Source organism: Acinetobacter sp. SW-226, assembly GCF_055632855.1.
In genome coordinates, this window is sequence record NZ_CM145752.1 from 3,336,395 (window position 1) to 3,394,065 (window position 57,671).

A 57,671-nucleotide genomic window follows, 5' to 3' on the forward strand; every position below is an offset into this window, starting at 1 on the left:
TGAAATTCAAAAAGATAAAAATAATCTCTATAGAGCTATCATCCTGAGTACACGTGAAATTCCAGGAGCAACCAAAATAGAAAATTGCACAAAATGTGATGGTGTGAATAAAAACCAGCCGATCATCGGGATGACGACTTTAAGCCATCTCAAAGCAGATGAGACGCAAGGCAACACGTATATTCAAGGTCAACTGCTCGACCCGCTCTCAGGTTTACGCTATGACGCTCAGGCACGACTCAGTAATAATGGTAAGCACTTACGGATTCGAGGAACTTCGACCGAAAATGGCGGTAGACGCAACATCATCTGGGTCAAATATTAAGTATCCCTCATCAATCAAAGCCCCTTTCATTGAGGGCTTTTTTCTTGTCATGTTTTGAAACAATAAGGAACATATCTTTACTGTAGAAATCGACTAAAAGGCTGAATAATGATTAAAACTTAATCAATTTATAAATTCTTACTTATGCCGAAGAACCATTATGAAATACTCGGTTTAACGCGAGATGCGACAGCCGATCAAATTAAAAAAGCCTACCGTAAATTGGCGCGTAAGTACCATCCTGATGTCAGCAAAGAAGCCGATGCTGAAACACGTATGCAAGAACTCAACGTAGCTTATGACACCTTGAGTGATGAAACAAAAAAAGCGGAATACGACTTTGAGCTTGACCATCCGCAAGGTGCTCACCAATTTAATCAAAATACAGGCTTTGGTGGCTTTGAGGGTGCCTTTCGGAATGCACAGGGTGGTCAACAGGCACATGATTTTTCGGGCTTTGAAGACTTATTTGGTCGTTTTGGATCAGGCTTTGGTGGATCAAATTATCAATATCAACGCCAAAATCGCACACCCCATAAAGGTGAAGACCAACATGCACGTTTAGATGTAGATTTGGATGTAGGCTTCCACGGCACCACCCAAACCATTACCTTACAGATCCCTACTTTAAATGCTTATGGCGAGGCCGAAATTCAGCGTAAAACGCTGGAAGTTAAAATTCCTAAAGGCATGAAAGAAGGACAACAGATTCGTTTAAGTGGTCAAGGACAGTCGGGTATTCAGGGGGGTGAAAATGGCGACCTCTATATCGAAATTTACTACAAAGACACAGACACCACACGTGTTGAAGGGGTCGACGTCTATCACCAATTCAACATTAGCCCGTGGGAAGCCGCTTTAGGACTGAGCACAACTGCCACCCTGCCAAATGGCCGCACACTACAAATCCAAATTCCTAAAAACGCGAAAAATGGGCAACAACTACGTTTAAAAGATCAGGGGATTCCAGCCAAAACCGCTGGGCATTTATATTTAATTTTAAATATTGTTCAACCTCCTGCGCAAAGTGAGCAAGAGCAACAGGCTTACCAAGCCTTTGCTGAAGCCTTTCCTCACTTCAAGCCGCGTCAGTCTTAAGGAGAAAATTATGACGACTATTCATTATCGTGAAATTATTTTAGACGGATGTCGACACGCTGAAATTGTTGATGAACAACATAGCTTTGATTTAAAGCATTTTGCTGAAGCTTGCGGACAAAGTCCGGAGTGGGTTTTACAGCTGTTGGAATATGACATTCTGCCTAACCGACCCGATAACCGTATTCACCAGTTTTTTGGTGATGATGTCTCACGTGCACGGCGAGCCTATCGCTTACAACGTGACTTTGATGCCAGCTTTACTGCTGTTGCAATGATGCTGGATTTAATTGATGAGGTTCAAAAACTCCGTCGTGAAGTGAAACACTTACACCTCACCGACCCAGTTAAACCAACTCAGCACTAGTTCTATAAAGAAAGATTGGCGCATGCCTTTCTTTCTTTTTTTTATGCTAAAAGAGGATTTGACGGCAACCATGAAACTTAAAGTTTGTAATAAAAAGACCAAGCACATGTTTCCTGAATACCGAGACATGATTCAACAGCTTAGAGAAGACAATCCACATTTTTCTAAAATGTTTGATGACCATGAAGCGCTGGACAAGGAAATTTGTTTACTCGAACAAGATCCTGTTCGGATTCATCGTGGAGAGATTGAGCCCCTCAAACGCAAAAAACTGTTCATCAAAGATCAGCTTTATCGCATTTTAAAAGGAGCTCAACTCAAAACCTCTTAAATTTAAATGCTCTGCAACGCCCACATATCCGACTAATAAATTGAACAAGGATAGCGTTTGCCTCAAGAGCGTCTGGTTAAAGCGCATTCGCTTTAACTGTCGATACAGAAAATCACCCAATTATTTTAATTTGGTGATTTTCTCTAAATCTTTAATCGTGCCTTTCACGGTTTGTTTAATCGGCTCATAATCCATAAACCAAAACAGGTTCATATGTTGATCCGCATGTTGTTGAGCCAGCATATCAATAACACTCTTTTCCCCGCGACCGACCAAATGCCGTCGATAGAAATAATAAAGCAACGTCATGGTGGTCATAAGCATAATGCCGAGCATAATCCAAAACCCTGTAGGTGACTTCAGCCCAGGAATAAACTCAAAATTCATTCCATATACCCCAGTCAACAAGGTCAGTGGTGCAAAAATAGCAGTGATAATCGCCAAAATACGCATGTTTTCATTGGTTTGATTAGCAATCGCTGAGAAATGCAGATCAATAGCGGCCTGTACCGCACTTCTCAAACGAATCGTGTGCTTTTGAATACGTTCAATATGACTGGTCAAATCGTCCACACGCACCAACATGATGTCTTGTTTTTCACTGCGCTTTTTCCCTTTCAAGTGCGAATAATTATCCACAATTTCATCGCGCAATTCCTGTAAAGTTTCGATCTGTTCTTCACACAAATTTTCCACCTGCTGAAAAGCCATATTCTCCTGCAATAATTGATGCCACCTGGTAAAACGACGATGCCCTTGCAAAAGCTCCTGCTGCCAAAACTCGACCCGCCGCGTGAGCGGAACTCGCAAGTCCAAATAACCATCGACCATATGGTTTAATAAACGCAGTGCTAAATCTAATGGAGTCGATGGGAGTTTTCGTGGCTTATTATGTTCTTCAATCGGACGCCCCAAAACAGTTTCAATCCGTTGAATATAACTTTCAACTTCTTTATTGCCCTGCTCTCTAACTGTAATCAAAACTTGTGGCGTGAGCATAAAACTAATGGGTGTCGTCGCCAAACCAAATACGCGCTCATGCTTTTCAACAGCCTGTGCATCAATCTTGATTTGGTCATCAGGTGTAATCAGCTTTCGGAAGATCAATAAATCATAGTCTTCCAACGTGTCGAATGCACAAGGATGTTCTAAATTTAAAATATCACGTAGGTGGTATTCATTTACCCATATCCCTGTTGCCGCATAAATGTCTTGTTGCCAATGTTCAGCGCGATTTACTACGTCTTCACGGCTACACTCCACCCAGATAAATTCGGCTTCCTGCTCTGCAATCGGTTGTTTCTGCACATAGGTATGCTGTGCAGTAGGATGTTGATAGAAATAATAGCTTTGCATATCTCATTTATTATTGTCTGTCTTAGCCAGCATGATGCCATAAAAAAAGCCCTGAGCAAGCCAAAGTTTAATTTGGCAAAGCTCAGGGCTTTTCAATATCACTCAACTCACATAGAACATACTCTGTGAATTGGCAGAACTTAAACTTGCTCGATGTCTTTCATCGTCAATTTGATACGACCACGATTGTCTACGTCCGCAACTTGTACCTTAATTTCTTGACCTTCTTTCAACACGTCTGCCACGTTCGCAATGCGCTCGTTTGAGATTTGTGAAATATGAAGTAGACCATCAGTACCTGGAAGAATGTTAACAAAGGCACCGAATTCAACGATACGAATAACTTTACCAGTGTAAATTGTACCTGGTTCAATCTCAGCAGTCAGTGCTTGGATTTTTGCAACAGCAGCAGAAGCGGCTGCTTTAGTTTCACCAAATACACGTACTGTACCATTGTCTTCGATATCAATCGCTGCCTTGGTTTCTTCTGTAATGGCACGGATGGTTGCACCACCTTTACCAATCACGTCACGAATCTTGTCAGGGTTGATGTTGATGACTTGGAATGTCGGCGCATGCATTGAAATTTCAGGACGCGCACGTGAAATCACTTGGTTCATTTCATTGAGGATGTGCATACGACCCGCATACGCTTGGTTCAATGCAACTTCCATGATCTCTTCAGTGATACCTTCGATCTTGATATCCATCTGAAGTGCAGTAATACCGTTCGCAGAACCAGCTACTTTAAAGTCCATGTCACCTAAGTGATCTTCATCACCTAAAATGTCAGAAAGAACTGCGAAGCGCTCGCCTTCTTTGACTAGGCCCATTGCAATACCTGCAACTGGTGCTTTCAATGGAACACCTGCATCCATGAGTGATAATGAAGCACCACATACAGAAGCCATAGAAGATGAACCGTTTGATTCAGTAATATCCGATACAATACGAATCACGTACGGGAAGCGGTCAGCCGCAGGAAGAACAGCTTGAACACCACGACGCGCCAAACGACCGTGACCAATTTCACGACGCTTAGGACCAGATTCACGACCAGTTTCACCGACAGAGTATGCAGGGAAGTTGTAGTGCAACATGAAGTTGTCAGTTTTAGTCCCTGCAAGGGTATCAACCATCAACGCATCACGTGTATTACCTAAAGTCGTGGTTACCAATGCCTGAGTTTCACCACGTGTGAACAATGCAGAACCGTGAGCACGATCTAACACGCCAACTTGAACGTCAATTGCACGTACAGTTTTCGTGTCACGACCATCAATACGTGGCTTACCAGACAAGATGTTGTCACGTACTGTACGGTATTTTAAGTCTTCAAATAATTCGTCAACTTCAGTAGCAATACCAGTTTCATCTTCTTCAGGAACAAACTGAGCAACAGCTTCAGCGTGAAGCGCATCTAATGCTGCATAACGGTCTTGCTTAACAGCAATTGTGTATGCTTCAGAGATTTTCGCTTCGAATGCTTCTTTCAATTTACCAAGAAGTTCTTCGTTTTTAACTGGCGCAACCCAAGTAGATTCAACTGCGCCCGCAGCTGCAGCAAACTCTTTAATTGCTTGAATTGCAATTTGCATTTCGTCATGACCGAAAAGTACAGCGCCTAACATTTGGTCTTCAGAAAGCTCTTTCGCTTCAGATTCAACCATCAATACAGCAGCTTCAGTACCTGCAACCACAAGGTCAAGATCAGATTCTTTAAGCTGTTCTAAAGTTGGGTTAAGGATGTATTCACCGTTGATTAAACCAACACGTGCGCCTGCGATTGGGCCTGCAAATGGAACACCAGCAATAGACATCGCAGCTGAAGCACCCAACATTGCAGCGATATCGCCTTCCATGGTTTTGTCCGAAGAAATAACAGTCGCTGTTACTTGGATTTCGTTGTAGAAACCTTCTGGGAACAATGGACGGATTGGACGGTCAATAAGACGTGAAATTAAAGTTTCAGCTTCAGACTGACGACCTTCACGCTTGCCATAACCACCTGGGATACGACCTGCAGCATATTGTTTTTCTTGGTAGTTAACAGTCAATGGGAAGAAGTCTTGACCTGCTTTTGCTTTTGGTTGAGCAACGATTGCAACAAGAACCTGTACACCACCCATCGTGATCACTACAGTGTTGGCTTGACGAGCAACACGACCTGTTTCTAAAACAACCGTGTGTTGACCATATTGGAATTCTTTACGAATAATATTAAACATAGACATGTATTGTTTTTTCCTAGTTCTTTTGAACAGTTATTTATCTAGTGGAGACCCCTAAGGTTTGGCATTCACATTACTTTTTTCAAGTAACGGTGGAAATGACAAAGCTTAGAAGCCGACCTCACCAGAAATTAAAAACATGATTTTAAGACACAAAGAAGGAGCGAAACATTCGCCCCTTCCCCATTACCTCGCGAAAGCGAGGTAGACTTTCTTTTTCAGCGATAAAGCATTCAAGATGCGATAGCCCGAAAATAAAAGTTTAATCGAATTAACGACGTAAACCTAAAGCAGCAATCAAGTCGCTGTAACGAGTAGCGTCTTTACCTTTAAGGTAGTCAAGAAGCTTACGACGTTGGTTAACCATACGGATTAAACCGCGACGGCTATGGTGGTCGTGTTTGTGCTCTTTGAAGTGACCTTGTAAGTCATTGATTTGAGCAGTTAAAAGAGCTACTTGAACCTCTGGTGAACCAGTGTCGTTTTCAGCGCGAGCAAATTTAGCAATGATCTCTGCGCGATCTGCGTTTGTTAAAGCCATTCGATTTCTCCGAGATGCTTATAAGTTACATTTGATACAAATCAAATTGATTCTTCAAAACCAATTTGACTGCCGTGCATCACTACAGCAAGTTCGATATTTTAAGGGATATGGCGCTATATTGCAAAAATGTTTTAAGTTCACAGTCAATTCAGCAACTGACTGCTTTGTACAAATCATGCACACTAGTGACAATGAGGATTTTCAATCGCAGACTCAAGTCAAATAAAAAACAAAGAATAGTGAGAAATTTGTGAAATTTTTATCCGCCAATACCTGTTATGTTCCCCAAGACCTCAACCACGTGATTCGTTCTAAGGATGAGGTCTCTGCTACTTTGGGTGGCATGAATGACGTACAAATTCAAAGGATTTGGGCCAGTGTAGAGTCCCTATATAAAACAGGAAACTACCCTTTTATCAGCCTCTGCTTACGTCGTCAGGGACAAATATTGTTAAATCGCAGCATTGGTTATGCCCAAGGCAACTCACCCGATGGTTTAGCGGCAGATGCAAAAATTGGCACACCCGATACACCAGTTTGCTTATTTTCTGCCTCTAAAATCGTCACAGCCATGTTGATTCATCTGTTGAATGAACAGGGCCAACTTAATTTACTGGATCCGATTAGCCACTATATCCCTGAATATGCGGTAAATGGCAAACAGCGTGCTACCATTTTTCATTTGCTGGCACATCGTGGTGGCATTCCTCGTATAGACAGTCAAGTCACACCCGAACTGCTATTTGATAAATATCAAATTTTAGAACAGCTTTATGCCGCACGACCTGTTTCAGCTTCGGGCACACACTTGGCTTATCATGCAGTTACCGCTGGCTATATTTTAGGAGAAATTATCGAGCGGGTCACAGGTCAGACGGCTCGTGAATTTCTGGCCGAAAATATCGAAAAACCTATGGGACTAGATTATTTTAACTATGGTCTAAAACCTGAGTATCGGGCAGATGTCGCTTTAAACTATGCCACAGGTCTACATCCCAGTTTAGGCACAGATCATTATCTTGGTCGCGTCCTTGGTGGTGGTCTACAGCTCGCTGTCGATATCACCAATGACAGCCGTTTTATGGACACGATTTGCCCCGCGGGCAACATTTATACCAGTGCCGAACAAGCTGGTCGTTTCTTTGAAATGCTCTTGAGTGGTGGTGAATACCAAGGCAAACAAATCATGAGTAGCCAAACTGTATTACGCTCGACATTGGCTACATCAGGAGTCAGTTTAGATCGGACATTATTAGTCCCAATGCGTTATGCCTTAGGCCCAATGTTAGGCAGTAATCCTATTGGGTTATTTGGACCCATGACGGGACAAGCCTTTGGACATTTAGGCTTTTCCAATATTCTTTGCTGGGCCGACCCAGAGCGTGATATTAGCGTGTCACTGTTAACGACAGGCAAATCAGTCGTCGGGACTCACTTACCCGCTTTAGCAAAAATGCTTTATCAGATCTCAAAGCATTGTCCAAAAATTTTAAAGAGTCAGCGTCGCTTATTGTTTGCTACAGATCAGACAGAAAAAGATTTCATTTAAATATAAAAAAAAGCCCAAGTAGAACTTGGGCTTTTTTGCGCTGTAGTTTCTTCTATTTTTGTTCTTGTTGTTTTGTTTATCATTATAATTATGCGCTTTTCCGCGTTTTTTATTAAACATTCCATGTTTAATCAATCACGTCCTTATGTGACATATTTTGCCACATACCACATGAGAAAGAAGTCGTATTTTTCGCATCTCTATGTAAGCGATTGCTTACAAAAAATCCTCAATTCATCCATATTTATTCAAAACATGTAGAGGAAAAATCCACTTATAAATTTAAATACATATTAAAAACAAAATATTAGATCAAAAAACTATCTTTTCAAGCTCTTCCCCTATCTCCTTTAAAAAACATATACTCACACAAGTACGCACAATATTTTTCTCAGTTGCAATGATGGGTCAAATCTCTCTGGATAAATGAATAAACAATTTTTGTCACAATCTGCCAATCCAGCAGACATAAAAAAGCCTTGTAGTCTCTCCCAAAACTACAAGGCTTAGCGGCTGTAAGTTTCCTCTTTCACTTACTTCACTGTAAGTTCGCTGTCTACTGACGTTATTATTATCTTTTTGCGATTATACTCAACATTCCGTGTTGAGCTCTTTATGTGAAGCCATCTTCTCAAAAACCTCAATAAAGCTCTATGCGCAAATCTCCTGAATCAATGTAAGCCATTTCGTACAAAGCTCTTGTTTGTTTATTAAAACTTCACAATTGAATTTGTTGGTTAATTTTTCTTGATAGACCACTCTGCCGTGTCGTTCGTGTCACGATTGAGTGCACAAATGCATCACTATTCGCTAGTACGCTCACTACTTTTTTCGCACGTGTAATTGCAGTATAAATCAACTCTTTACTGAGTAATTTTTCAGCCTGCTGATCTAAAACCACCGCAGTATGAGTAAACTCAGAGCCTTGCGATTTGTGAATGGTCAGCGCAAAAGCTGTTTCTATATTTTTGGGTAATCGTGTCGCCATAACCCATTTATCCAGACTGGGGAAATAGACCTCAAACTGTAACTTACCTTGTTGAATACGCTCTAAGCACAGGCCAATGTCTCCGTTCGACAACCCCAGTTGATAGTCGTTATAGGTCATCATTACTGGACGACCCAAGTACCATTCGCCTTGTTTGATTTGTTTTAATTGTTCCAATAGACGTTGCTCAATTTGCAAATTCAGCTGTTTTAAGCCGAAATGCCCATGACGTATCGCAGCGAGAATTCGATAATCATCAAAACATTGAACTACTTTGGATACGAGAGACTCATTAGGATTTTGCTGATATTGCTTTAAAGCTTCGATATAACGCTGAAAGCCGAGCATCAACAGATCATAATAATGTTGTAACTGCTCTGCAGATAAAGCCAGCTCAGGCAAAAATTCGAGTTGTAGACAATCAACCTCGACCTGATCCAGCTCAACAGCCTTCAAAGTCGTGGCATGTACTACTTGCTGTTGAAAATTATGCAATACGTTCTGTTTTTCGGCAGGATGCATCATTAAGTCAAAACACGATTGCTGTTGAATAAATTGTGCCAACTTTCCAATCCATGCGTCTGATTTGAAACGACGACTATTGACCAAATTGACTCTATTCTCAGCTAAGGCTGGAACGTGTTGTAAATCAGCAAGTACAGAACCGACATCGACCGAAGCCAACTGATCGGCATCTCCCAATAAAATCAAACGGGCTTGGTTCGGCATGGCTGCAAATAGCATCTGCGCCAAATTTAAATCCAACATGGAGGCTTCATCAACGACTATCACATCATAAGGCAAGGGTTGTCTGCTATGAAAACGCGGCTGTTGCGTGTTTCCTAAGCCCAAGAGTCGATGCAATGTCACAGGGTTTAAGTTTTTCAAATCTGGGCTAACTAAGTCTTGTAATTTTTCATCCTGAAAAGAATTCTGAAGGGCCTCTTTCATCCGCTGCGCCGCCTTACCTGTCGGTGCAGCCATCGCAATACGAATATCAGGCAGACTCTGCTTAAGCACCGCAATAATCCGCGCCAAGGTATAGGTTTTCCCTGTGCCTGGGCCACCTGTAATGATCGCGAGCGCCTGCTCGGCCACCATCGCCAAAGCCTGTTTTTGATAGGGATCTTCAAGTAAATCGGCATAAGCTGAAAGATCAACTTGCGTTAAATTTTGCAGTTTTAACCGTGCTACTTGCTCGGCCAAGGACTGCTCTAAAGCCCAATAACGATACAAATATAATTGCCCATGATCATAGACAAACGGCGCTTTTTGTTGCTGTGCCTGCTGTTCATCTATCATCAGATCATCTAAGACAGTGATGGCTTCACTTGCAACCGAGATACAACTCTCACCGCGTAGCATGGCTTCAAGGACCTGTTGAATCACTGCACTTCGGGCTTCGGTGGGGCCTGTTTTACTTAGCGGTGACTGCTGAATAAACTGACTCCAACGCGTTAACCATGTATCTATCTCGACAGCCTGATCAATAGTGGCTTTACACACATTTTCCACACGGTTATCCTCAAAGTTATCCACAGCTTAATTGTTTGTTTATGGGTGACTAATTTCACTTAATTCAGAAGTTTTGCCTACATGATTTTCAGTAGAAGTATCCTCAGCAAAATAACCCAAGATGGCATCTAGTCTTAAAATAAACTCTGGGCTAGCATGCCAACTTAATACGCCTTGATTGGGCTGCCCATTCATTCCTCTCAAATAGAGATAACTCGCCTGACCCAGATGTTCTTCAATATCATAGTCCAGCAAATTCACTGTTAAATAACGATGCAAAGCCACCAAATACAAGCCCGCCTGCAACCAATAACTGGCATGTGACATATTCAATTGGATTGCCTCATAACTATAGCTCTGCTGATCTGCCCCTAAGAAATTACTTTTATAATCGGCAATGTGATAACGCTGACCATCAAAATAAACCAAATCAATCGAACCCGTCAGGTAACGAGCAGAGTTGGCTTCATTTAAGTCGAGCAGATCAATACCATATTCTTGAAACAATGCCTGTATGCGTTTAATCGCCAACACATGATCGGACAAGGATAAATAAAAAGGAAACTCAGCCAAGTGCTCATCGGCTTTGAGTTGCTTCAACTGAAAACCTGCATGCAAAGGCGTTTCGAGCACATCTGCTAACCACTCTTGCATCCACAGCACCAATTGAGTTTCATCATCCTGCCCAAATTCGTGTTGATATTTGCCCAATAACTCTTGCCACAGTAAGGGGCTATCATTTTTAAAACGACGATGAATTTCCAGTCCCCAGTCACGTGAGTCCTGAAAGTCAATATGCTCGAAAATTTCGTGCAGGAAAGTTCCCGCAGTCGTCCCCATTGGAAACTGCCGTTTAATCCACGCCAAAGGCTGACTCAGTTCCACATCCTCAAGTACAGGATGATTGATCTCATCATCCGCACTGCCAACTTTCTCATTCAAAACCGCCAAGGCATCCATTGCCTCTTTACGACTCAAATGCTGTGCCAACGCGCTAAAACTGGTTTTGGAACGTGGATAAAAACGCTGTTCAGGAAAGGCCAAAGCTTGCAACTGAATCACCTCTTGCTGCTCCGCTGGCTGTAAACGGATCGGCTTTTCAGTCAGCAGCACCTCATCACCACTGGCAGGATGCTCAAACAGATTACCGGCTTGGCCACGCCAAAATGCCAATGCCGTATTTGATTTATATTCCTGATCTTGCAGTAAGGCATATACGCGGTGGCTGGCGCGGGTCAGTGCGACGTACCATAAGCGATGCTGTTCTGCTTCGGCTCGCTCATTGTGTTGATCAATTGCGGCGGGATCTAACTGATTGGTATCATTTACCGCAACGATGCGCTGTAACTCGCTCTGACCTGTATTCGGATTGATCTGTTCCAGCGTTGAAAAGTTTAAGGTTTTATTCATTTCCTTAAAGTCTTTGTCGGCACCCAGCAAGAACACAATTTTAAACTCTAGACCTTTGGACTGATGAATGGTCATCAGCTGTACGCCTGTGGCATTGGAGAGTTTTCGCTCCAACTCCCACTCACGCTCCGCAGGTAAATGTAACTGTTTGAGATACCAATGATACAGTTTCTGCGCGCCTTGAAACTGCTCACTATGCTGACTCAATAACTCGGTCAAATGCCGTAGATTGACCACAGTCCGTTCGTTGTCTCGGCTTTGGTAAGCCACTAAGTTTTTCCACACCTTAAACAGGTTTAAAGCATACTGCCATGCACTTAAAAAACCTTTATTGATCCACATGTCACGGATGTCATCAAAATCCGCCATAAACTGGCTCAGACCGTTGGCTTGCTTTTCCAGTTCCAGTAACTGTTTTAAATCAATTGCCAATAGCCTGCTCAAAAGCGCACGGCGAACTTTGGCTTCATCAAAAGGATGCATCATTGCGGTCAATAGCGCACCGACATCTTTTGCGACCTGACTTTCAAATACACTGCGTTTAGACGGACGGTTGACCAAAATTCCCAAACGCTCTAGTTCAAACTGAACTTTGTCCAAGCCATCATGGTTTTTCGACAACACCGCGATATCATTTGCCCCCATAAACTGTGGCGGATCATCTGCCACATACAATTGCTGTTGAATGCCTTGGTTGATTAAATCACGGATTTTCCATGCCACTTGTTGAGCTTCATTCTTTTTATCTTCAAGTAACAGCCAACGCAGCGGAACATGGTTTTCACCCTGTGCATCGACCAAAGCGGGATGGGGTCGAGTCCCTGCTTCGACAGGTTGGTAATAGACCTGCTCACCAAAGTCCTGTTGGCGTTGGAATAAAGCATCCACCACCTGTACCAGTTTTTGCACAGAGCGATGATTATATTTCAAACTATACTGCCGACCTTGCTTTGCCAAAACATCTAAACGTGCCTTGTTATAGGTCAGCATGTCCCCCCCACGAAAGCCATAAATAGCTTGTTTCGGATCACCGACCATAATCATACAGCCTTGATGATAACGCTCGGCATCACGCCAAATCCGCGCCAACATATCATCTTGATCTTGGTTGGTGTCTTGAAACTCATCCACTAAAATGAGTGGATAGCGTGCCTGTACAAACTGGGCAAAGCGCCTGCCCTGCTCGCCCTGTAAAGCTTCTGACAAGGTACGGATTTGCTGGGCAAAAGTCGTTTCACTTTTTTGCTGCAACACTTGCGGTAAACGCTTTTTCACCTCAGAGCTTAAGTGATATTTCAAATACGCATCCAGCACATCCAAATTAAGCTCTAGCTCTACCAACGCCTCTAAGAAACTGCGGACCTGTCGCCACACTGGATGCTGTTCAAACTGTTCCAACACATCTACAGCACATTTGTTTAAGACTTTTTTCGTCGCGAGGTCGGTCAAGTGCTTTAAGGTTTTTTCAAAATGTGGCGCAAACAAGGCATAAGCCCGTTGCTCTTTCAGTGCAGTCAAAAAAGCAGGTAAGTCCTGACATAAAATACGCTGCATCAAAGCATCGGTGCGCCACTTTTTCCCCAGCACTGCATGGTACTGCCCCTCAGGGGCATAATAGTCCTTCAAGCTTTCAATTTGCGTCACATCCAGCGCAGTAAATTGATCAATGGCCTGTTCAAATTGTGTCAAATCAAGTGCAGGTTTTTCCACCTGTTGAAACTGTGCTGATGCAAAGTTCAAACTATTTTCAACAATCGGCACATAAGCCTGTTCGGTTTTTAATTTTTGTTTTAACAGTAAATAATTCACCACAGGCTGTGGCTGCGCCTGAATCCACTCACGTAATACATCATGAATGAGCTGTTGAGTATAACTCTGCGCATCATCGGTGATATCCGCACGCTCAATCTTGCCACTTTCAAAAGAAAACTCACGCAGTAGCTTTTGACTAAAACTGTCCAATGTCCCGACAAATAACTCATCTAACTGATCAATCACTAACTTCAAACGCTCTTGAGCGAAACCGACCCGCTGTGCATAGTCTGTGAGTACTTTGATAAAAAGCGGATCTTGTTCAACAGTTATTTTGGCCTGTATTTCTCGCTCGGTTAGACTTTGACAACCTTCAAAATAACGTAAGGTTTCAATCAAACGTGCCCGAACGCGACTTTTCAGCTCCGCGGCGGCAGCACGGGTGAAGGTGGTTGCAATCACCTGATTCGGCAAATAGGCTCCGAGAAAAATACGCACCATCAAACTGGATAAAGTAAAAGTCTTGCCTGTACCTGCTGAAGCTTCAATCCAATGCAAGCCCTGAAAGCTCATATCGGCAATGGGTTGATAAGACATGTTCGATGGAGTGGCCTGAGATTGGGCTGTCATGACTTAGTCCTCAAGGCTTTGCTGATGCAAAAAAATCGGATGATATAGCTCATAAGAAAACTGCTCACAGGCATGGGCAAGTAATGCTTTGGCGTCCTGCTCTTGTAAAATAAACTGCCAGTCGCGATGTGCTTTATTGGCTTCATTTTCAGTCATTGAAAAACCACTAAAGCGACCATCTTCTTCCCAAACTTTATAAATGGCATCCATATCAGCAATCACCATCTGTTCCTGATCATTCAATTGCCATTCATGCATTTTATCTTTTTCTGCAATTTTCAACAGCAAGGCCGCAGGTAAAACTAAGGGCTGAGTTTGTGCATACTCCCATGCTTTCAACCAAGGCTTGAGCCATTCACGCGCCTGATTTGAACTCACACCAGTACATAAAATGGTTCGGTCACTAAACACCACGATGCGTTGATATTGCTGTCCGCCCTCACCTAAATTCACATAAGCCAACCACAATAAATACTCCAACCAAACTTTGGCACGGCGCTTTGCTCTTGCACTAGACGCTTCCAGACTGACCCATTTTTCAGCACTGTATTTGGCTAAGGTAATATTGATCTGTAAATGTTCACTCACCTTCCAGACTTGTTGGGTCGTGGCTGTGGCCTCAGGTGCATAGCGTTGTAAACGGGTCAGCAAGCGCTGCTGCTCAAGCACGCTCATTTGCCAGACCCCATCTTGCACTTTACCAATCGGCAACTGATCCATCAGAAGATTGGCATCTGCTTCTGCTTCATGTTGTTGTAAAAAATGACGAATGGCATAACGTCCTAAACCATCGAGCAATAACGGCTCTTGCGTTGCAGGAATCTCTTCTGGTTTTAAGTTTTCCACGCCTAAAGTCTTGAGATACAGCCGTGCAGGGAAAGTGATGTCCTGAATCCACTGCTGACTGTCAAGAATTTGAATGTCTTGCTCTAATTTTGGATACGGCGTGTTGACCCAACTGCTGCGTTGCCCCGATGCATGTTGCAATTGTTTCGCGACCTGAAACCATTGATCTTGAAAACGGATACTGTGCTCAGACTCAAAACCACGTGGATCAAAAGGCAATAAAGGATGAACATGATATAGCGATGCTAACTGTGCAGGGACAGTCACACCATGCTGATCAACCGTTGCATTGACACTCTTGGTCTGTGTGTCAGGCTGCACAATAAAGGCCATATGCTGAATCAGTTCTTGCAATACTGTAGACGGATCCCGGACTTCACCATCGTTAATATCAAAGCCATTATAAAATAACCATACGTTCTCTTGTGCCAACAACAACGCATCTAGAAAAGCCCCTTGATCGTCTTCCAAACGGGAACGATCCCCCAGCTGTGGCTTCAGTAAATCCATCAAGTCAAAAGGCAAATGCGCACTGCGGTTAGGAAACTTGCCACTGTCCAAGCCCAACATCACAATCAGCTTATACGGCACAGGTCGAATCTGACCAATTTGACTAAATGTGATCTGCCCTGTAGGTTCTGCATAGTCCAATTGCGCTTCTAAGGTCTTTTGAATTTCCTCTAACACATAAGGCAAAGGTAAACTTAAACTGCGCAGTGCATGATGGTCGTGTTCATCATAGAAACTTGCCAAAGTCAGCATACGTTCTTGTTTTTTGACCATCTTATACACTGCGGCCAAAGACTCGACACCCGCGACTTCAAACTCGCGAATATCCGCCATCAAACGATTCAGCCAAGTTTCTGCCGTCGTCCGTTGTCCTGTTTCATGCGCGATCATCCACTCGGAACGGTGTTTAAAATCCTGATAAATTTCAATCAAAACACCAATCAGCTCAAAATCACTCGACTGTACTTGGGCATAGCTCAAGGTCTCATGAAACAGCACATGTTCTGGTACAGCGACGCCTAAAGCCAAACGATCTAAAGCAAACTTCAGACTATAACGATAGTCCTCATCCCCTTCGGCCAGACTGCGTTTTAAATGTTCAGCATCCAATCCACGCTTAAAGCCTGCGTTGATCAACAGCTCAGTCATCCGCTCAATCATATTCATGTCTAAGCCATAACGTTGCTGCGTTGCATTTAAACTGAGCCAATCGGCAAAGTCCTCAATACTGAAACGCCCCCGCACCAAGACCATCCGTCCCAACACAGCTCGCCATGCATTTAAAGCATCAAGTTGAGTCACGCCTGCCAGCTTAATTGGCAAATAAATACTGTCTTTACTCAGTTGATGGCCCTTTTGCAAAGCCTCACGCTCATGCGGTGGCGGCGCAAAAACACTGCGAATAAACGGCTCTAGCTCAGTCAAACTAGGTGTCAACACCAAAATATCGCTTGGACGTCGCGGTGCTTCAGCCGTACCCTGAGCCAACCAATGCGTCAGTTGATCTTTAAGGACTTCAAGCTGTCTGTGGCTGGAATGACAGACATGAATCTGAATTGAATCATCTTGTTCAGCCAAGACATACTGATACTGTTCAGGTTCTACCAAATACAGGACATCAGACTGAATTTTACCAAGTAAAGTTTCTGGGTATTCATCCACAAAGACATCGGCCCATACCCCATCTTCACCTGAAGAAAGACTGGAAAGTAAAGAGAAATGATCTCGTGCCTGTTTACCAAATCGGGTCAGTAAAGGATGTCGGGACTCTCGGGTTTCTGCATTAAAATTGAGGGTAAACTCATCAAAAAACTGCTGAATCTCTGCATCATTGGCATTTGGATTTTTTTCAATAAAACGCTGCTTCACCCGCGCGTCATAACGTGCTTTCCAGTTAGGATCAACACTGTCCGCCCAGTATTCTTGCGATGGGTTATAGTGAAAAATAAAGATATCAAGGTATTGCCCCAAGCGATGCAAAAACTCCAATTGCTTTGGCGGTAAATCTAGAACAGTAAACACCACCAACTGCGCAGGTAACTTTTTCAGCGCAGCTTCTCGGGTCTCTGCTTGATCGAGTAAGCCCCAAAATGCCGTATCAATACGCTGAATTTGTTCAAAGTCGGCATGGAACACCACCTGCCAGAGCCAACGTTGCCAAGCCTCTAGCTCATGCGCTTGATTGAGTTGAAAAGCACTGAGTTCTTGCTGAGTTTTAAAGAACATCTGCTCCAAATCGAGTGGCTGGTTTTTGCCCCACGCTTGTAACCAATTGGTCTGACAACGGCAGCTTTGCGCTGGACAACCTTTGGTGCAATGCCCACGATAATCCATATAAAAACTAAACAGCCGTGAAACCTGCTCCGCCACCCAGTACAACATGCTTTGTTTTTTCAGCTGTTTATCAATACCTTGTTGCAAACGGTCAGCACTGGCATAAATCCGCTGAATAATCGGATATAAAGGATGGGCAACCTCTAAAGGATTCAGCTCAGCCTGTATAAATTCTTTTAAGGCTTGGAAGACGCGCCATTTAATAATCAATCGCGGAATATTGGCTTTACGAACTTCATCTTTTTGATCGAGCAAAACCCACTGATAAGCCGACCACTGAAAGCCACGGATACGATGATGAAACTGTGTGTTGGCACTGATGCCCTGCTGTTCCGCCAACTTTTGCGTTAGCCACGCCTCAACCGCAGGTGAAGGGACAATAAAGTGCTGTGCTTGCAGTACTTGAAAGGCATTTTTGGCCGGTTTAAAGACGGTTTTTTGCATGGCTTGCAACAGAACATCAATACGCTGACTTTGTATTACGTGTATTGCCATGTTTCCCCTCAAATGACCATCTTATGAAAAATCTACAAAAGCACACAGATTATTGACTATACTTCTGGTTCTGTCTATGTCACTTTGATGACATATTTCTATTTAAAATTTGCTTTAAAATAGACACTTTAAGCAAAACTAGAATCAATGTGAATCAGGATATTTTAGGGTTTAAAAGATGAAATTAGAGCACATTCCAGAAAAAATTGATCCCGCTTTAAATTTAGAACAAATTCGCGAAGAATGTTTAGAACTGGTTAAAAAACGGGCTTATGTTTCCGCAGGTGTAGCGGTCATTCCTGTTCCTTTTCTCGATGTGGTGATTGATGTCGGGATTTTGTCACAACTAATCCCAGAAATTAATGCCCGCTTTGGCCTAACCCCTGAGCAAGTCAGTGTTTACGACCCAGAAACCAAGCAAATACATTGGTCAGAACTGCGTAAACGTGGCGTGGAATTCTCTGGACTGGTGGTCGCACGTACAGCCGTGAAAAAATCCATCAATAACATGGCAGCCAAATTCATTACCAAACAAGTCACCAAATTCATTCCCCTTGGTGGACAGATGATTGCAGCAAGTTTGGGCTACTTTGTGATGAAAAAAATTGCAGAAACCCATGTCGAGGAATCGTATAAGTTGGCTAAAGGTATTCAACTAAAACAGGCCGTTGAACAAGGTGTTCCTGTTGCAGCGCCGGTGACCCAAATTCCTTTGGGTTAATAATTAGAGCTGAATTATTCTCTATATAAAGATGGTCAAATCACCGTCATGCCAGTCCATTAGAAACCTGACTGGCATTTCTTTTTAAACCCTAAATTCTTTCCATACGCGACAATATCATTCGCAACCTGCTCAGCCTTGAATAGACCAAATGACCTTCCTCTGGGTCTCTTACTTAATCTGTGGTTTCTCGATCTGCTTTGAGCTGTTTTAAAATTGCCCTTAAAACCTCAATTCGTGCCTGCTGCTTATCATTGGTAGAAATGATATACCAAGGGGCACAGCGCGTATCGGTATGTGCGAACATATCTGCAGCTGCTTTTAAATAGTCATCCCACTTGTCGCGATTACGCCAATCTTCTTCCGTAATTTTAAAGCGTTTATGCGGAGTACTTTCACGGGCTTTAAAACGCGCCGCTTGCTCATCTTTATCAATCGCCAACCAAAACTTTATCAGCACCGTTTGACTATTCACCAAATTTTTTTCAAAACGATTAATTTCCGCATAGGCCCGTTGCCACTCCACCTCGGTTGCGAAACCCTCGACTCGTTCAACCAGAACACGCCCATACCACGTCCGATCAAAAATGGTAATGTCATCCGACTGCAACTTACTCCAAAAACGCCACAAATATGGACGACGTAACTCATATTTTTCAGGTGCGCCAATAGTATGAATTTCATATTCCCGTGGGTCGAGCTTTTTCACAATGCGCTTAATCGCTCCCCCTTTACCCGCAGCATCCATCCCTTCAAAAGCAATCACCACTTTACGGTCATCACAGCGGATGGCATCAGCCACTTGTTTGGTCAATTTCTTTAACTCTGCTTTATAGCTGTCCGCCTCCGCGGTCACAGGGGCAAACTGCGTCAAACTTTCTGGTACAGCGGCCTGCTGCCACTTTAATGCCGCCTTTTTCTCGTGTTCTGGACAGTGACATAACGCCGTTAAAATGGCTTGTGCAAAATTGTAATTACGCACATCTTCATCTTCACCATCAATGATTTGCCAGTCGTCAGTGAAGCGCATACGTAGTTTTTGCAAAGTGTCGTATTGTTTTTTATTACGCCAGTCTAACCCATGCAACTTATGCCAATGCACTTCACTCGGGTCCATGTCATCTAGACGTTTTTGCAGAGACTTCCACGACAAATCGAACCAGACTTTTAATACATCTACATTGTTATTTTTTAAGTCCTGCTCAAAAGCCCGCATATTGCTGATGTATTCGTCAAACAAAGTGTCGTCTAAAGGCTTGGAAGCATGCATGGCCGTAGCCAACAAGTCTCCATACCAGTTACCAAACCACACCATAATTTGTCCCTCAGCAGGTACAAATCGGGTATAAGGCTGCCAAAACGGTTGTTTTAGATTAAACAAATGTGGAGTATCTGCTTTGACATATAAAAACCGTGGATCGACCCATTCACGCAGTTGCTTCACCGCTTCGCCCTTGCCCGCAAGCTCGATTCCACTAACCAGAATCACTAAACTTTTTGCATTACTCTGATCACGGGTATTCATCAACGCATATTGCGCTTCAATTAAATCCAATGAAAGTTGTTCTTCATTCAGCTCTGTATTGACTGTTATTTCTGTGTTCATAACCCCGCCTTTCTTGTATTTAATCAGATCACTAGACCCCAAAAGATCATGCTATACATGGTTTTCAAAGCTACCTTTTGACTACTTCTACAGCAAACTGACTGCAAATAAATAGTTTTTTTGTCACTTTGTCATAGCGAGTTCAATCATCACACACTAAGATTTAACTATCTTAAAATAGAACTGAGACAGCAAATGTCCAAACTCGCCGCCCTCGATGAGCTTTTAGAACAGTATTACCAGTTACATTATCATCAAGATTCGGTGCTCTTCCAACGTTTGCAGGATGTACAAAGTTGGCAAAAACAGCGAATGCAGCGCACTCACAACAAAGCTTTCGCAGAAAAGCAAAATCTGTTGATGGCCGAGTATTTTATCAACCGTTTATATGGTGGCCCAGATTTTGATGCTTTGGCGGGACAAATTGCACGTTTAAATCGCTATGCACACAAAGCTGAAAAATTGATTCCTGAAAATGCCATTAAAACAGGTACCTCGGGAGTTGAATTGGCGATTTTGGCCGTACGACTAGACGAACAAGTGGCGATACAGCTCCTCAAGGAACATCATCCTAACGAGCCTTTAACCGACGACTTAATGCGCCAAGCCTATTTAAAACTGGAACAAGGCGAAGATCGTCTCAAACAATTGTATTTACTCGACCAACTCGGTAAAAACCTCGATAAATACATGCGCTCTTTTATGGTCTATACCGCTTTTAAGATGTGTAAAGGGACAGCCAATAAATACAACTTCAATATCATGTATGATTTTATGCAAGATGGCTTTTTGGCCATGAAACCGCTAAAGTCGGCGGAGAAATTTGTGAAAGACTTTACTGCGGTGGAACGTCAAATTATTGACAAAGTACATTCGGGTCATCTATACCCATTTCAGTAAATTTCAGATTATTCCTTGATAAAAATAAGGCAGTGGCTGCATAGCTCTGCTGTTTTTCTGTATATTATTCAGCACAATTGCATGATGGTTACTGTACAACGTCTTAGAATCTGTCATCATGCATGCACTGCAACATTTACCCTATTGCTATGTTAGGAGTGACTCCCATGTCGAATGAAAATCAAACGCCTACCGCTAATCCAGAGTCGGCACAAAACACAGACAAAGTGAGTCCATTTTTAACTGAACCATTACCCCAAGGCACAGCACAAGGTCAGCAAAAATCATTACAACAACAGTTGACTGATACCCCAGTGACGGGTTCTGTACCCAAATACAATCTTCCTCGTGGTGCCAACACAGGTAATGTCGGTAGTACCACACACTTTGGTTACCAAACGGTCAGCAGTGAAGACAAAGCTCAAAAAGTGGCTGAAGTTTTCCACTCGGTTGCGAGCAAATACGACATTATGAATGACTTGATGTCTTTTGGTATTCACCGTCTGTGGAAACGCTTTGCGATCAATATGTCAGGGGTACGTCGTGGTCAACGCGTACTGGATATTGCAGGCGGGACAGGTGACTTGGCTAAAGTATTTAGTCGTGAAGTCGGTCCTACTGGTCATGTGGTACTTTCAGACATTAACGAATCTATGCTTAATGTTGGCCGTGACCGCCTGATTGATGCTGGCTGTACCAATGTTGATTTCGTATTAGCCAATGCTGAAACCCTAGAGCCATTTGAAGACAACAGCTTCGACTTACTCACCATCTCGTTTGGTCTACGTAATGTGACCGATAAAGATGCAGCACTTGCTGCGATGTACCGCGTCCTTAAGCCAGGTGGTCGTTTATTAGTCTTAGAGTTTTCTAAACCTGTATTTGAGCCATTTTCAAAACTGTACGACCTATACTCATTCACCGCACTGCCGATCATGGGCAAAATCATTGCCAATGACTCAGAAAGCTATAAATATTTAGCCGAGTCGATTCGTATGCACCCAGACCAACGCACGCTCAAAGGCATGATGGAAAATGCAGGCTTCCAAAACTGTGACTATCACAACCTGACAGGTGGTATTGTTGCTGTACACCGTGGTTTTAAACTTTAAAATTAAACGTTTAAGGGCAAATTATGTGGTCGATTCTGGCACTCGGTGCAGTTGAACGATTAATTCATCATGTGATTAATTTGGATGCGATCACTCGCATCCAGCTCAATGAACTACAAGGCAAGATGTTACGTGTGGTGATCGCATCCCCGCAACTGTCTGTAGATGTGTTCTTTGACCACGCTAAAGTGCGCTTAGAACCTACCGTTACAGGGCATAGTGAAACAGCATCCATTTTTGAACAACGCCCTTTTGATCAAGCTCAGTCTCACACCCCAGCAACCGCCACTTTAACGGTGGCCAATGTGGTTGAGCTGCTCAAGCTTTTACTGGCGGATGATGTTGGCAATATCCCGCTCCAAGGCGATTATCACCTTCTGCAAGATATTCAACGGATTATGCAACAAGCTGAGCCAGACTTGGCTGCGCATCTAAGCCCGTGGCTTGGCCCAAGTTTGGCGCATGAACTGGCCAAAATCCAACTGGCACCGAAGCACATCAAACAAACCTTACAAAGTCATTTGTTTTTTGCTGAAGATGCCTTAAAAGAAGACAGTGGTCTATTTGCCCCGCGTTGGCAAATGGATGATCTACACCAAGACACCCGTATTCTGAATCAAAACTTAGATCGTGCCGAAGCCAAAATTCAACAGCTTCAAGCACAGATTGACACACAAGACTCAACTCAAAACTAGGTATTTGCATATATGATTCCGCACGTTTCACGTTTACTCGAACTTTGGCGCATTGCCGCGCACTATAGACTCGACACGTTGTTTCCTGCGGAAGAATTGCCTGAAAAAGCACGTCATGCACTAGGGCTAATTCGTATGCATCCAGCGGCATGGTCCAGCCGTGAACGCAAAAACCCCTTGAAACTGAAACTCGCTTTAGAGGAAATGGGACCACTGGCGATTAAAATGGGACAACTCCTGTCTACTCGTCGTGACCTGATTCCACCTGAAGTGCTACAACAACTGGTTTTACTCCAAGACCGTGTCAAACCGTTTGGTTCTGATGTGGCGAAAATGCGTATTCAGGAATCACTGAAAGCCGATGTAAATACGCTGTTTGCACGCTTCGACGAACAGCCATTGGCAGCCGCCTCGATTGCTCAAGTCCATACGGCGGCTTTACATGATGGCCGCGAAGTGGTGGTGAAAGTCACCCGTCCCGATATTCGTAGTCAAATTTTACAAGACTTTGAAATTTTAGAATGGCTAGGTGATTTTCTAGAAAAACGCTTAGAAGCCGCGCGTGCACTGCACTTATCTGAAATTATTCAGGACTATCGTCAAGTCATTTTAAATGAACTGGATTTGACCTTAGAAGCTGACAATACTCGTCATATGCGCCATTACTTTACAGGCTCAAGCATGATGTATGTGCCTGAAGTCTATATGGACAGCAAAGACGTGATGGTGGCTGAACGCATTACGGGCGTTCCTATTTCAGACATTGAAACCTTTGAAAAGCTGGGCATGGATCGTAAAGATCTGGCGGAAAAAGGCTTAACCATTTTCTTTACCCAAGTCTTCCGTGACAACTTTTTCCATGCCGACATGCATCCGGGCAATGTCTTCGTTGAAACCCTAAACCCAAGCCAACCACGTTATATTGCGTTGGACTGTGCCATTATGGGAGAGTTGTCGAAGCACGACCAAATGACTGTGGCACGTATGCTGCTTGCGGTCATGAACAGCGACTTTATGCAACTGATTCAAATCGTGCATCAAGCTGGTTGGATTCCACCGGGCACAGACCAAGATGCTCTAGCACGTGAAATGCGTCGCACGGTCGGGCCAATGGTGTCCAAACCCATGCATGAATTGGAGTTCGCAGGCATTTTGATTCAAGTGATGGATATTGCACGTCGTTTCCATTTGGAAATTCCACCACAGTTGATGCTACTGCTTAAAACCCTCGTGCATGTTGAGGGTTTAGGCACAGACCTTTACCCTGAGCTGGACATTTGGAGTTTAGCAAAGCCAATCCTGACCGATTGGATCAAAGCACAAATGAATCCACAGAAGAACCTAAAAGAGCTGGGACAAAAAATTCCGGACTTACTTTTAGGGGCGCAAGACTTCCCAACGCTGTTGGTCGATAGCTTAAATGGTCTTAAAAACCAATCAGCTTGGCATGCCAAACAGCTCAATGAACTACAAAGTATGCGCTTGCAAATGGAGCATCAGCAAAAACGGAGCTGGATTTTTGGCAGTCTCATGGCCATTTTGCTGTCGATTGCGATTATCTCACCATGGTTTATTTCAGTGATCTTAATTGTACTCACTGGCTTACTGGCGGTGTGGCGCGTGTTTAAATAAACGTGTTCTGCTGTATTAAAAGCCTGAGTCTCTCAGGCTTTTTTATGTTGAACGTTTAAGTAGGAAGTGACCTCCAAGTCATTATTGGATCACTTTTGCCAATGCGCTCGTTCTCTCGTCAGTTAAAATGACAACATATATTGTCTCTTTGAATAATCACGATGACTCAAATCCTGCATAAACACCCTCCAGCTTTAAGCATTCGTGCAGGTAAATTAGCACGTCAACTCATTCAAAGCGAAGGCTTACAAGCTGAACAGGTCGATATTGTACCCGGCGCCGCAGGTGGGCCCAAAGGCATCGGGATTCAAGGTTTAGACCAAGCCATTTTTGGTGAGTTCTTTGCCCATGCACCACAAAGACGGACACTGATTGGTTCGTCTATTGGCAGTTGGCGCTTTGCCAGCATCTTGGCGCACGGTGCAAAAGCAGGTACTGAACGTTTAGGTGAACTCTATACCAACCTGTATTTTGACAAAAAAATGCAACGCCAAGAAGTCAGTGATATTTGCCGTGGCATGCTGCTCGACTTGGTGCAAGGTAAGGAAGAGGAACTAGTAGATCATCCAGACTACCACCTTGCAGTCCTCTCGATTAAAGCACAGCACATCTTCCAAAGTGACCAAGTTCTACCGCTCTTGGCCTCTGTAGCAGGGATCATCGGCACAACCGCTGTTGCACGGAAACATAGCCGCCACTTTATGCAACGGGTGATTAGTCAACCCAACATTGGCAAACAATTTAAAGTAGAAGATGATTTCCTCACTCATTATCATAGCCTCACTGCGAAAAATGTTCTGCCTTGGCTGATTGCCTCAGCCTCTATTCCAGGCGTGATGGCCGCGATTCGCGATATTCCAGATGCACCCCAAGGCAGTTATCGCGATGGTGGTCTGATTGACTATCACATTGATCTGCCTTTTGAGAGTCAAGATATTGTGCTTTATCCGCACTTTACGGACAGCATTACGCCGGGCTGGTTTGATAAACTGTTTAAGCGTCGCGCCAATCCTGAAAATCAAGCCCGTACCCTGCTCCTGTCTCCATCCCAAGACTATTTACAGAGCTTACCTTTAGGGCGCCTGCCTGATCGTAAAGATTTCACCCTCAAAGGGCTCGACCCAAAACAGCGCATTCAAATGTGGAACCAATGTATTTCTGAAAGTCAGCGCTTAGGTGATGAGTTCTTGGAAATGGTGGAAAAACAGCATTTTGCACAGGTCATACAAGATTTATAAACAAAATTTGCGCATTAATGTAATCTTGTTTAATCTGACCAAATAAAGAAAAATCGAGATTACATTTTTTTTATGCTAAAAATAATTTTAAGTGAACAAGAAAAGTATGATCAAGCCATTGAATTAAAAAACGAATCGTGCGGAAAAAATGTTATTGCAAGCTCGTTAGAGGATTACATTCAAATCAATATCGACCAATTAAAAAAATCTGATGATATTCGTTATGAACTCATTTTTAGACAATGGTTAAATCATTCGATCTATGATTTCTAATCACTCCCCCCACTTCGCCATCATCGGTGCAGGAACCGCTGGATTAGCCACTGCGATTTTACTGGCTCGGCAAAATATTCAAGTCAGTATTTTAGAGAAAGCCTCAGAACTCGAACCTGTCGGCGCAGGACTGTTACTCCAGCCCTCTGGTTTAGCTGTTTTTGAGCATTTAGGCCTTTTAGATGAAGTTTTAAGACTGGGTGCAAAAGTCACAGGACTCAAAGGTCAGTTACCGAGTGGAACTTTACTGGTCAATAGTCATTATCAACAAGCGCATTCTGATTTTTATGGCGTCGGTATCCACCGAGCAACGTTATGCCATGTTTTAGAAAATAAATGCTGTGAATATTCTGAATTCATTACTTGGCAGATGAATACCGACATTCAAAAATTAGAAGAAAAATCAAATCATATCCAAGTTTTGGGTACAAAAAATGGCGAAGTATTTGATCAAGCTTTTGATGCTGTGATCATCGCCAATGGTGCACGTAGCCTTTTAAGACCAAAAAAATGGGTAAAGGTTGATCAAGCTTATCCTTGGGGAGCCAAATGGACAATTGTTCCTGAATGCCGTGAACTAGATACAGAAATTTTACATCAGTTTCATGACCGCTCTAAAATGATGCTGGGAATCTTACCAACAGGCACAGTGCCACATGAACCCAAGCAAAGACTGTCGAGTGTGTTTTGGAGTCTTCCAAGCCATCAACTGAATAATTTTCTACACAACTCACAAGCGCATTCCGACTGGTTAAACCAAGTGTCTAAGCGCTGGAAACCTGCTGCGGATTGGTTAGAACAAGTCATTGCCCAGCCTGAGCAAAAATCGCAATGGTTAACTGCAAATTATCGTGATGTGGTACTGTCTAAGTTTGGTGAGGGTCGTATTGGTGTCATGGGTGATGCCGCACATGCGATGAGTCCACAACTTGGACAAGGTGCAAATATGGCCCTTTTAGATGCATGGGCTTTGGGGCAAGCGGTTCAAAGCGCAAGGAAAAATGAGAACATTGATTATGTTCAACTCTGGCAAACGTATCATCAACACCGTCAAAGTTCGACGGCGTTCTATCAATTTTTAAGTCGTTTACTCACACCCCTTTACCAGTCTGAGCTATGGTGGACAGGGGGTTTACGTGATTTAAGCTTTGCTTGGATGTATCGAATCCCCTATTTCCGTAAAGAAATGGCGGTGACGATTTCAGGTTTAAAATTAGGCATGTTCAGTCAAATGAACTATCAGGATATTGCAAAACAAAACAATCATTCTGCGTAGAATGCAACGACAATCATCGTCATCCGCTTTGGATGGGTGACGGATAGTTGAATTTCTAAAATACAGCAATTAAGCCGCTGTGAGATAACTGTAGAAAGTTTCTCCTCTATTCTGTTTAAATCACGTAGACTATAGCGCTACGTTGACATCGTAACACTCTCAATATTTATTCGCTTGGTGAAATCTTATGAACAATTTGCAATGGCTCGATGAAGTAAAATTTAACGAACAAGGTTTAGTCCCTGCCATTGCACAGCATCATCAAACGGGTCGTGTTCTGATGGTGGCATGGATGAACCGTGAAGCTTTGGCTTTGACGTCCGAGAAAAACCAAGCTGTATATTTCTCTCGTTCACGCAACAAGTTATGGCATAAAGGCGAAGAATCTGGACATTTTCAGACCGTACATGAAATTCGTCTCGACTGCGATGCTGATGTAATTGTGCTACAAATTGAACAGCACGGCGGGATTGCCTGCCACACAGGTCGCGAATCATGCTTCTACCGTAAACTCACGCCAAGTGGCTGGGAAATTGTGGATGCACAGCTCAAAGACCCGAACGCGATTTATGGTGAGAAATCGACCAACCCACATACATTGGCAATGAATGCCTCAACAGCGCAGTCTGAGCAAGTTGAAGTTTTGTCCTACCTCGGTCAAATGATGGCTGAGCGTAAAGCGGCTGATCCCGACTCGTCTTATGTGGCAAAGCTATACCACAAAGGTCTCAACAAAATTTTAGAGAAAATCGGTGAAGAAGCGGTTGAAACCATTATTGCCGCGAAAGATTTTAAATCTGAAGCCAATGAAGACCATAAAAATGATTTGATCTATGAAGTGGCAGACCTTTGGTTCCATACGATTGTGGTTTTAGGTTATTTCGACTTAGACCCTCAAGTGGTTCTCAATGAATTGGCACGTCGTCAAGGGCTTTCTGGTTTGCTTGAAAAAGCCAACCGTAACCACTAAGTTTATTGCCTGTGTCGAATATCATCAAACCGAGCGCGACTTATGAGCAAGCCATTGCCATTGATAACGCACGTCTGGGCAAATCGTTTAAAGTGATTGCCTATGCAGGCACAGGTAAAACCACTACCCTGCAAATGATTAGCGATGCCATGCCACAAAGACGTGGCATGTATTTGGCATTCAACAAAGCCATTGCCAGCGAAGCGCAAACGAAGTTTCATGGCAATGTCGACTGCCGAACTTTCCACTCGCTTGCTTTTCGCAGTGTTCCACGTGGAGTGACCGACAAACTTCGTCTACCTCGCTTAAGTCCGAGTTTTATCGCAAAAGAATACCGTCTTGAACCGATTACCTTAAGACGGATGATGGGCGGACGTTATGAAAAATATGTGTTGATGCCATCACGCTTGGCCAGCCTTGTGGCGAATGCTGTGAGTCACTTCTGTTCAACCAGTTCTCAGTACCCAGCACCGCGTCATTTACAAGCACCGAGCTGGTTGCATCCCGATGATATCGACTCACTACAAAAGCACCTCTACCCTGCCATTGAACGTCGTTGGTTAGAATCCATCGACCCTCATCATCAAGCGGGGATTGGTCACGACATTTATTTAAAACTATGGGCGCTGTCTGAACCGAATATCCCAAGTGACTATGTGTTATTTGATGAAGCCCAAGATGCCGATCCGCTAATGTTGGGCATCTTACTGAAACAGCGCAATACGCAAGTGATCTATGTCGGTGATGCACACCAACAAATTTATGCATGGCGCGGTGCAGTGAATGCCATGCAACAACTGCCTTTGCCTGAGTCACGCCTCACCACCTCGTTCCGTTTTGGTGAAGAAATTGCATTGCATGCCAATGCTATTTTAGGCGCCTTGAATGAAACCGTGCCGTTAATGGGTAACCCTCAGCTCAACTCTAAAGTGGTCAACAAACCCCATACCAAAATGCGCGATGCGATTTTATGTCGCACTAATGCCCGCGCTATGGAATTGTTACTCTCAGGATTGGTCCATGGCGACAAAGTCAGCCTACAAGCCGACCATGTCAAACTGAACCGCTTTGTCGATGCCGCAGCGATGCTGAAACAAGGTAAGCGCGTCACCGATGTGCCTGAACTGGCATGGTTTAATTCTTGGCACGATGTACATGAATACTGCGAAACCAATGACGGCAGTGACATCAAGCCTTTAGTAAAATTGGTGGATGATCATGGCACCGATCCACTCAAAAAAGCCCTTGCGAAGATTACACCGATTGAACAAGCGGATTATATTATTTCCACCGCCCACAAAGCCAAAGGCTTAGAGTGGAACCGCGTTCACATCGAAGATGATTACCAATTTAAGGTCAACGATAAAGACCATAAAATTAGTGATGAAGAGTTAAGACTGCTTTACGTAGCTTGTACACGTGCTAAAGTAAGTCTAAATATTCATCACATTTACGACCTGATGCAACAGCTCAAAAAACAGAATGCCAAGCTCATTGCGTAAAGTAGCTGGATAATCGAATGTAAAAATAGCAACCACGTCTGCGGGTGTTCTATGAAAATTCAATCCATTCACCTGAAACACATCCTGCATTTTGCTGACCTCAAAGTCGATTTTTCTTATCACGACAAAGCTGTCACTTTAATTTTAGGTGATCAAGCCTCAGGCAAAACCTCTATTCTGCGTTTTAGTTATCAGGCTCTGACTTGGTTTGCGGCCCGTTATAAAGATTTACGCTCTGCGGGTGTGGTGATGTTAGATCACGATATTATGCTGAACCGCCTACAGTCCAAAATTGATATTCAAGTTTCTGTACCCGCTGAATTGTATGCTCTCAAACCTACAATAGCCGATGCTGCACCCGAACCTTATAAATGGCAACTCTACAAAACCTTAAACCAACAAGGGATTGGCATCAGTCGAGTGGAAACCTTGGAACTCGAACAACTGGTCAATCTATATCAGCAGGCAACCCTACAAGATCCACTGCAAGGTTTACCGTTGATTGCGTATTATCCTGCGGAACGTTTTGTCAATGAGATGAATATTCTCAGCAAGAACAATCCCCTGATTTTCCAACATGCACATGCCTATGAAATTTCAGCTATTCCCTATACCACCTTTGCCCGTTTCTTTGAATGGTTTCGTGAAATCAGCGATATCGAAAATGCGCAAACTGCGCGAGTTTTTACAAACGATACTGCATCAGCCCAAAAGTATGCCACCCGATATTCCTCTAAGCTATCAACTCACTCAGGCTCAAGCACACATCCAGTCGCCCAGCCTACAAGCGCTCAAGCAGGCTTTAGCAACCGTGCTGCCTGAGATTGAAGATATGTATCTGCAATATCATCCCAAATTACAACTGATGGTGCGCTATCAGGGCAACAGCATGCTCTATCAACAGCTTTCCAATAGTATCCGCAACTGGGTGGCACTCGTTGGTGATATTGTGCGACGCTTATGCCTACTCAACCCTGAAAGCCTGTTCCCCTGTTTAGAAGGTGACGGTGTGCTGTTGATTGACGCGATTGATCATCAACTGGATCAAAATATGACACAAGTCATTTTAAAACGTTTAAATCAGGCTTTTCCTCGACTGCAAATTATCGCTTCAGGTAACCGAAGTGAGCTGCTGGAACAAGCCAACGAGTTTCAATGCCTCAAACTGGAAAATAAACAATTAAGTCCGATCCAGCTTGATGCACTGCAACATCAGTTCGATGCCATTTACCAAAACCTTGCCAATCATGAAGCGACCAATGGAACCATCGAACCGATTGCGGCTGAACCTCAAGATTTAAATGTGGCTGAATTATTCACACAAATACAGCAGCAACTCTCTCTCGAACAGCAACAGCATTTGATTGCTTTACTCAGTGCTGAAGATGATGCCTCATCTACTAATCCATTATCTTAGCCGGCTTCATCAGTATCACCATTTCAACTCTAAAAACAGGCAACCAATGGTCGCTTTTTTACATTTCTTGCACTGAGAAAGTACCTCCTAGCCACCAAGAAACGACCATCATGCGTATAATGTTTTGCGTCAGCGCAAAAAAGATTGATGTTGTTTTAGTCATGTTATATGATCGGTTTTACTTGCAAATTTCTAACTGAAATCGGATTTTGCTATAACGCTTCATGAGTTGCGCAACACAACTTCATTATTTTTAAATTTCACATTGGCTTTCAAGATTGAAACTCTTGGGCTGCTCTTTGCAGTCCTGTAATCCTTGAAAGATGAGATTCACCAATAGGTTTTGACCTATTCACGACAATGGAAACGAGTGTGCTACCGATTATTATATTGTTACCGTTAATACTTGGCACAACCCTTGTCTCATTACTGAAGCAGAGCTCACGTAGGCTAACCGCCTTCGCAGCTGTTGGGGTCAGTATGACAAGTTTAGGCTTATTACTGACCCAAGCACGAGACGTGTTTAATGGCGCTGTCATTACGCAGTCGTGGTCGTGGTTGCCGCAGCTTGGCATTAACTTCAGTTTCCGTCTAGACGCTTTAGGCCTCCTCTTTGCCTTACTCATCAGCGGCATCGGAACCCTCATTTATATTTATGCCTATTTTTATTTAGGCCCCAAAAATTCTCTCAATAAACTCTATCTACTGCTCATGTTGTTCATGGCAGCCATGCTCGGAATTTCACTCTCCAATAATTTAATTTTACTCCTCGTTTTTTGGGAACTGACCAGTATCTCCTCTTTTCTGTTGGTCGGTTATTGGAGCAATTACGACGCGGCGCAACGTGGCTCACGAATGGCCTTGACCATTACGGGTATGGGCGGACTGGCCATGCTGGGTGGTTTCATCTTGCTGGGCCAAATCACTGGCACCTACGAGATTGATCAAATCTTGACAATGACCACACAGATTCAAGGTCATGCTTTATTTGTACCGACGCTGCTGCTGATTTTACTCGGTGCTTTTACCAAAAGTGCGCAATTTCCATTCCACTTTTGGTTACCCAACGCGATGGCAGCCCCGACCCCCGTGTCTGCTTATTTACACTCAGCAACCATGGTCAAAGCGGGGCTTTTCTTGGTGGCACGACTGTTACCGATTTTTGCAGGTGCGGCACTGTTCCATAACTTGGTCACCTTTATTGGTCTGTTTACCCTGTGTATGGCTGCATTTTTCGCCATCTTTAAAGAAGACTTAAAAGGCCTGTTGGCCTATTCAACCATTAGCCATCTCGGCTTAATCATGTGTCTCTTGGGCATCGGATCCCCATTGGCTGTCGCTGCGGCGATTTTTCATATTATTAACCATGCCACCTTTAAAGCAGCGCTGTTCATGATTGCGGGCATTATTGATCATGAGTCAGGCACACGTGACTTGCGTAAGCTTAGTGGTCTATGGCAACTGTTGCCTTATACCGCTACGCTAACCATGGTCACTGCCGCGTCGATGGCTGGCGTGCCCTTGACCAATGGTTTCTTATCTAAGGAAATGTTCTTTACTGAGCTGCTCAGCAACCTGTCTGGCCCTGTGCTCATCTGCTCTGCGATTGTCGCGACACTGGCGGGGATTTTTGCGGTAGCTTACTCTGTACGTTTAGTTCACGGCGTTTTTTTCGATGGTCCTGTAGGCCAACAAGTCCCAAACAAAGATGCACATGAGCCACCGTTTGGCATGCGTGCACCAGCCACTTTACTGGCGATTCTATGTATTTTAGTCGGCTTATTCCCTGCCCTAATGGTTGAAAACATCGTTAACAGTACAGCACGCGCCAGTACCCAAATGATGAATTTTGAAGGCACACATCTTGCCCTATGGCATGGTTTTAACCTGCCATTGTTGATGAGTGCTATTGCCTTGGTCGGCGGTCTAATTTTCTATTTCAGTCTGGCGAAAGGCGGCAAAATTCGAGAAATTGATCTTGATCCATATTTAGGTCGTCTGCAAGGTCGAGTGGCTTTTGACTTATTCCTAAAGTCACTCCTGCTCAACTCACGCAAATTTAAACGATTGACTGAAAACGGTAAATTACAGAGCTATCTGCTCTGGATTGTACTATTTAGCATTGTTTTAGTAGCCATTCCATTCTTGGGCCAAGGCATTAGCACAGGTACACGTGAACTCGCCCATGCTCCAGCCTTAGCGATCGTACTTTGGCTACTGTTATTCTCTTCATGCTGGATGATGCTTTGGTTTCACCATGAACGCATTAAAGCGGTATTGATCAGTGGCGCGATTGGTTTAGTCGTGACCATGATTTTTGTCTGCTTCTCTGCACCAGATTTAGCTCTGACACAAATCACCGTCGATGTGGTCACTACCGTATTGCTATTGATGAGTTTATCGCTTTTACCGCAACTCACACCGTATGAATCAAGTGTCTCACGTCGTTGGCGCGATGCTCTCATTGCGATTGGTGGCGGACTTGGCATTGCATGGATTACATGGCTCATTTTAACCCGTGATCACAACTCCATTTCATGGTTCTTCATGCAACAGTCGATTCCACTAGGCGGTGGAACCAACGTCGTCAATGTCATTTTAGTTGACTTCCGTGGTTTCGATACCTTTGGTGAAATTACAGTCCTCGGTATTGCAGGCATCGGTGCACTGTGTTTAATGGATGGTATGCGTGCTCACGGTACCACCATGACCCAAGGTCTCAGCTACCGTTTCAATCCATCGCCACTCATGCTTCGCATTAGCGCATCGTGGATTTTACCGATTGCCTTGGTGGTCAGTCTGTATATCTTCTTACGCGGGCATAACCTGCCGGGTGGTGGGTTTATCGCGGGTTTAATTACCGCTTTGGCCTTGATTATTCAGTACATGGCACTCGGTCAAGACCATGCGGAACAGCTGCTCAAAGCCAAATCAGGTCGTTTGTATGAAATCTGGATTGGTACAGGTTTAGTTATCGCAGGCTTAACAGGCTTAGGCGCATGGTTTTGGGGACGCCCATTCCTCACCAGCGCACACTTTTATGTGTCGCCACCAATTTTAGGCGAAATGCATCTTGCAACCGCAGCACTATTCGATGTCGGTGTTTATATTACGGTTGTAGGCGCGACCATGTTGCTCATTTCTGTTTTAGGTGACTCTCGTCACTCCAGCATGTCTGGTCCAGTCGTACCAAAGGGGGATTAATATGATTAGTTTAGAATTGTTACTTGCCTCCGCTATTGGTCTATTGACTGCAACAGGTATTTATCTGATTTTACGTGCTCGTACCTTTCCTGTGGTGCTTGGGCTTGCCATGATTGGCTATGCCGTCAATTTATTTTTATTTGCTATGGGCCGACTCCAAATCAATGCGCCTGCGGTACTCACCGAAGCCAGCAAAGCAACCGATCCCCTTCCGCAAGCTTTGGTGTTAACCGCAATTGTGATTGGCTTTGCCACCACTGCTTTTATTGTACAACTGGCCTTACGCAGTCGCTATGAAACAGGAACCGACCACGTTGACTCTAAAGAAGAAATACCACAAATTGACCCACGTGAGGATGAGCCATAATGAATGACTTCATCCACTTTTGGACCGAACACACCCCAATTTTTAGTATTCTAATCCCTGCCCTTACCGCTTTTGTGTTGGTGTTATTGGGTAATCCGGGATCAGGTTCTTTAGCACAAGATTGGCGACAACCTTGGCGTCGGGGTATCAGTTATACTTCAGGTTTGCTCGGTTTATTCACCGCAGCCAACTATCTGATCTTTGCAAGCTCAGGGCAAATCAGCGTTTACAACCTGAGTGAATGGGCAGCGCCGTTTGGTATTGTTTTGGTCCTCGATCAATTGTCTGCACTCATGTTGGTCTTAACCTATGCTTTGGCAGTTCCTGTAATGTGGTTTGCCAGTAAAGAATGGGATGAGCGTGGACGTTACTTTCATGCCATGTGTCATTTCCTGCTGATGGGTCTCACAGGCGCTTTCCTGACAGGCGACTTATTTAACCTGTTCGTGTTCTTTGAAATTTTGTTGATGGCCTCTTATGTCTTGTTACTGCATGGTCAAGGCAAAGCGCGTTTTCAACTGGGCATTCACTACGTCACCATTAACCTGTTGGCATCAGCCCTATTTCTGATTGGCCTTGGCATGATTTACGGCAGTGTCGGCAGCCTCAATATGGCGGATGTTGCACGTTTGATGCCTGTATTAGAAGCCGATCAACACCGTATCGCGGTTGCAGGTGGGCTATTGTTGTTTACAGTCTTTGGCATTAAAGCAGCCATGCTACCTGTCGGATTTTGGTTACCCAAAACCTATGCGGTGGCAACGACGCCTGTGGCGGCTCTGTTCACCATCATGACCAAAGTCGGTATTTATGCCATTTTACGTGTCAACGGCACCGTATTTGACGATGCAATTAGTCGTGAAATTCTGCAATACATTTTATTACCAATTGGTTTGATTACATCTGTCTATGGTGTGATTGGTGCGATGGGTGCGGAACGCTTACGTCGTTTCATTGGCTTTATGATTTTGTCTTCTGTAGGCACGATTTTAATCGCCATTTCCCTATTCAATACTTTGGCATGGGCAGCGGCACTGTATTATTTGGTACACAGTACTATTATTGCAGCAGCGTTTTACATTTTAAGTGGTTGGATTACTTCACAACGCGGTGAATTTAAAGACCACTTTAAAATCGCACCTCAAATGAAACAGCAGAAGATACTCTCTATTACCTACTTTACAATTGCTTTGATGATGGCTGGTTTGCCTCCATTTAGTGGCTTCCTAGGTAAGGTTTTTATATTACAAGCAACCTCTAATTCACCTTATCAGTTGTTGATCATTTTGACGGTTTTGGTCGTCAGCTTACTCAGCATTATCGCCTTTACTCGCGTGGGTTTTATTCTGTTCTGGCGTGCAACAAAGCCTGAAGATAACCCTATCGAGCCTACTTATACCACCTATCAAGCCTTGCCTGAGCAAGCACCAAAACGCAATGACAAAACCATTTATCTTTTATTGGTCAGTTTAATTGGCTATATGGTCTTTGCAAGTCCAATTCAGAAGTACACTTACCAAACCGCTATGCAAATCCAAAATAATGCGCTCTATGAACAAACTTTGCTTAAAACCGATGAGCATGGGCAAACCATTAGCGTACAACCGTTCGATAGTGAAAATTTACCTGAAACCAAATATGGTGGCGAACGCGTGGATCCAAATGCACATTTGATTCCATATTTAATTTCGGAAGAAACACTGGAAGGTGAACATATTTCTGAATACAAACAGCGTCAAATGCAACAGCAGCATCAGGCTGAAGAGCAACCAAACACAGAACGACTAGAACCTACGGTGGAGCCTTAAACATGAAAAAGACTTCTTTTCTAGTACGCTGGCTTCCTCACCCTTTTGTTTCGGTTGTGGTTGCACTTAGTTGGCTAATGCTGGCGCATAGTGTTGAAGTAGCGAGTTTAGTCATGGCAGTTTTACTCGGTATCTTTATTCCACGTTTCATTAAACCTTTCATTGCATATACGCCAAATATTGAATGGAAATCAGCAGTTAAACTACTTTTTGTCGTACTTTACGATATTGTGATGTCCAATATTACCGTGGCAAAACAAGTTCTAGGGCCGATTGATCGTCTACAACCCAAATGGTTTCGTGTTCCGCTTGAAACGCAGCATGAGGAAGTCAATACACTATTGGCAATGATTATTACCACAACGCCTGGAACCGTTTCAGCAGGGATTGACCAAGATCGTGGGGATATTTTGGTCCACGCACTCAGCACTGATGATGCTGATGCCGAAATCCAAAATATTAAAGCGCGCTATGAAAAACCGTTGATGCAAATTTTTGGTGTTCAAGCAGGAGATAATGCATGACTATTTTACCGTATGCTCTCGGCATCTGTTTAATTGCCGTCACGATCTCAATGCTGCTGTGCTTGATTCGTTTAATCATTGGCCCATCCATCGTGGACCGACTATTAGCACTCGATACCTTATTTTTAAATGCCACCTGTTTGATTATCATTTTAGGCATTTACTGGGCCAGCACCTCATTATTTGAAGGTGCGCTATTGGTTGCGATGTTAGGCTTTGTATCTACAGCCGCTTTAGCACGCTACTTCACCTCAGGTCATGTGATTGACTAGGAGCGATATAGATGCAACTCACAATGGAAATTCTGGTTTCAATTTTTCTCATGATCGGCACTTTCTTCATGCTGGTTGGAGGGATTGGAATGGTACGCCTACCCGACTTATTCATGCGTCTTCACGCACCCACAAAATCAAGTACGCTTGGCTTGGGCAGTTTTTTGATTGCTGCCATGATTTATTCTGCATTTCAAGGTCGCTTTGGTTTTCCTGAACTATTGCTCACCTTATTTGCATTTTTGACTGCGCCAGTATCTGCTAACTTAATGGCACAAGCAGCATTGCATTTACGTTTACGCTCACTCAGTGGTGATGTACCAGAAGCTTTAAATCGCCCCTTACCTTGGCAACGCACGCGCCGTAGGGCTTTCCAAAAGCAGCATAATGATGATCTTTCTCAGTAACATAGAAATCACGGCCACACTCGGTATTTCTGACTCATTCAATTTGTAAATGTAAATGAAGCAAATAAAAAAGCCACCCTCGGGTGGCTTTTTTATGCTCAGTTAAACTGAATTACTCATCATCTTTTTTTGCTTCGTCAGCAGGTAAATCCTTCACTGCTTCTGCAATCAGACCAAACATATAGTTACCATATGCATTGGTTTTGTCGTAATGGAAACGTAAACGCGGTGTAATACGTGTCTTAATACGACGGCTGAGTTCATGACGCAAGAAACCAGATGCTTTGTTTAACACATCAAGTGTTTCTTTATTTGCTGCCTCACTTTGCTCATCGCCAAGCTCACGACCCATTACAGTCACATACACTTCAGCATAACCTAAGTCTGGACTTACTTTCACCGCAGAGATGGTCACAAGACCACCTAAGCGTGGATCTTTCAGCTCTTGACGGATCAATTCAGACAACTCTCGTTGTACTGTATCCGCCATACGCTTAAGACGTTGACTACCCGCCATTAAAGACTCCGTTTGATCAATTGAACATCGTACACTTCAATCTTATCTAGTGCTTTGATGTCTTTATAACCTTTCACCGCAAGACCACATTCCATACCAGCACGAACCTCTTCAACCACTTCTTTATAACGACGAAGTGATTCAAGCTCACCTTGGAACACAACCACGTCATCACGAAGGACACGAATTGGTTTGTTACGGTGTAATACACCTTCAAGTACCATACAGCCTGCTGCAGCACCAAACTTACTTGAGTGGAACACTTCACGTACTTCAGCCACACCTAGAATTGTTTCACGGTGTTCTGGTGCAAGTTTACCGCTCATCGCTGCTTTCACATCATCAATCAATTGATAGATAATTGAGTAGTAACGAATGTCGATGCCGTCAGCATCTGCTTTTTGACGTGCTGCGTTATCCGCACGTACGTTAAAGCCAAGAAGAACTGCTTCAGAAGATTCAGCTAGTGTCACGTCAGATTCAGTGATCGCACCAACACCTGAACCAATGACACGGACTTTAACTTCGTCTGTTGCAAGGTCAGCAAGAGCAACGTTTAATGCTTCCAATGTACCACGTACATCAGTTTTCAATACGACATTGACGATAGGCACATCTTTCTTGCCCATAGACGCCATGATATTTTCAAGACGCATTGCGCTTTGACGCTCAAGACGTTTTTGACGTTCACGATCCATACGCGCATCCGCAACTTCACGTGCTTTCTTCTCGTCATTCACAACAAGAACTTCATCACCCGCCATCGGTGCTTCTGGAAGACCCAAAATTTCAACTGGAATTGAAGGACCTGCAGATTGAATACGTTTACCGTTTTCATCTGTCATCGCACGTACGCGACCATAAGATGCACCCGCAAGAACCAGATCACCCACTTTCAATGTACCGTTTTGAACAAGGATAGACGTGACCGCACCACGGCTGTTGTCTACACGTGCTTCAATCACGACACCTTGAGCAGCACCTTCTTCAGATGCTTTCAACTCAAGTAATTCAGCTTGGATTGAAATAATATCTAGAAGCTCATCAATACCTTGACCTGTATGTGCTGAAACCATTGCAACAGGAACGTCACCGCCCCATTGTTCAGGAACGATTTCTTTCACAGTCAATTCATTCAATACGCGGTCTGGATCAGCAGACTCTTTATCCATTTTGTTGATTGCAACAATAATTGGCGTACCGGCAGCACGTGCGTGATCAATCGCTTCAGCTGTTTGTGGCATTACACCATCATCCGCCGCAACAACCAATACCACGATGTCTGTCGATTTCGCACCACGTGAACGCATTGCAGTAAATGCTGCGTGTCCCGGAGTATCTAAGAATGTGATAATGCCTTTATCAGTCGTTACATGATATGCACCGATGTGCTGAGTGATACCACCCGCTTCACCAGCTGCCACTTTTGAACGACGAATACGGTCAAGCAATGATGTCTTACCATGGTCAACGTGACCCATGATAGTTACAACAGGAGGACGAGTCGTTTGAGCGCCACGTGCTTCTTCTGCTGCTTCAAGTAAGTTATCTTCAGCTTGTGTATCCGATACAAGAACTGGGTTATGGCCCATTTCTTCCACGATCAACGCTGCAATTTCTTGATCAATCGCTTGGTTCTGAGTTACAAGTTCACCCATTTTCATGAGCGACTTAATCACTTCGCGTACTTTAACTGCCATTTTCGCAGCCAAGTCAGCAACCACAATTGTTTCACCAATTTCAACATCATAAACTTGTTTTTTAACTGGTTTTTCAAAGCCATGCTTGTTTGCTTGGCTGGTTTTTAAACCACGTTTATGCGTGTTGTCACGGAAAGACTGTTCTTCACCACGACGACCACCTTTCTTCGGTGCACGCGCACCTGGTGTATTGGTACCACGTTTGATATCGCGGTCTTCTTTGGCAAATGAATCTTCATATGCTTGACCAACAAGACCCGCTGCAAGTGGAGAATCATCCACGACACGAATCGTTGCTGTTGCATCTTCATTTGAGTATTTAGACGCCATTTGACGCATTTGCTCAAGTGTACGTTGCTGTGCTTCTTCAGCTGCTTTACGACGAGCTGCTTCTTCAGTTGCTTTAAGTTGAGCTGCCTGAGCTTCGCGCGCTTTTTTCTGTTCTGGTGTTTCAATCACTTTAACTTGTGCTTTAACCACAGGTTTATTGGTTGATTTACGTTTCACCACAACTGCTGCTTTTGCGACTTCTTGCTTCGTCGTTTCTTGCTTAGCAGCAGCACGCATTGCTTCAAAGTTTGCAGCTGCTTTATTTACAACTGGCGTTTCAGCTTTTGGTTCAACCATAGCTTGTACGTTTGCACGCGCTTGTTGCTCAGCTTGTGCTTTCGCCAAAGCTTCTGCTTTAATTTGTTCTGGATCTGGCTTAGTAAATGTATGCTTCTTGCGAACTTCTACATTAATTGTTTTCGCCTTACCTGATGTACTGGCTACTTTAGCCGTACTGGTCGTTTTACGTTTCAACGTGATTTTTCCTGCCTGACCATCGTCTTGACCATGAATTTTCTTCAAATGGTGCACGAGGGCATCTTGTTGTTCAGTAGAGATAATATCGTCCGATTTACGCTGTGGTAAACCTGCATCACGAACCTGCTCTAGGAGCTTCTCAACAGGGCGGTTCACGCTGAGAGCTAACTCTTGTATCGTCTTGTCCGTCATGTATGATCTCCTAGTTAAACCATGATTCGCGCGCTTTCATAATAAGTTGACCCGCTTTCTCTGCACCTAAACCTTCAATATCTGAAATATCGTCAGTCGCTTGGTCAGCCAAGTCATCAATCGTGATTACACCACGTGCTGCGAGTGCATATGCAATCTCTTGTGTCATCCCTTCCATTGCAACGAGTTCTGCACTTGGATCTTGGATGTTTTCTTGCTGTTTCAATGCATCAGCCAATGCAACTTCTTTTGCGCGGCCTTGAAGTAATTCAACCACTTCAGCATCTAATTCAATTTCGTCAAATGTTTCAGCCGGAACATAAGCAATCTCTTCCAAAGAAGTGAAGCCCATTTCAACCAAAGCCATTGCCAAATCTTCTTCAATATCTAAACGTGATACAAATAAGTCTAGGTATTGTTGAGCTTCGTTTTGCTGACGAGCATGATACTCTTCTTCAAGCATCATGTTCAGTTTATAACCGGTCAATTCAGATGCAAGTCGAACATTTTGACCTTGAGAACCGATCGCACGCGCTAATTGATCGCTGGTTGCGAAAATAATGTCAGCTGTACGTTCTTCTTCATCAATCACGATACCCGATACATCTGCTGGCTCTAAAGCACTCGCAATATACTGAGCAGGATCATCAGACCATACCACTACATCAATACGCTCACCGTTCAACTCTTGCTGAACTGCTTGGATACGTGTACCACGCATACCAATACATGCACCCACCGGATCAATACGATGATCGTTGGTTTTCACAGCGATTTTAGCACGAACGCCCGGTTGACGCGCCGCTGCTTTAATCTCGATGATTTCTTCAGAAATTTCAGGAATTTCCTTTTTCATCAACGCGATGAGCATTTCTGGCTTGGCACGAGATAACTGAAGCTGTGCGCCACGACCTTCACGGTTCACATTAAACAAAATCGCATTTACACGTTGTTTTGGACGCAAAATTTCTTTTGCAATCATTTCTTCACGTGCAAGGTACGCTTCTGCATTGTCACCAAGATCAATGATAAAGCCATCTTTGGTCTGCTTTTTCACTTCACCGTAGATCAACTCGCCCACTTTCGACTCATACGCATCTGCAATCAACGCACGCTCTGCTTCACGAATTTTCTGAACAATCACTTGTTTCGCAATTTGTGCTGCAATACGACCGAAGTCAATTGACTCAACTTCAAGCTCTCGTACATCACCGATCGACCATTTTGCTGGATCAACATCTGAAATGGCGTCTTGGCACGCAGGCATTTCATGATCTTCATCCGCAACTACGGTCCATTGACGGAAAGTACTATATTCACCCGTTTTACGATCAATCTCTACACGAAGCTGCGCTTCTTCAGAGTTTGTTCCTTCGTAGAACTTCTTTTTAGTCGCAGCAACAAGCGCTTGTTCCAAGGCTTCGAAAATCGCTTCACGACTTACACCTTTTTCATTACTAACCGTTTCAACGACGGTAAGAATTTCACGTGCCATAAGCCACCTATTTCGTTCAGATTCTTATTTATTAAATGAATTAATCTTGATAGACCAAATTGGCTTTATCAATATTATTACTATCAATTTCAAGTACTTGTTGCTTTTCCACTTCAACTTGAATCATTTCTGCTTCAAGATCTACAGCAACCAATTTTGCTTGGAATTTACGACGATTATCAACTGCACTGATCAAACGGAACGCAATTTGTTGACCAACATATGCTGGTAATTGTTCAAGTTGGAAAAATGGACGATCCCAACCTGGTGAAGATACTTCAAGCGCATACTCACCTGAAATTGGATCATGCACATCGAGCATTGCACCGACCTGTTGAGTCACGCGTACGCAGTCCTGAACACCAATACCGCGCCCTTGTTCAAGCTCACCATCTTCATTGATAACAGGTTCTGCATGTTCATCGACCGCTTTGTCGATATAAATACGCAATAAAGAACGTTTGCCTTGAGGAAGGAATTCAATTCCCCAAAGATCCACACCACAGGCTTGCACTGCAGGAGCAATTAAGTCTTGGAGTGCTTGGGTTTTATTTGATAGCTTCATTTACTCTCGTCAATTTTGTGCGATTCAATGGCCGAAACTGACCACTACAAACCAATACAAACTATAGTAGTAGTGGAACATGACACTTTGACTTTCACCGTATCCGGCGCACATCGACACTACACGATAGCCAATAAAAAAGGGCGTAATCGCCCCAATTATTGCACAGAAAATCAATATCCACTGTGCAAAAAGGCCCACCTTGTTGTGAGCCTCTTTTAGAAACTTGGTAGCGGGAGCTGGATTTGAACCAACGACCTTCGGGTTATGAGCCCGACGAGCTACCAGACTGCTCCATCCCGCATCAACGTGCAAAAATTATATACAAATATGAACTATTTTTCAATCTAAATACTTCATACTTGCTTTGATTTAGTTGCACCTAAATCAAATTGGTAGCGGGAGCTGGATTTGAACCAACGACCTTCGGGTTATGAGCCCGACGAGCTACCAGACTGCTCCATCCCGCATCAACATGCAAAAATATTCTTGGTTTAATCACTTAAACCACTTACTTTAGTTTGCCTCTAAAATAAGATTGGTAGCGGGAGCTGGATTTGAACCAACGACCTTCGGGTTATGAGCCCGACGAGCTACCAGACTGCTCCATCCCGCATCAACAGATTTGCTGCATACACCAACTTAATCTTCTGGATTCATAAGTTGGTGCGGAAGGGGGGACTTGAACCCCCACGCCCGAAAGCACTACCACCTCAAGGTAGCGTGTCTACCAATTCCACCACCACCGCAGCTGTGACGCATTCTAGTAGCATCGCCACAAAAAAGAAAGGACTAATTCCAATTATTCGCTTGTTTTCGGTGCAGTTGGTGAAGTTTCATTCGATTGCGCAGGTACAGAAGTTGTCGTTTGTACCGACTTTAGGCTGTATGCATCTGTAGTTTGCTTTTTAGCAAACACGGCCAATGTCAAACTGGTGACAAAAAACAATGCCGTTAAAATCGCTGTTAATCGTGTCAAGAAGTTCCCTGAACCCGATGCACCAAATACAGTTGCCGCACCGCCACCACCAAACGAAGCGCCAGCATCTGCACCTTTACCATGCTGGACTAAAATCAGCACGATCATCAACACAGCTAAGATAATATGTACTACCAGCACAAAAGTTTGCATGCTGAACTCCTAATTATTTTGTATTTGCAAATGCTTCGGCAATTTTATAAAAAGACGTTGCATTTAAAGATGCCCCACCGACGAGCGCACCATTGATATCTGGACAAGCCGCTAACTCTACTGCATTTTCAGCTTTAACACTACCACCATATAAAATGGCCATGCTTGCGCCATACGAGGTAATTTGGGTTAAACCTTCACGGATTTTTGCATGCATGGCCTGTGCATCTTCTGGCGATGCAGTTTTGCCTGTGCCAATCGCCCAAATCGGCTCATAAGCAATCACAATATTTTGCCACTGTTCCGCCACCACCACACTAGCCAAGTCACAAATTTGTTGTAAAACAACAACTTCAGCCTGACCCGATTCACGTTGTTCTAGACTTTCACCTACACAGTAAATGACAGTCAAACCAGCATTTAATGCATTTTGTGCTTTGGCATTTAAAACAGCAGAGGTTTCCGCAAAATATTCACGGCGCTCCGAATGCCCCACCAAAACATATTCGATTTGGCTATCTTTCAGTAGCTCTGCACTCACCTCACCTGTATATGCACCAGTATGGGCAAAACGTGAAACATCTTGAGCTACGGTAAAAACTGGGCGTACAGCTTTCGCAAGCTCAACTTGTGTTGCGCCCAGTGCGATTGCAACAGGTGCAATGCCAATATTACATTTTTCTTGTGCTATTTCTTTCTCTTGCAAGAGCTGTTTAAATTCTTGAAGCAATTGCTTGGCATCTGCCTGCATTGGGTTCATCTTCCAATTGCCGACAACCCATGGCTTAATCGTCGAACCCGACATACAGCACCCTATTCAAAACAGTTCATTAAAACGGCCTCATTCTACACGTTATTTATTTTTCAAAGATAGTTTTCTTCCAGAATTTATTCTTTGATGGAAACTACACCGATCAAAACAAAGAGCATTTTGTAAAAAAAACCGCCTGCTATTACGACCAGTTCATGCTTTTAATCGATATTAAGGTGGTGACAACACTTTCAGATATGGTATTTTTGTGCAACAAAAGTATAATTTTACGATACCAATTATAAACAATTGAGAAGTTAAGGACTTGGGGAATGTCAGTATCAAATGGTTTGCCTAAATTCACAGGCTTTATTCGACGCTTAGTCGAAGACGGACGCATGACTGCTGAAAATATGCAGCAGGCGATGCTTGCTGCCAAAAAGGCTCAACAAGATATTGTTCCTTATCTGATCGAAAATTATAAACTCTCCCCAAATGTAATTGCTGAAACGATTTCTTTGGAGTTTGGTGAACCTGTTTTTGACTTAAGTGTTTATGACTCGGCTCAAATTCTGCGAGATATAGTTGAAGATAAACTCATCACTAAACACCGTATCCTACCCATCTTCCGCCGCGGTAATATCCTTTATCTCGCAACCAGCAATCCGACCAATATGGATGCCATGGATGCAATTCGCTTCAACTCTAAAATGAACATTGAGGCGATTATTGTTGAATACCCACAACTGGAAAAACTTATCGAACAAAATTTTGCCCAAGCAGATAGTTTCGAATTTTCCGATGAAGACATTGATTTAGACTTAGATCAGGATCATCAGAATTCAAATGACGATGATGATGATTCACCTCAAGAAGATGAAGCACCGATTGTTAAATACATCAATAAATTATTAATTGATGCGATTCGTATGGGCGCCTCAGACTTACATTTTGAACCTTATGAAAAATCGTATCGCGTTCGTTATCGTGTCGATGGTGTACTTCGTCATATTGCCAGTCCACCACTACAGCTCGCAACACGTCTTGCCTCGCGCTTGAAGGTCATGTCTCAAATGGACATTTCCGAAAAGCGTGTTCCTCAAGATGGGCGTATTAAATTAAAGCTATCAAAAAGCAAAGCGATTGATTTCCGTGTCAACTCTCTGCCGACTTTATTTGGTGAGAAGCTGGTACTGCGTATTCTTGATCCATCTAGCGCTATGTTGGGGATTGATGCATTAGGTTATGAACCTGATCAAAAAGAACTCTTTATGCAAGCCTTGGACAAACCACAAGGCATGCTACTGATTACAGGTCCAACAGGTTCAGGTAAAACGGTATCTTTATATACGGGTTTGAATATTTTAAATAAAGAAGATACGAATATTTCAACTGCCGAAGACCCGGTTGAGATTAACTTAGAAGGCATTAATCAGGTCAACGTGAATAATAAAGTCGGCCTCACTTTCTCAGCCGCACTCAAGTCCTTTCTGCGTCAGGATCCAGACATTGTAATGGTCGGTGAGATACGTGATCTTGAAACAGCAGAAATTGCCATTAAAGCTGCGCAGACAGGTCATATGGTGATGTCGACACTGCATACTAACAGTGCCCCTGAAACCCTGACACGATTACGCAACATGGGGGTGCCATCATTTAATATTGCCACTTCTGTCAACCTTGTAATCGCTCAACGTTTGGCACGTCGTTTATGCAATCAATGTAAAACACCTACTGACATTCCTGAACAAAGTTTACTCGAAATGGGCTTTACCGTAGAAGATATCAAAGACCCAGACTTCAAAGTTTATCAGCCTGTAGGATGTGCTGAATGTCGTGAAGGTTATAAAGGTCGTGTCGGCATTTATGAAGTTATGAAGGTTACATCAGAAATTTCAAAAATTATTATGGAAGACGGCAATGCCTTACAGATTGCAGAAGCTTCAGCAAAATTAGGATTTAACAATTTACGTCGTTCAGGTTTACTCAAGGTTATGCAGGGGGTCACTTCCTTACAAGAAGTGAATCGTGTAACCAGCGAATAATTGAAATATTGAAAGAATAAGGATAAATGCATGGCTGTCAAAAAAGCACAGATGATGCCAACCTTCAATTATGAAGGGATTGATCGTAAAGGGGCAAAAATCAAAGGGGAATTGCCTGCACGTAATCTAGCTCTAGCCAAAGTCACTTTGCGCAAACAAGGGATTACCATCAAGAGTATTAGAGAAAAGAAAAAGAATATTCTTGAAGGTGTATTTAAGAAAAAAGTGACGACGCTGGACATCACGATTTTCACCCGACAACTCGCAACGATGATGAAAGCCGGTGTACCATTGGTTCAAGGTTTTGAAATTGTGGCTGAAGGCTTAGAAAATCCCTCTATGCGTGAAGTCGTCCTCGGCATTAAGGGTGAAGTTGAAGGTGGTAATACCTTTGCTGGGGCTCTCAGAAAATATCCTCAATATTTCGACAATTTATTCTGTTCGTTGGTCGAATCAGGTGAACAATCTGGTGCACTTGAAACGATGCTAGATCGTGTGGCTATCTATAAAGAAAAAAGTGAGCTACTCAAACAAAAAATTAAGAAAGCCATGAAATATCCAGCAACAGTGGTTGTAGTTGCTTTAATCGTGACCATTATTTTAATGGTCAAAGTCGTACCAGTCTTCCAAGATTTATTTAGTTCCTTTGGCGCAGAATTACCAGCATTCACTAAAATGGTCGTCAACATGTCTGAATGGATGCAAAAATATTGGTTTATCTTGATTATTATAATTGGTATCGTAATTACAGCTTTACTCGAGACCAAAAAACGCAGTAAAAAATTTCGTAATTTATTAGATAAGGCCGCGCTGAAAGCCCCAATTTTTGGTGATTTGGTTTATAAAGCAATTATTGCTCGCTATAGCCGTACTCTTTCCACAACCTTTGCTGCTGGCGTTCCTTTAATTGATGCACTTGAGTCTACAGCTGGGGCAACCAACAATGTGGTCTATGAAGAAGCTGTGATGAGAATCCGCGAGGATGTAGCAACCGGTCAACAACTTCAATTTGCCATGCGTGCCACCAATAAATTCCCTTCCATGGCAGTACAAATGGTTGCCATTGGTGAAGAATCTGGTGCGCTTGATGCCATGCTAGATAAAGTTGCCACTCACTATGAAAATGAAGTTGATAATGCCGTGGATGGCTTAACTGCAATGATGGAACCTTTGATCATGGCGGTCTTGGGTGTACTTGTGGGCGGTCTCGTGATTGCCATGTATCTACCAATCTTCCAAATGGGTTCTGTGGTTTAATGCAAGAAATAATTTCCTCTCTGATCAACACTCCAACTGCACTTTATTTCGTGGTTGGAGTTTTTAGTTTGTGTATCGGCAGTTTCCTCAATGTGGTGATCTACCGCACCCCAAAAATGATGGAGCAAGAATGGCGTACTGATTGTCAACTGTTACTTCATCCTGAGCAACCCATCATTGATGAAACGAAACTCACCTTAAGCAAACCAGCATCCACCTGCCCCAAATGCAACAGCGTCATACACTGGTATCAAAATATCCCTGTGGTTAGTTGGTTAGTACTACGTGGAAAGTGTGGCACCTGCCATAACCCAATTAGCATCCGTTATCCTGCTATTGAACTGCTCACAGCCATGTGTGCATTGATCGTGGTCGCGGTCTTTGGTCCAACCATCCAAATGCTTTTTGGCCTAGTCTTAACCTACATTCTCATCGCTTTAACCTTTATTGATTTTGATACGCAGCTCCTGCCAGATCGCTATACTCTCACACTTGCAGCACTTGGTTTAGGAATAAATAGTTATGCTATTTATACCTCTCCCACCGCTGCCATTTGGGGTTATATCATTGGCTTCTTGTGCTTATGGGTCGTCTATTATCTATTTAAGCTTATCACTGGCAAGGAAGGCATGGGCTATGGCGACTTTAAGTTACTTGCTGCCTTAGGTGCCTGGATGGGGCCGTTGTTACTGCCACTGATTGTGCTACTTTCATCTTTTGTTGGTGCAATCATCGGCATCATCTTGCTCAAAATTCGAAAAGAAAATCAACCTTTTGCTTTTGGTCCATATATTGCTATTGCAGGTTGGATTGCTTTTCTTTGGGGAGAGCAAATTATGAAAATTTATTTAGGCAATTAATAAAACCTATGGCATTTATTTTAGGTCTGACAGGCGGAATCGGTAGCGGGAAATCTGCCGCAAGTCACTGGTTTGAACAACAAGGCATTCACGTGGTTGATGCAGATGTGGTTGCTCGAGAAATTGTGGCTGTAGGTCAGCCCGCACTGCAACAAATTCAAGCCCAGTTTGGAGATTGGGTGCTCCTAGACAACGGCGAACTGAATCGCCGCGCTTTGCGCGAACACATTTTCCAAGACCCAGCTGCCCGCACGCAATTGGAAAATATCACCCACCCTGCTATTCGCCAGTCCATCAGACAACAATTGCAAGATGCGACTAGCCCTTATGTGATTTTGGTTTCACCGCTACTGTTTGAGACCAATCAACATGAACTAACCCAACACACCCTGTTGATTGATGCTTCTATAGATCTACAAATTTTGCGTGCTTCTCAACGTGACCATCAAAATATTGAGCAGATTCAGGCCATCATTCAAGCTCAAATGCCACGCGAGCAAAAACAGGCTTTAGCCAATGATATTGTGATAAATGATGGACATTTGGAGCACTTATACGCACAGCTCAGACCTTTGCATTTAAAGTATTTAGCTCGTTCAGAAGCCTAAAAAAAGCAGTCGATTATGACTGCTTTTTTTGTTGCACGAGTTGGGCTTTCAAACTGTCCTTACGTATCCAGCGCCAAGGCTGCAAGGCACCAATCCCCATCCCTACAAGCCCACATAAAATGGCAATACTCAGCGGCTCATTGAGCAGAGGAACCGCAATTATTGCAGCAATAAATGGTGCTAAGGTGACAATACTGCCTGTTTTAAATGCCCCCAAACGTTTAATAGCCTCCACATAAGTAAGAGTCGCTACAATCACCACAAATATGCCATGAAATATGACCTGAGCAATCAATTGCACAGGTTGCACATGTGCGAGGGTTTTGGGCAAAAACAAAACATAAATTGGTACAAATACAATCGCAGCCCAAACCGCAACACCTGCCATGGAATGCCACGCAGATAATTTCCATTGCCGAAGCAAGACAGTAAATGTTCCCCAAAGCACAGCACTGAGGAAAAATAAACCATCCCCTAAACTAAAAGCGATACCTGTTTCTTGATACATCAACCCGCTCATGACCGTCAGTGCAAGCAACATTATACTGAGGCTAAGCCAAGTATGCCGGTCAAAGGGCTGCCGAAATAAAAGATAAGCCGCGACAGCCGTGCAAAGTGGAATGCAGCCATTGAGAAAGATCGCAGCATGTGCCGCAGGCACATAATGAAAGGCACTATAAGCGGTGATGCAATAACATACCCCACCAATCATCGCCAAAATAAAAGGCTCTTTCTTCCACAAAAAGGCGGTATCCTTTTTATAGATCAAGATCGGCATTAAGATGCAAAATGCCAAGAGAAAACGTAAGGCAGTAATATCCCAAGCCCCAATGCCCCAATTAGCACTGAGCCGAGCCGTTAAGGTAAATCCCCCCCAAATACACATGGTGATGGCAATAAATACATAGCCTTGTTTTTGAGGGGTCATCATTGGATTTAAATTGAATCGGAAATTAAAAAATTTTAGATATTACGTTGACGACATGCTTCATACAAAGCCATACCCGTTGCTACACTGACATTCAGACTTTGCAAGTTGCCTGCCATCGGGATATATACTGTTTGATCACATTGAGACTGGGTAATTGGACGCAGGCCTGTATCTTCAGCACCCATCACCACACATACAGCAGTGCCCGTAAAATCGAACTGTTGTAGCGGCAAGGCTTTTTCATCCAACATGGTACCAACCACACGCACATTAAATTCTTCCTTAATTTGCGCTAACGTCCGAGCCAAATTGGTTACTTGAATAAATTTAACTTTTTCAGCACCACCTGCCGCAACTTTGCGCGCAGTCGGGGTCAAACTTGCAGAACGATCACGAGGCACAATCACAGCTTCAACGCCCATTGCAGCAGCAGTACGGATACATGCGCCGAGGTTATGCGGATCGGTGACTTGGTCTAAACCCAGCAATAAACAATTTGGCGACTGTTTAAGTAAAGCTTCTAGATCTTTTTCATTGAAAACTGGATTGGGACGAACAGCGGCAACCACTCCTTGGTGGAACGGCAAGCCAGCCATTTTTTCCAAGCGATCACGGCCCGTTTGTTGTACGCTAATCCCAAACGGTTCAGCCAACTCAAGTACACGCTTTAAACGCTGGTCATCACGCCCTTTTAAGGTAAAAAGTGTGAGCACACGTTCAGGCTCAAGCTCCAACAATGACTCCACCGAATGAACGCCATAAAAATATTCAGGTTTAGCCATGTAGGACCTCTAAAAGATAAATCACCATCGACACGATGTGCCAAAATAAAAATCCTGTAAAGCTGACTTTACAGGATTGCTGTGCAATATCTAGTTTAACTGATTTTGCTTAAAATTACTTAGTGAGTATCGTCTGAAAGCTTAGCCTTCTAAATGACACACGTAATCTAAAACTTCATCAGTTTCAATTTTGAAACGGCTATTGCCAGGCACGTAAAAAGACTGTCCCGCACGGAACAATTCGCTCTCTTCACTGTCTGCAATCTGCACACGACATTCGCCTGAAATAATTTCCATACGCTCTGGCACATGTGTTTCGAACGTCAATGCTTGCTCTGTCGGTAGAATGACACCTAACGTTTTTTTGGTACCATCTTCAAACTGTACAGTATGGCTAATGCATAAACCGCCAAAATAAACATTGGATTTTTTAATGACAGAGACATGATCGAACTGAGTTGACATGCATACACTCCAGATAATGCGCATTTATAATCATATTGATGTGCTAGTTTAAAGATGTGCGATTAACTAATCAATCCATGTTTTATTCCATTCAATCAATATTTTGTTAAAGCCCGACCATTGTACAATTGCACCTATTCTCTCTACACTTTGGCTTAATTTTTGCCTGTCTAAGCCTTCTAAAATAGTCATTTTGAATATATCTAGAAACCAAGGACAACTTTGCTACCAATTTTAGATTCACGACGCGATTTAAAAATCTATTAGGTCGTCTTTGGGATTCAAGCTAAAATAGTCCAGTTTTAACTAAAACCAATAGCACTGCCGTCTTGTCGGCTGAATAAAACTTGACTATCTTAAACTAAAACTTTTCGCAGCTCGGATGCGTTTATGCTGACACATTTAACTTTAATTAACTTTGCTTTAGCTGATCACTTAGCCCTTGATATTGATCAAGGCTTTAATGTCTTAACGGGTGAAACAGGTGCAGGTAAATCTTTATTACTTGATGCACTGTCAGCATGTCTAGGTGAACGCACCGACACTAACTATGTTCGTTTTGGTTCAGACAAAGCCGATGTGACCGCTATTTTTAGTTATCAAGAACATAGTCCTGAAGCAACATGGTTAAAGTCACATGAACTCGATGATGAGTCAGGCGAAATTCATTTAAGACGTGTGATCTTTGCTACAGGACGAAGCAAAGCATGGATTAATGGCCGTCCGAGTAGCTTAGCTGAATTAAAAGAAATTGGCCGTTTGTTGGTACAACTCTACAGTCAACACAGTCAGCAACAGCTGTTAGAGCCACCTTATCCAAAGCGCTGGTTAGACCTGTATCACAACTTCTACCCTGAAGCGCAGGCTGTACGTGAAGCTTATAGTACTTGGCAAAAAGACATCCGTCAGCACCAAGCAGCATTGGATGCCCAAGCCACACGAAAACAGCGTATCGACACGCTAAACCTACAACTTGAAGAACTCGAAGATGTGGTTCAAATCGACTACAAGGAGATTGAACAAGAGTTTGACCGTCTTTCACATCATGAAAACATCATGCAAGACAGCAGTTATGCCTTAAATGCATTAGATGATGCAGAGCAGAACATTAATCAAGAAGTTTCCAGTATTCTTCGTCGTTTAGAGTCGCATGCAGGCCGTAGTGAGCAATTGGCTGAGATTCACACCTCTTTGCTGAATGCGCAAAGTGAACTTGAAGATGCCACAGCCAACCTACGTCAGTTTATTGACCGTCAAAGCTACGACCCTGAACGCATGGAAGAGCTCAATACACAGCTTGAAATGTTCCACCGTTTTGCACGTAAATATCGCACGCAACCTGAATTGCTCAAGCAAGAATATGAACAATGGCAAGTCGAATTAGAACAACTTCACTTATTAGAAGACCCTGAAACACTGGCAGAACAAGTCGAGCGCTCGCATCAAGACTTTTTAGATAAAGCACACCATCTGGATCAAATTCGCCAAGATGCAGCCGCACCACTGGCCAAACATTTAACCGAACAAGTGAAACAACTGGCCCTACCTGAAGCTCATTTTGAGTTTAAGTTTGAACCTTTGGAACAGGCTTCAAGTGAGGGACTCAGCTTTATCCAACTATTATTTACAGCCAATAAAGGTATCCCACCTCAGCCCTTAGCCAAAGTAGCATCAGGCGGTGAACTCTCACGTATTGCCTTGGTCATGCAAGTAATGAATGCTGAAAAAACTGAAGCAGAAGTTTTGGTGTTTGATGAAATTGATGTCGGGATCAGTGGTGGCACGGCGGAAATTGTGGGACGCCTATTGGCCGACTTAGGCTCACACGTGCAAATTTTATGTATTACCCACCAAGCCCAAGTCGCAGCACAATCCGACCAACATCTATTGGTGAAAAAGCGCCAAACTGATCCTGCCAGCAGTACCATTTTAAGTTTAGAAGAAGATGAGCGAATCAATGAGCTCGCACGCATGACAGGGGGGGTTGAAATCAACGACACCACACTGCAACATGCCAAGCAATTACGCCAGCTAAAGTTCCAGTCTGCTTAGAATATGTAGATTGGATCACAAAAAAAGATTTGGAGAATAGGCATTAGTCTAGTAACGTGGTAATTAGGAACATTTACTAGAAGCATTTCAATTTCAAGGAGAAGCCTTTAGGTGAGCAAACAATATCTGACGCATCGCTGTCTCATTGCCCCGCCCGATATGGCAGATGATTTTTTTGCCAATACGGTGATTTATTTGGCTCGACACGATGAAGAAGGTGCTCAAGGCATCATCATCAACCGACCTTCAGGACTTTCTGTTAAGGAATTGCTCAATGATCTTGAAATTGAAGCAGATCATGTCCGCCCTCATGATGTACTCCAAGGTGGCCCTTTACGTCCTGAAGCAGGCTTTGTCTTACATACTGGCCAACCAACATGGCACTCATCTATTGCGGTGGGAGAAAACATCTGTATCACTACCTCTAAAGATATTCTAGATGCTATTGCCCATAACGAAGGTGTAGGTCGTTATCAAATTGCTTTGGGGTATGCCAGCTGGACCAAAAACCAATTGGAAGATGAACTCGCTCGTGGTGATTGGCTGGTCTGTGATGCTGATATGGATTTGATTTTTAATATTCCTTACAACGACCGTTGGGATGCTGCCTACAAAAAGTTGGGGCTCGACAGAACCTGGTTGTCATCTGAGATTGGACATGCCTGATTTAAACACACCCCAAATGATTATGGCATTTGACTTTGGTACACAAAAAATGGGCATGGCTGTCGGTCAAGCATTGATTGAAAGTGCCACACCTTTGGCGTTGTTTACCATGAGAGATGGCATTCCCAATTGGGATGAATTGCATAAAATTATCAAGCAATATCAACCTAATCTATTTTTAGTCGGTTTACCGCTGAATATGGATGATAGTGAGTCAGAACTCTCGGCCCGCGCGCGTAAATTTGCGCGTCGTTTACGTCATCAGACCAATATTGAAACGTGGATGGTGGATGAACGTTTAAGTACCCGCTCTGCCCGCGATGAGTTAAGTCACTACCAAGCACAAGGCAGAGGGAAAAATCTCCTCTGCAGATAGCCTTGCCGCTGCATTATTTATTGAAAGTTGGTATCGTGAACCCAAAGGACTTACTCCTTAGTTCAAAGTCTATCGAAACATAGCGAATCATCTTAAAAAAGCATCCAATAAGGATGCTTTTTTAAGAGATGAAGAAAGACCAATTTAGTGGCTCTTCTCGATAATATGTACTGTCACAGTTCGCCCCGCAACAAATGCCAATTCATTCTTTGGAATTTCATCTAATGCAATTTTTACAGGAACGCGTTGCGCTAAACGCACCCAACTAAAAGTTGGATTTACATTTGCCAGTAGACCTGTACTAGATGTTCGTTCACGATCTTCAATGCCTGAGGCAATGCCCTGCACATGACCTTTTAAACTTCCCGAATCACCCATCAACTGAATGGTTGCGGGAGCACCGAGATAAATTTTATTTAACTTGGTTTCTTCAAAATAGCCCACCACATAAAGTTGTGAACGATCCAACAATGCTGCTACCGCTTGACCCACTTTCACATAGTTGCCTGCTTTCATCTCAAAGTTAGACAATGTGCCATCGGCAGGTGCTACCACTTCGGAACGGTTCAAGTTTAATTCCGCCAAATGTAAATTACTGGTTGCAACGTCAATGAGTGCCTGCTGCTGGGCAATATTGGCTTTGGCTTGCTGAATTGTGGCTTGCATTTGCTCCTGTTCGGCATGTGATTGATCTCGTACAGCAAACATCTGATCTTGTTCTTGTTTTGAAATCGCACCCTCCATCAAATTAGCATAGCGATCTGCATTTTTATCAGCCAAAAGGCTATTGGCCTGTGACTTGACCCAGTTAGCTTTGCTTTGAAACAATTCTGCTTCAGCAGAAGCCAAACTGGCTTTGGCTTTAGCTAAGTCTGATTTGGCTTGTTCGACATCCAATGCTTGACGTGCTATGTCAATTTTAAACAACACTTGCCCTTTTCTTACCGTTTGATTGTCACGCACCAAAACCTCAGTGACTAAGCCTGAAACATCTGAAGAGACTTGAATCACATCACCTCGAATCCGCCCATCACGTGTCCACGGCTCAGCATTGTAATAGTGCCAAAGATGGGCGATTACCAAAATCGCAACAACCACGATGACAACTAAAGTTAAGGGTCGGCTGACTTTACGCCAATCAAAGGATGCCATGTTCATTTTACCTCATTCATTTCAATCAAATGTGTGCTTAAGAAAAGCTCACGATAAAACCCCAATGGACTATGCCTAGCAGCGTGATATATAGACATAAATAAAAAATACTGGGTAAAAAAATCCAACCTTTATCAACCCAAGGGTCAGTCACCCGCATGAGTAGCCTTAAACCGATGTAGGCCAAAAGTGCCTGAACGACCAAAACAGGGACATATACGCCATAGATATTGAGTTCACCCATCGTTATGCTCCCAACAAACCGACTTGGGGCATTTCATCCCATGTCGCATGACACAAACTACTTTGAATATTATTTAGAGAAACCTGCAAACGACGTGCAATGCTCAAATCATCAATCTGTACCAATTCGGCTTGAATATCCTGAATTTTATCTAAAATGTCTTGCCTACACTTTGAGTCAGCCGTATGTCGCTCCTTTGCCTGAAAAAATACATCTATTTGGCTTTGTAATTTTTGTAAATGTCTAGTAAGGGTTGTATAGCCTGCTAACTGATCCATTAATTCTTGTACTCGGGTCAAATCAATCACTGCACTGGACTCAATCAATGCCAAATTGATTTTTTGCTTCAGTACATCGGACTGTACCAACTTGGTATTCAACACACCTATCCGATCCAACATACTACGCAAATGCACTCTAAACTCGACCCCATAAGGCAAATATAGCGCTTGTCGTATCGCTTTATAGTGTAAAGACAGGATTCGTTTGGCTGTAATGTCCGGCGACATCGCACGAACCAAATGAATCACATAGACAGAAATGATCGGACCAAGGACTGTACCAATCGAGGCATCAAAGAACGTTACTTGATCTAGGTGATAACGGTTTTGCAGGTTTAAGCCCATGACCACACCCATCAATAAAGGCAACGCCAAGCCTGTAAGTGGCGGATGTAAAAACAGCATCAGGCAGTACATACAAAAAGGGGCCAACACTATCGCTAACATCCAAAAAGCGCTGACTTGCGGGAAGATGCCATAAGCATAAATAAAGACAATAATCGCCGCATACAAACTGCCACGGATAAAAATTTTTAAGGCAGGAACGGGGTTGTCCATACTGGTGAGAATGCAAGCACAAATAGCCGCCATTTCCGCCATCATAAAACCTGCTTTCCAGCCACTGACGATCCAAAAGCCAGTTGCCACAATCACCACGATAAAAGCAGAAACACCACCACGTACTGCAACACCATGATCGCGATGTAGGTTAGGATAAGTCGTACTCATCGGGATCACTGTCGCAGGTAAACTGTCATCGCCTTGTTGAATACGTTGCCAAATCAACTTAATGGCACGTATATTTTGAATAAAATGACGCACATCCATTTTTAAACTGGCCAATATGACTTGCTGCTGTGGCAAGGCACTGTCAAACACGTCTTGGAAACTCGACTCAAATTGTTCAGGCAAATGGTTTAGTTCTTGTTCTAAAATGGCTTGATCGCCTTGCAAAAACTCGACGATCTGCACATGCACTTTTTCTAAAGCAGGACGGTACGCAACATCAATGTGGTCTAGCTGCTGAATCCGCTCTGCCATCGCCACCAGATTGGTCACCAACATACTCAGTTGATGCAACATTTCTTG

44 protein-coding genes, 4 tRNA genes and 3 pseudogenes (2 of these 51 running past the window's edge) are annotated in these 57,671 nt (G+C 43.4%); 28 read left to right on the forward strand and 23 right to left on the reverse strand.

Features of this window, described 5'->3' with window-relative positions; all coding sequences use genetic code 11:
• The 4 genes from ACZ8ZH_RS15845 to ACZ8ZH_RS15860 form a co-directional block, all read left to right on the forward strand.
• Window positions 1–325 carry the 3' portion of a DUF2147 domain-containing protein gene (locus ACZ8ZH_RS15845; protein ID WP_086209665.1) on the forward strand. It extends 128 nt beyond the left edge of the window, so 325 of the gene's 453 nt are visible here — the last part of the coding sequence; its start codon lies off the left edge, out of view; it ends in the stop codon at window positions 323–325.
• 144 nt (window positions 326–469) lie between these two features.
• Entirely contained in the window at window positions 470–1,423 is a 954-nt protein-coding gene (locus tag ACZ8ZH_RS15850; protein ID WP_086209666.1) for a DnaJ C-terminal domain-containing protein, read from the forward strand.
• Window positions 1,424–1,433: 10 nt separating this feature from the next.
• Window positions 1,434–1,790: a chaperone modulator CbpM gene (locus ACZ8ZH_RS15855; protein ID WP_086209667.1), complete on the forward strand. Its 357-nt coding sequence runs from the start codon at window positions 1,434–1,436 to the stop codon at window positions 1,788–1,790.
• A 70-nt stretch (window positions 1,791–1,860) separates the two neighbouring features.
• Window positions 1,861–2,121 (forward strand): HP1242/YdcH family protein, encoded by a 261-nt coding sequence (locus ACZ8ZH_RS15860; RefSeq protein ID WP_086209810.1) that lies wholly within the window; start codon window positions 1,861–1,863, stop codon window positions 2,119–2,121.
• 120 nt (window positions 2,122–2,241) lie between these two features.
• Here ACZ8ZH_RS15860 and ACZ8ZH_RS15865 read toward each other — a convergent pair whose 3' ends face one another.
• From ACZ8ZH_RS15865 to rpsO, 3 genes are all read right to left on the reverse strand, one after another.
• A complete protein-coding gene (locus ACZ8ZH_RS15865) occupies window positions 2,242–3,477 on the reverse strand; it encodes a magnesium transporter CorA family protein (RefSeq protein ID WP_119064125.1) in 1,236 nt (411 codons plus the stop codon).
• Between the two features lie 140 nt (window positions 3,478–3,617).
• Window positions 3,618–5,705 carry a polyribonucleotide nucleotidyltransferase gene (gene pnp / locus ACZ8ZH_RS15870; protein ID WP_171264465.1) on the reverse strand — a complete coding sequence of 696 codons (2,088 nt, stop codon included), beginning with the start codon at window positions 5,703–5,705 and terminating at the stop codon, window positions 3,618–3,620.
• 274 nt (window positions 5,706–5,979) lie between these two features.
• Window positions 5,980–6,249, reverse strand: a complete 270-nt coding sequence (gene rpsO, locus ACZ8ZH_RS15875; RefSeq protein ID WP_004692669.1) for a 30S ribosomal protein S15 — start codon at window positions 6,247–6,249, stop codon at window positions 5,980–5,982.
• A 253-nt stretch (window positions 6,250–6,502) separates the two neighbouring features.
• Here rpsO and ACZ8ZH_RS15880 point away from each other — a divergent pair, with 253 nt between their 5' ends.
• Window positions 6,503–7,801 (forward strand): serine hydrolase domain-containing protein, encoded by a 1,299-nt coding sequence (locus ACZ8ZH_RS15880; protein WP_119064127.1) that lies wholly within the window; start codon window positions 6,503–6,505, stop codon window positions 7,799–7,801.
• A gap of 718 nt (window positions 7,802–8,519) precedes the next feature.
• On the opposite strand, the gene recD is transcribed toward ACZ8ZH_RS15880, so the two are convergent.
• From recD to ACZ8ZH_RS15895, 3 genes are read right to left on the reverse strand one after another with little or no spacing between them, the layout of a single operon-like run.
• On the reverse strand, window positions 8,520–10,304 hold the full coding sequence (recD, locus tag ACZ8ZH_RS15885) for an exodeoxyribonuclease V subunit alpha (RefSeq protein WP_119064129.1): 1,785 nt from the start codon (window positions 10,302–10,304) through the stop codon (window positions 8,520–8,522).
• A gap of 39 nt (window positions 10,305–10,343) precedes the next feature.
• On the reverse strand, window positions 10,344–14,096 hold the full coding sequence (locus tag ACZ8ZH_RS15890; protein WP_119064131.1) for a UvrD-helicase domain-containing protein: 3,753 nt from the start codon (window positions 14,094–14,096) through the stop codon (window positions 10,344–10,346).
• Window positions 14,097–14,099: 3 nt separating this feature from the next.
• On the reverse strand, window positions 14,100–17,780 hold the full coding sequence (locus ACZ8ZH_RS15895) for an exodeoxyribonuclease V subunit gamma (protein ID WP_119064133.1): 3,681 nt from the start codon (window positions 17,778–17,780) through the stop codon (window positions 14,100–14,102).
• A 178-nt stretch (window positions 17,781–17,958) separates the two neighbouring features.
• Between ACZ8ZH_RS15895 and ACZ8ZH_RS15900 the strand changes: the two genes are divergently transcribed.
• Window positions 17,959–18,501, forward strand: a complete 543-nt coding sequence (locus tag ACZ8ZH_RS15900) for a hypothetical protein (protein ID WP_119064134.1) — start codon at window positions 17,959–17,961, stop codon at window positions 18,499–18,501.
• 175 nt (window positions 18,502–18,676) lie between these two features.
• Here the strand turns inward: ACZ8ZH_RS15900 and pap are convergent, their stop codons facing one another.
• On the reverse strand, window positions 18,677–20,107 hold the full coding sequence (gene pap / locus ACZ8ZH_RS15905; protein ID WP_119064136.1) for a polyphosphate:AMP phosphotransferase: 1,431 nt from the start codon (window positions 20,105–20,107) through the stop codon (window positions 18,677–18,679).
• Between the two features lie 195 nt (window positions 20,108–20,302).
• Between pap and ACZ8ZH_RS15910 the strand changes: the two genes are divergently transcribed.
• From ACZ8ZH_RS15910 to ACZ8ZH_RS15980, 15 genes and pseudogenes are all read left to right on the forward strand, one after another.
• Entirely contained in the window at window positions 20,303–21,007 is a 705-nt protein-coding gene (locus ACZ8ZH_RS15910) for a DUF8198 family protein (protein ID WP_110974260.1), read from the forward strand.
• A gap of 167 nt (window positions 21,008–21,174) precedes the next feature.
• Complete coding sequence (ubiE, locus tag ACZ8ZH_RS15915; protein ID WP_086209677.1) at window positions 21,175–22,119, forward strand: bifunctional demethylmenaquinone methyltransferase/2-methoxy-6-polyprenyl-1,4-benzoquinol methylase UbiE; 945 nt, start codon at window positions 21,175–21,177, stop codon at window positions 22,117–22,119.
• 23 nt (window positions 22,120–22,142) lie between these two features.
• Window positions 22,143–22,814 (forward strand): ubiquinone biosynthesis accessory factor UbiJ, encoded by a 672-nt coding sequence (locus ACZ8ZH_RS15920; RefSeq protein ID WP_119064138.1) that lies wholly within the window; start codon window positions 22,143–22,145, stop codon window positions 22,812–22,814.
• Between the two features lie 12 nt (window positions 22,815–22,826).
• Window positions 22,827–24,446, forward strand: coding sequence for an ABC1 kinase family protein (locus tag ACZ8ZH_RS15925; RefSeq protein ID WP_470247779.1), 1,620 nt, complete (start codon window positions 22,827–22,829; stop codon window positions 24,444–24,446).
• 161 nt (window positions 24,447–24,607) lie between these two features.
• Complete coding sequence (locus ACZ8ZH_RS15930; protein ID WP_470247780.1) at window positions 24,608–25,684, forward strand: patatin-like phospholipase family protein; 1,077 nt, start codon at window positions 24,608–24,610, stop codon at window positions 25,682–25,684.
• Window positions 25,685–25,946: 262 nt separating this feature from the next.
• A complete protein-coding gene (locus ACZ8ZH_RS15935; protein ID WP_119064146.1) occupies window positions 25,947–27,233 on the forward strand; it encodes an FAD-dependent oxidoreductase in 1,287 nt (428 codons plus the stop codon).
• A 187-nt stretch (window positions 27,234–27,420) separates the two neighbouring features.
• A complete protein-coding gene (hisIE, locus tag ACZ8ZH_RS15940; protein ID WP_119064148.1) occupies window positions 27,421–28,203 on the forward strand; it encodes a bifunctional phosphoribosyl-AMP cyclohydrolase/phosphoribosyl-ATP diphosphatase HisIE in 783 nt (260 codons plus the stop codon).
• An 11-nt stretch (window positions 28,204–28,214) separates the two neighbouring features.
• A pseudogene (locus ACZ8ZH_RS15945) lies at window positions 28,215–29,718 on the forward strand (AAA family ATPase).
• A gap of 38 nt (window positions 29,719–29,756) precedes the next feature.
• A pseudogene (locus ACZ8ZH_RS15950) lies at window positions 29,757–31,122 on the forward strand (ATP-binding protein).
• A gap of 360 nt (window positions 31,123–31,482) precedes the next feature.
• Entirely contained in the window at window positions 31,483–34,326 is a 2,844-nt protein-coding gene (locus tag ACZ8ZH_RS15955) for a monovalent cation/H+ antiporter subunit A (protein ID WP_086209684.1), read from the forward strand.
• A 1-nt stretch (window position 34,327) separates the two neighbouring features.
• Complete coding sequence (locus ACZ8ZH_RS15960) at window positions 34,328–34,693, forward strand: Na+/H+ antiporter subunit C (protein WP_086209685.1); 366 nt, start codon at window positions 34,328–34,330, stop codon at window positions 34,691–34,693.
• Entirely contained in the window at window positions 34,693–36,501 is a 1,809-nt protein-coding gene (locus tag ACZ8ZH_RS15965; RefSeq protein ID WP_119064152.1) for a monovalent cation/H+ antiporter subunit D, read from the forward strand. Before ACZ8ZH_RS15960 ends, ACZ8ZH_RS15965 begins: the two co-directional genes overlap by 1 nt.
• Window positions 36,502–36,503: 2 nt before the next feature.
• Window positions 36,504–37,025 (forward strand): Na+/H+ antiporter subunit E, encoded by a 522-nt coding sequence (locus tag ACZ8ZH_RS15970; RefSeq protein WP_086209687.1) that lies wholly within the window; start codon window positions 36,504–36,506, stop codon window positions 37,023–37,025.
• Window positions 37,022–37,297, forward strand: a complete 276-nt coding sequence (locus ACZ8ZH_RS15975) for a monovalent cation/H+ antiporter subunit F (protein WP_086209688.1) — start codon at window positions 37,022–37,024, stop codon at window positions 37,295–37,297. Before ACZ8ZH_RS15970 ends, ACZ8ZH_RS15975 begins: the two co-directional genes overlap by 4 nt.
• A gap of 11 nt (window positions 37,298–37,308) precedes the next feature.
• On the forward strand, window positions 37,309–37,704 hold the full coding sequence (locus ACZ8ZH_RS15980; protein ID WP_086209689.1) for a Na+/H+ antiporter subunit G: 396 nt from the start codon (window positions 37,309–37,311) through the stop codon (window positions 37,702–37,704).
• A gap of 112 nt (window positions 37,705–37,816) precedes the next feature.
• Here the strand turns inward: ACZ8ZH_RS15980 and ACZ8ZH_RS15985 are convergent, their stop codons facing one another.
• The 10 genes from ACZ8ZH_RS15985 to tpiA form a co-directional block, all read right to left on the reverse strand.
• On the reverse strand, window positions 37,817–38,221 hold the full coding sequence (locus ACZ8ZH_RS15985; RefSeq protein WP_086209690.1) for a ribosome-binding factor A: 405 nt from the start codon (window positions 38,219–38,221) through the stop codon (window positions 37,817–37,819).
• Complete coding sequence (gene infB, locus ACZ8ZH_RS15990) at window positions 38,221–40,920, reverse strand: translation initiation factor IF-2 (protein ID WP_119064154.1); 2,700 nt, start codon at window positions 40,918–40,920, stop codon at window positions 38,221–38,223. The genes ACZ8ZH_RS15985 and infB overlap by 1 nt, the downstream gene beginning before the upstream one ends.
• A 10-nt stretch (window positions 40,921–40,930) precedes the next feature.
• Entirely contained in the window at window positions 40,931–42,415 is a 1,485-nt protein-coding gene (nusA, locus tag ACZ8ZH_RS15995) for a transcription termination factor NusA (RefSeq protein ID WP_086209692.1), read from the reverse strand.
• A gap of 40 nt (window positions 42,416–42,455) precedes the next feature.
• The gene (gene rimP / locus ACZ8ZH_RS16000) at window positions 42,456–42,980 is read right to left on the reverse strand and encodes a ribosome maturation factor RimP (protein WP_086209693.1); all 525 of its coding nucleotides are present in this window, start codon (window positions 42,978–42,980) and stop codon (window positions 42,456–42,458) included.
• 227 nt (window positions 42,981–43,207) lie between these two features.
• Window positions 43,208–43,284 (reverse strand) — tRNA-Met (locus ACZ8ZH_RS16005).
• An 89-nt stretch (window positions 43,285–43,373) separates the two neighbouring features.
• Window positions 43,374–43,450, reverse strand: a tRNA-Met gene (locus ACZ8ZH_RS16010).
• A gap of 69 nt (window positions 43,451–43,519) precedes the next feature.
• Window positions 43,520–43,596, reverse strand: a tRNA-Met gene (locus ACZ8ZH_RS16015).
• A 48-nt stretch (window positions 43,597–43,644) separates the two neighbouring features.
• A tRNA-Leu gene (locus tag ACZ8ZH_RS16020) sits at window positions 43,645–43,729 on the reverse strand.
• 53 nt (window positions 43,730–43,782) lie between these two features.
• The gene (gene secG / locus ACZ8ZH_RS16025; protein ID WP_119064155.1) at window positions 43,783–44,112 is read right to left on the reverse strand and encodes a preprotein translocase subunit SecG; all 330 of its coding nucleotides are present in this window, start codon (window positions 44,110–44,112) and stop codon (window positions 43,783–43,785) included.
• A 13-nt stretch (window positions 44,113–44,125) separates the two neighbouring features.
• A complete protein-coding gene (tpiA, locus tag ACZ8ZH_RS16030; RefSeq protein ID WP_119064157.1) occupies window positions 44,126–44,917 on the reverse strand; it encodes a triose-phosphate isomerase in 792 nt (263 codons plus the stop codon).
• A gap of 278 nt (window positions 44,918–45,195) precedes the next feature.
• On the opposite strand from tpiA, the gene pilB reads away from it, so the two are divergent.
• The 4 genes from pilB to coaE are packed head-to-tail and all read left to right on the forward strand — an operon-like array spanning window position 45,196 to window position 49,633.
• The gene (gene pilB / locus ACZ8ZH_RS16035; protein WP_119064159.1) at window positions 45,196–46,908 is read left to right on the forward strand and encodes a type IV-A pilus assembly ATPase PilB; all 1,713 of its coding nucleotides are present in this window, start codon (window positions 45,196–45,198) and stop codon (window positions 46,906–46,908) included.
• 30 nt (window positions 46,909–46,938) lie between these two features.
• Complete coding sequence (locus ACZ8ZH_RS16040; RefSeq protein WP_086209697.1) at window positions 46,939–48,165, forward strand: type II secretion system F family protein; 1,227 nt, start codon at window positions 46,939–46,941, stop codon at window positions 48,163–48,165.
• Window positions 48,165–49,025: a prepilin peptidase gene (locus tag ACZ8ZH_RS16045; RefSeq protein WP_119064161.1), complete on the forward strand. Its 861-nt coding sequence runs from the start codon at window positions 48,165–48,167 to the stop codon at window positions 49,023–49,025. The genes ACZ8ZH_RS16040 and ACZ8ZH_RS16045 overlap by 1 nt, the downstream gene beginning before the upstream one ends.
• Before the next feature lie 8 nt (window positions 49,026–49,033).
• On the forward strand, window positions 49,034–49,633 hold the full coding sequence (gene coaE, locus ACZ8ZH_RS16050; RefSeq protein WP_119064163.1) for a dephospho-CoA kinase: 600 nt from the start codon (window positions 49,034–49,036) through the stop codon (window positions 49,631–49,633).
• Between the two features lie 13 nt (window positions 49,634–49,646).
• Here coaE and ACZ8ZH_RS16055 read toward each other — a convergent pair whose 3' ends face one another.
• The 3 genes from ACZ8ZH_RS16055 to ppnP all read right to left on the reverse strand — a co-directional run bounded on the left by ACZ8ZH_RS16055 (window position 49,647) and on the right by ppnP (window position 51,811).
• A complete protein-coding gene (locus ACZ8ZH_RS16055) occupies window positions 49,647–50,564 on the reverse strand; it encodes a DMT family transporter (protein ID WP_162900291.1) in 918 nt (305 codons plus the stop codon).
• 32 nt (window positions 50,565–50,596) lie between these two features.
• On the reverse strand, window positions 50,597–51,346 hold the full coding sequence (gene rlmB, locus ACZ8ZH_RS16060) for a 23S rRNA (guanosine(2251)-2'-O)-methyltransferase RlmB (RefSeq protein WP_086209700.1): 750 nt from the start codon (window positions 51,344–51,346) through the stop codon (window positions 50,597–50,599).
• 141 nt (window positions 51,347–51,487) lie between these two features.
• Complete coding sequence (ppnP, locus tag ACZ8ZH_RS16065; protein WP_086209701.1) at window positions 51,488–51,811, reverse strand: pyrimidine/purine nucleoside phosphorylase; 324 nt, start codon at window positions 51,809–51,811, stop codon at window positions 51,488–51,490.
• 390 nt (window positions 51,812–52,201) lie between these two features.
• Between ppnP and recN the strand changes: the two genes are divergently transcribed.
• The 3 genes and pseudogenes from recN (at window position 52,202) to ruvX (ending at window position 54,966) form a co-directional block, all read left to right on the forward strand.
• Entirely contained in the window at window positions 52,202–53,863 is a 1,662-nt protein-coding gene (gene recN, locus ACZ8ZH_RS16070; protein WP_086209702.1) for a DNA repair protein RecN, read from the forward strand.
• A 111-nt stretch (window positions 53,864–53,974) separates the two neighbouring features.
• Window positions 53,975–54,529, forward strand: coding sequence for a YqgE/AlgH family protein (locus ACZ8ZH_RS16075; protein ID WP_086209703.1), 555 nt, complete (start codon window positions 53,975–53,977; stop codon window positions 54,527–54,529).
• Window positions 54,522–54,966 (forward strand): annotated as a pseudogene (gene ruvX, locus ACZ8ZH_RS16080) (Holliday junction resolvase RuvX). Before ACZ8ZH_RS16075 ends, ruvX begins: the two are co-directional and overlap by 8 nt.
• Window positions 54,967–55,049: 83 nt before the next feature.
• Here ruvX and ACZ8ZH_RS16085 read toward each other — a convergent pair.
• The 3 genes in view from ACZ8ZH_RS16085 to ACZ8ZH_RS16095 are tightly spaced (at most 37 nt apart) and all read right to left on the reverse strand, a layout consistent with a single transcriptional unit that may run on beyond the window.
• The gene (locus tag ACZ8ZH_RS16085; RefSeq protein WP_119064211.1) at window positions 55,050–56,057 is read right to left on the reverse strand and encodes an HlyD family secretion protein; all 1,008 of its coding nucleotides are present in this window, start codon (window positions 56,055–56,057) and stop codon (window positions 55,050–55,052) included.
• Window positions 56,058–56,094: 37 nt separating this feature from the next.
• Window positions 56,095–56,301 carry a DUF1656 domain-containing protein gene (locus ACZ8ZH_RS16090; protein WP_110974242.1) on the reverse strand — a complete coding sequence of 69 codons (207 nt, stop codon included), beginning with the start codon at window positions 56,299–56,301 and terminating at the stop codon, window positions 56,095–56,097.
• A gap of 2 nt (window positions 56,302–56,303) precedes the next feature.
• Window positions 56,304–57,671, reverse strand: the 3' portion of a protein-coding gene (locus ACZ8ZH_RS16095; RefSeq protein WP_470247781.1) for an FUSC family protein. It continues 714 nt past the right edge of the window; only the last 1,368 of its 2,082 coding nucleotides appear in the window; its start codon lies off the right edge, out of view; the stop codon is at window positions 56,304–56,306.

Excerpts from the sequence above, each read along its gene's own strand:
- ACZ8ZH_RS15865 (WP_119064125.1), bottom strand. The coding sequence starts at position 3,477 with ATGCAAAGCTATTATTTCTATCAACATCCTACTGCACAGCATACCTAT.
- ACZ8ZH_RS16045 (WP_119064161.1), top strand. The coding sequence starts at position 48,165 with ATGCAAGAAATAATTTCCTCTCTGATCAACACTCCAACTGCACTTTAT.
- ACZ8ZH_RS15855 (WP_086209667.1), top strand. The coding sequence starts at position 1,434 with ATGACGACTATTCATTATCGTGAAATTATTTTAGACGGATGTCGACAC.
- ACZ8ZH_RS15890 (WP_119064131.1), bottom strand. The coding sequence starts at position 14,096 with ATGACAGCCCAATCTCAGGCCACTCCATCGAACATGTCTTATCAACCC.
- coaE (WP_119064163.1), top strand. The coding sequence starts at position 49,034 with ATGGCATTTATTTTAGGTCTGACAGGCGGAATCGGTAGCGGGAAATCT.
- ACZ8ZH_RS15955 (WP_086209684.1), top strand. The coding sequence starts at position 31,483 with ATGGAAACGAGTGTGCTACCGATTATTATATTGTTACCGTTAATACTT.
- recN (WP_086209702.1), top strand. The coding sequence starts at position 52,202 with ATGCTGACACATTTAACTTTAATTAACTTTGCTTTAGCTGATCACTTA.
- pap (WP_119064136.1), bottom strand. The coding sequence starts at position 20,107 with ATGAACACAGAAATAACAGTCAATACAGAGCTGAATGAAGAACAACTT.
- ACZ8ZH_RS15965 (WP_119064152.1), top strand. The coding sequence starts at position 34,693 with ATGAATGACTTCATCCACTTTTGGACCGAACACACCCCAATTTTTAGT.
- ACZ8ZH_RS15985 (WP_086209690.1), bottom strand. The coding sequence starts at position 38,221 with ATGGCGGGTAGTCAACGTCTTAAGCGTATGGCGGATACAGTACAACGA.
- rimP (WP_086209693.1), bottom strand. The coding sequence starts at position 42,980 with ATGAAGCTATCAAATAAAACCCAAGCACTCCAAGACTTAATTGCTCCT.
- ACZ8ZH_RS16040 (WP_086209697.1), top strand. The coding sequence starts at position 46,939 with ATGGCTGTCAAAAAAGCACAGATGATGCCAACCTTCAATTATGAAGGG.
- nusA (WP_086209692.1), bottom strand. The coding sequence starts at position 42,415 with ATGGCACGTGAAATTCTTACCGTCGTTGAAACGGTTAGTAATGAAAAA.
- ACZ8ZH_RS16055 (WP_162900291.1), bottom strand. The coding sequence starts at position 50,564 with ATGATGACCCCTCAAAAACAAGGCTATGTATTTATTGCCATCACCATG.
- ACZ8ZH_RS15970 (WP_086209687.1), top strand. The coding sequence starts at position 36,504 with ATGAAAAAGACTTCTTTTCTAGTACGCTGGCTTCCTCACCCTTTTGTT.
- ACZ8ZH_RS15850 (WP_086209666.1), top strand. The coding sequence starts at position 470 with ATGCCGAAGAACCATTATGAAATACTCGGTTTAACGCGAGATGCGACA.
- ppnP (WP_086209701.1), bottom strand. The coding sequence starts at position 51,811 with ATGTCAACTCAGTTCGATCATGTCTCTGTCATTAAAAAATCCAATGTT.
- rpsO (WP_004692669.1), bottom strand. The coding sequence starts at position 6,249 with ATGGCTTTAACAAACGCAGATCGCGCAGAGATCATTGCTAAATTTGCT.
- ACZ8ZH_RS15925 (WP_470247779.1), top strand. The coding sequence starts at position 22,827 with ATGATTCCGCACGTTTCACGTTTACTCGAACTTTGGCGCATTGCCGCG.
- rlmB (WP_086209700.1), bottom strand. The coding sequence starts at position 51,346 with ATGGCTAAACCTGAATATTTTTATGGCGTTCATTCGGTGGAGTCATTG.
- ACZ8ZH_RS15895 (WP_119064133.1), bottom strand. The coding sequence starts at position 17,780 with ATGGCAATACACGTAATACAAAGTCAGCGTATTGATGTTCTGTTGCAA.
- ubiE (WP_086209677.1), top strand. The coding sequence starts at position 21,175 with ATGTCGAATGAAAATCAAACGCCTACCGCTAATCCAGAGTCGGCACAA.
- pilB (WP_119064159.1), top strand. The coding sequence starts at position 45,196 with ATGTCAGTATCAAATGGTTTGCCTAAATTCACAGGCTTTATTCGACGC.
- ACZ8ZH_RS15980 (WP_086209689.1), top strand. The coding sequence starts at position 37,309 with ATGCAACTCACAATGGAAATTCTGGTTTCAATTTTTCTCATGATCGGC.
- ACZ8ZH_RS16085 (WP_119064211.1), bottom strand. The coding sequence starts at position 56,057 with ATGGCATCCTTTGATTGGCGTAAAGTCAGCCGACCCTTAACTTTAGTT.
- infB (WP_119064154.1), bottom strand. The coding sequence starts at position 40,920 with ATGACGGACAAGACGATACAAGAGTTAGCTCTCAGCGTGAACCGCCCT.
- tpiA (WP_119064157.1), bottom strand. The coding sequence starts at position 44,917 with ATGTCGGGTTCGACGATTAAGCCATGGGTTGTCGGCAATTGGAAGATG.
- hisIE (WP_119064148.1), top strand. The coding sequence starts at position 27,421 with ATGAACAATTTGCAATGGCTCGATGAAGTAAAATTTAACGAACAAGGT.
- ACZ8ZH_RS15930 (WP_470247780.1), top strand. The coding sequence starts at position 24,608 with ATGACTCAAATCCTGCATAAACACCCTCCAGCTTTAAGCATTCGTGCA.
- ACZ8ZH_RS15960 (WP_086209685.1), top strand. The coding sequence starts at position 34,328 with ATGATTAGTTTAGAATTGTTACTTGCCTCCGCTATTGGTCTATTGACT.
- secG (WP_119064155.1), bottom strand. The coding sequence starts at position 44,112 with ATGCAAACTTTTGTGCTGGTAGTACATATTATCTTAGCTGTGTTGATG.
- pnp (WP_171264465.1), bottom strand. The coding sequence starts at position 5,705 with ATGTTTAATATTATTCGTAAAGAATTCCAATATGGTCAACACACGGTT.
- ACZ8ZH_RS15935 (WP_119064146.1), top strand. The coding sequence starts at position 25,947 with ATGATTTCTAATCACTCCCCCCACTTCGCCATCATCGGTGCAGGAACC.
- ACZ8ZH_RS15910 (WP_110974260.1), top strand. The coding sequence starts at position 20,303 with ATGTCCAAACTCGCCGCCCTCGATGAGCTTTTAGAACAGTATTACCAG.
- ACZ8ZH_RS15900 (WP_119064134.1), top strand. The coding sequence starts at position 17,959 with ATGAAATTAGAGCACATTCCAGAAAAAATTGATCCCGCTTTAAATTTA.
- ACZ8ZH_RS15860 (WP_086209810.1), top strand. The coding sequence starts at position 1,861 with ATGAAACTTAAAGTTTGTAATAAAAAGACCAAGCACATGTTTCCTGAA.
- ACZ8ZH_RS15920 (WP_119064138.1), top strand. The coding sequence starts at position 22,143 with ATGTGGTCGATTCTGGCACTCGGTGCAGTTGAACGATTAATTCATCAT.
- ACZ8ZH_RS16090 (WP_110974242.1), bottom strand. The coding sequence starts at position 56,301 with ATGGGTGAACTCAATATCTATGGCGTATATGTCCCTGTTTTGGTCGTT.
- ACZ8ZH_RS15975 (WP_086209688.1), top strand. The coding sequence starts at position 37,022 with ATGACTATTTTACCGTATGCTCTCGGCATCTGTTTAATTGCCGTCACG.